Consider the following 54,984-nt stretch of genomic DNA (forward strand, 5'->3'; position numbering starts at 1 on the left):
CGTCGCCCCAGGACGTCTCCAGGGCGTTCAGCAGCGCGGACATGTTGCCGCCGTTGCTGTTTCCGAGCAGCTCGGTGGCGTGCGCGTCCGACTCGCTGTCGTCCTCGCGACCGCCGGCCGCGCCGCCGATCTTCTGGGTGCCGGAGTCGGCGAGGCCTTCCACCATGGCGGCCATGGTGTCCAGCTCGACCGGGTAGTCGTGCTCGGCGAGGTCGTACTTGCGCGAGATCGGCCGGAAGATCTCGGTCGCGACCTGGTGGGCCTGGTTGGCGCTGGCCCGCAGCTTCTTGGGGAGTTCGAGATTGATCATGGGAGGTCTCCTGGAAGGTAAGGAACGGGCCGGTTAGATGAGCACGACACCTTCGGCGACGCCGATGCTCCGCAGGTCGCGGTACCAGCGCTCGACCGGGTGTTCCTTGGTGAAGCCGTGGCCGCCGAGCAGCTGCACGCCGTCCAGGCCGATCTGCATTCCCTTGTCCGTGGCCAGCTTCCGGGCCAGCGAGGCCTCCCGGGCGAAGGACAGACCCTGTTCCGCGCGCGAGGCGCCGCGCAGGGTGACCAGCCGCAGGCCGTCGAGCTCGATCGCGATGTTGGCGACCATGAAGGCGACCGCCTGCCGGTGCGAGATCGGCTCGCCGAACGCCTCGCGCTCGTTCACGTACGGAATCACGTAGTCCAGCACGGCCTGACCGGTGCCGACCGCGAGCGAGGCCCAGCCGAGGCGGGCCAGCCGGACGGCGTCGGCGTAGTCCTCGGCGCGCTGCTTGGCGTCACCGTCGCCGAGGATGGCCTCGGCGCCGACCGCGACGTTGTCCAGCAGCAACCGGCCGAGACCGGCGGCGCGCAGACCCATGCTCGGGTCGGCCTCCACCACCAGGCCGGGGGTGTCCGACGGCACGATGAAAAGCGAAGGGCGGCCGTCGAGTTCGGCGGCGATGAGGAACAGCTCGGCATCCGCGGCGGCGGGCACCAGGCTCTTCACGCCGGAGATCCGGTAGCCGCTCGGCGAGCGAACGGCCTTGGTCTGCAACACGAACGGGTCGAACAGCGCGCGTGGCTCGCTGATCACCACGGAGGCCTGCGGCACGTTCTCGCCGGTGAAGGCGGGCAGGTAGGTCTTCTGCTGGGCGTCGGTGCCCCACTGCGACAGCGCGACCGCGACACCGCTCGGCGCCAGGATCGGCAGCGCCAGACCCATGTCGCCGTGCGCAAGCGCCTCGGCCACAAGGGAATTGGTGACCGCGCCGCGCTCGGATGCCGCGCCCTCGAGCTCCTCGGGGACGTTGATCAGAGTGATGCCGAGTTGGGCGGCGCGCTCGAGCAGGTCGCGCGGGGCCTTCGCGGCGGCATCGGCGTCGTAGGCGGCCGGGCGCAGGATCTCGGCGGAGAATTCGCGCACCGTCTCGACGATCATCTGCTGCTCGTCGCTCGGGGTGAGGTCGAAGAAGTCCTTCGTCTTCGCCTCGTTCGGCGCGAGCCGCTTCGGCTGACCGTTACCGGTGACCTTGGCGAAGACCCGGGTGGCGGCGCCGAGCGTGCGGAAACCGGTCTTGGTGCCTTCGTAGGTGACTCGCTCGATCGGCTTGCGCAGGTTGTACTTCTCGGCGAGCTCCGACCCGGTAATGGTCGTCATCACCCGCATGGCCGCGCCCATCCAGTCCCGCTTGGGGTGGCTGAGGCCGACTGCGGACGTGTCTGGACTTCGCTTCGTTGCGCTGTCTCGAGTGCTCATCATCACCTGTTTTCTCGGGTGGGTGGGGTGAGGTCTTGGCCCCGGCTATCTTACTCCTGAGTAAGACTATCTTACTCCAGAGTAAGAACCGCGTCGAGGTGCAGCATACGCGGTGTATCTGTGCCAGGCTGGACGGGTGCCCATTGTCGCGGTGCTCTTTGCCGTTGTCTTGATCGCCAGTGCGCCCCGCTATGGGTATCACCGCGACGAGTTGTACTTTCTGGCGGCCGGTCGCCACCTCTCGTGGGGGTACCCGGATCAGCCCCCACTAACGCCGCTCATTGCCAAGGCAATGGCGGCGATCGATCCCGATTCGTTATTCGTGCTGCGGCTGCCCGCGGTGCTCGCGGCCACGCTGGTGGTGGTGTGTGCCGGGCTGATGGCGCGGGAGTTCGGGGGCGGGCGGGGAGCGCAGGCGTTGGCGGCCGCCACGGTGGCGAGTGCGGCGTTTGTCATGGGGGTCGGGCACCTGCTGAGCACTGCGGTGTTCGATCTGGCCGCGTGGTCGGTGGTATCGCTGGTGGTGTTGAAGCTGATCCGGGCGATTGGTGTGTCAGCCGAGGCCGATCCGCCGGGGGAGTCGGAAGGTCGGGTCGCCGGTCCGGAGGGCGTCCAAGCTGGATACCGAAACTTGTTGTGGCTCAGCGGTCCACGTTGGTGGCTGGTGATCGGCCTGGTGATCGGCGTCGGGTTGCAGAACAAGCTGTTGCTGATTTTCCCGGTGCTCGCCTTGCTGGTGTCGCTGGTGGTATTCGGTCCGCGAAAACTGTTCGCCACGAAGTTCTTTCCACTGGCGATCGGCATCGCGGTGCTGCTTTGGCTGCCGTATCTGGTGTGGCAGTCGAGCAACGGGTGGCCGCAGTGGGAGATGAGTCGCGCGATCGCGGGCGGTTCCTCCGGCACCTCGGATTCACCGATCATGTTCGTGCTCTTGCAGTTCGGGCTGATCGGGCCGCTGCTGGTGCCGCTCTGGGTGTTCGGATTGTGGCGGCTCGCTCGGGAAAAGCGTTATCGCGCTTTCGCGGCCGCTTACGGCCTGCTCTTCGTACTGTTTCTGGCGACCGGTGGGAAGGCGTACTACCTGGGCGGGATGTATCCGATCCTGCTCGCGGCCGGAGCGGTTCCGTTCGCGGCTTGGCTGGGTCAGCAACGAAAACGTTGGGCGGCAGTGAGTTTCGTGGTCGCGGCGAACGTGATCTCCTCGGCGATACTGTTCCTGCCGGTCCTGCCCCTGTCGGCGCTGAAGGACTCGCCGGTCCTCGGGATCAACTACGACGCGGGCGAAACGATCGGCTGGCCCGAGTTCACCCGCCAGGTCGGGGAGGTGCGCGCCCGGCTCGGCACCGACGTCGCCATCCTCACCGACAACTACGGCGAGGCCGGTGCCATCGAACGTTTCGGCGGACCCTACAACCTGCCGAAACCGCACTCCGGCCACAACTCCTACTGGTGGTGGGGCCCGCCGAGCGACACCGCCACCGAGGTGCTGACGGTCGGTCTGGATCGCGACTACCTGGCGCGCTTCTTCACCGACATCGAACCCGCCGGCCACATCGACAACACCCGCGACATCGACAACGACGAACAAGGCGCACCCCTGTTCATCTGCAAGAACCTCCGTGCCCCCTGGTCCGAGCTATGGCCGGAGGCCAAGCACTTGGGCTGATCCGCTCGTTCAGCGCGACATCAGAGCTGGTGACGGTTCAGGAAGTCTTCGACCGTTTTACGCCACTGATCGGGCTGTTCGGCCATGAGGACGTGCCCGGCCGCGATCTCGGTGTACTCCGCGCCGGGAATGTTCTCGGCGAGGAAGCGGGAGTTCGCCGGGTCGACCAGCAGATCCTCGGTCGCGCCGACCACCAGCGTCGGCACGGTGACGCCACCCAAATCGCCTGTGGTGTCGACGGTTTCGACCAGGCGGGCTTGCTGGAGCGTGCCGCCCGGGATGGTCGTCGCACCGATCCGCACGAACTCGTCGACCTGTTCGGCGGGCAGCCCGTTGAGGAATGAGGCGCTGAAGGCCAGCGACAGCGCCAGGCGAGAGAACATCGCGGTGTCACCGCGGTCGAGCAGGTCCTGCCAGATCTGCACCGCGAGGCGAGCCCGGTTGTCCGCCTTGGCGAAGCCCGCGGCGAGGATCAGCCCGCGCACCCGGTCCGGATGTCGCGTCGCCGCGCGCACGGCGACCGCGCTGCCGAGGGAATAGCCCACGAGGGCGAACGTCTCGACACCGGCGTCGACCGCGGCCGCGGCCAACGCATCGGCGAGACCGTCGAGGGTGAGCTGAATATCGCTGTCCGGATAGTCGGAGGCGACCACGGTGTGCGTCGTGGCGAGGGCCGGGATCAACGCGCCGAAGTTGGTGTCGATGGTGCCGCTCGCCCCGTGGGCGAGGACCAATCCGGGTCCGGCACCGGTCACCGTGGTCCGCAGGGGAATTGCTGTCATGCCAGCCAAGTTAGGAATTCACATGAGTGTGAAGGCAAGGCGAGGGTGAGGCAGGTCATATGTTGATCGGAGAACTGGCGCGCCGCACCTCGGTCAGCACCCGCCTGCTCAGGTACTACGAGGAGCAGGGCCTACTGCAACCGCAACGCGATTCGCTCGGTTACCGCTCGTATCCCGCCAACGCACCGGAACGGGTGGGCCGCATCCGGGACATGCTGGCCGCGGGACTGTCGACCGAGGATATTCGCAGCTTGCTGCCCTGTGCGATCGACCACGTCGACAAGGGGATTCAGGCCTGCGACAAGTCGGTGAACGTGGTCGAGAGCCGGCAGAGCGACCTGGACAACAAGATCGCCGCGCTCGAACAGCAGCGGGCATTGCTCGCCGTGCAGCGCGCATCGATGCGGGAGGCATGACCGGTCTCACCGGACATTCTTCGACGCCACCGCGCCGGAATCCCGCTCCACGGCGCGAAACTGTCCGTACAGGCCGGCAACCAGAGCGAGCCGGCCCAGAACTCCGGACCGGCTCGCGCTAGTGCTCCGACGCTATTCGCGCACGTAGTACCGCAACGTCCCATACGCGGTCAACGCGGCGAACACGATGCCGACCGGCGCGATCACCAACGCGACCATCGCGATGTCGTCCCCGGTGATCCGCGGAAAGACCTTGCTGGCGAACAGATCCCCGAGCGCCCGATCGATCACCAACGGCCGCGCGAGCATCAACCCGACCACCGCGACCAACGACCCGGCCAACGCGGCGACCACCGCCTCCAACAGGAACGGCAACTGCGTATACCACCGTGTCGCACCCACCAACCGCATGATCCCGACCTCGGTCCGGCGGGTGAACGCGGCGATCTGCACCATGTTCGCGATCAACAGCAACGCCGCCAACGCCTGCAACACGGCCAGGCCGAACGCCGCATTACGCAACCCGTCGAACAGGCTGACCAACCGGTCCACGATGTCCTTGTCGTTGCGCACCATGCCGACGCCGGGCCGCTGATAGAACTTCTCGTAGATCTGCGGATACAGCTCCGCGTTCTTCATCTTCACCCGCAGCGACGCGGGCAACGGCGTCTCGCTGACGTACTTGGCCAGCTCCGGCTGGTCCTTGAACGTCTTCTCCTTGGCCTCGCGCACGGCGTCGTTGCGGCTGAGGTACTGGACCGATTCGACATCCCTGGTCGCCTTCAGGTCCGCCATCAACGCCTTGCACGGATCGAGGGAACAGTCCGGGTCGTTCGCCGAGACGTCCTCGGTGAGGTAGAGCCGCACCTCGAGCCGATCCAGGAAGTACTGCTCGGTCTTGTCCGCGATCCGCACCGCGAGCAGACCGCCGCCGAGCATGGTGAGCGAGACCGCGACGGTCAGGATCATCGCGATGGTCATGGTGACATTGCGCCGCAGGCCGGCGAAGACCTCGCTGAACAGAAAACTCGCGCGCATCAGCGATCCACCCCGTAGACACCGGTCGCCTCGTCGCGCACCAGGCGGCCGCGATCGAGTTCGATCACTCGCCGGCGCATCGCGTCGACGATGTGGTTGTCGTGCGTGGCCATCAGCACCGTGGTGCCGATCCGGTTGATCCGCTCCAGCAGCATCATGATGTCGCCGCTGGTATCCGGGTCGAGGTTGCCGGTCGGTTCGTCGGCCAGCAGCACCAGCGGCCGGTTCACGAAGGCGCGGGCGATCGCCACGCGCTGCTGCTCACCGCCGGAGAGCTCGGACGGTAGTCGATCGGACTTGCCGCCGAGGCCGACCATGTCGAGCACCTCGGGCACGGTGCGATCGATGAACTGGCGTCGCTTGCCGATCACCTCCAGCGCGAACGCGACGTTGTCGTGCACCGACTTCTGCTGCAGCAACCGGAAATCCTGGAACACACACCCCATCCGCTGGCGCAGCTTCGGTACCTTGCGGCCGGGCAGTTTGTCCACCCGGAAGTCCGCGACCTGGATCTGCCCCGCGGTGGGGCTCTCCTCTTTCAGCAGCAGTCGCATGAAGGTGGACTTGCCCGAGCCGGACGGTCCGATGATGAAGACGAACTCGCCCTTGTCGACATCGACGGTGATGTTGTCCAGCGCGGGTCGCGTCGAGGTCTTATACGACTTGGTGACGTTCCGCATGGTGATCACGGGGAGCCAGTGTAACCAGCAACCCGGGGTCCGCCGTGTTGCCGATCATCGACGCCGGGCGAGTCCACCGAGCTCAGCGTGGCGCTACCGCCGGATTCACCGCTGCGGGAACGGTGTTCAGGCTCGGTTCGGAGCCCGGCGTATACGGTTGATCCGGCTTGACGAACAGGTAGAGCACGAACGTGGCGACCCAGGTGGCGATCAGGATCGCGGTGGATCGGCGTGGTCGTGATTCCTTCAGGAGCGCGGTGGGTCGCACCGATTCCTTCAGGAGCGAGATGGTTCTACGTGGTCTCACTGATTCCCTCCCGGCGCAATGCCGCGGCTACTCGCACCCGCAGTTCGCGTCCGACTTCGAATTGTTTGCCCGGCAAGGTGCGGGCAACCATCCGGATGTTCATCTGGTCAACGGTCAGATCCTCGACGCCCATCACGGTGGGCTCGTCGAGTAGCAGTGGTTTGAGTCGAGGATCTTCGTACGCCCTTGTACCGACCTCGTGCAGGATCTCGTTGACCCTGGTGATGTCCGCGCTGGCGGACACCGGAACGTCGATCGCCGCGCGTGCCCAATCCTTCGACAGATTCGTCACTTTCACGATCTGGCCGTTGGGCACGATGATCACTTCACCGTCGGAATTGCGCAGTGTGGTGATCCGCAACGTGACGTCCTCGACGGTACCCTCCGCCATCTCCGAGGCTCCAGTCACCGCGATGCGAACTACGTCACCGAAGCCGTACTGCCGTTCGGTGATGAGGAAGAACCCGGCCAGGATGTCCTGCACGATGCGCTGCGCGCCGAAGCCGAGCGCGGCGCCGAGCACCGCGGCCGGCGCGACCAGGCCGGTGACCGCGAAGCCGAGGCGACGCAGCACCTCCATGCCGATCAGCACGTAGACGATGGTCAGCACCACCCAGGTGACCACCTGCGCCAGCGCATGCCGGTGCTTGGCCGCCTCGGTGCGCACCAGCGCGTCGCCGCCGCGGAATTCGGCGTCGATCTTGCGGGTGATCCGATCCCGGAGGAACGTGGCGAACCGGCTGAACAGCATCGCGCCGAGGATCAACAGGACGATCTCGAGCCCGTTGGAACGTAGCCAGTTCGTGGTTTCCGAGGTCGTTGCGAGTGACATGGTCAACACCTCGACTGAACTCCCAACTGGACGCACGCCAGACAGATTACCGCCGTACGTCCTACCATTCCGCGCGAGCGGGCTGCGCTAACCGCAACCTTTAGTTCGGCTGTTCCCGCATGCGCCAGCGAATACCCGACTCGATGAAGCCGTCGATGTCACCGTCGAGTACCGCCGACGGGTTGTTCACCTCGTAGTTCGTCCGCAGGTCCTTGACCATCTGGTACGGGTGCAGCACGTAGGAGCGCATCTGGTTGCCCCAGGACGCGCCCTCGTTGGTCTTGAGCGCGTCCATCTCGGCGCGCTCTTCCTGCCGCTTGCGTTCGAGCAACTTGGCCTGTAGCACGCGCATCGCCGAAATCTTGTTCTGCAGCTGCGATTTCTCGTTCTGGCAGGTGACGACGATGCCGGTCGGGATATGCGTCAGGCGCACCGCCGAGTCGGTGGTGTTGACGCTCTGGCCGCCGGGGCCCGACGAGCGATACACATCGACGCGGATATCGCCCTCGGGAATCTCGATGTGGTCGGTGGTCTCGACCACCGGCAACACCTCGACCTCGGCGAACGAGGTCTGGCGGCGGCCCTGGTTGTCGAACGGGCTGATCCGCACCAGGCGGTGCGTGCCCATCTCCACCGACAGCGTGCCGTAGGCGTAGGGCGATTTCACCGCGAAGGTGGCGCTCTTGATGCCGGCCTCTTCGGCGTAGGAGGTGTCGTAGACCTCGACGGAGTACTTGTGCCGGTCGGCCCAGCGGATGTACATGCGCATCAGCATCTCGGCCCAGTCGGCCGCGTCCACGCCACCGGCGCCGGAGCGGATGTTGACCAGCGCGTCGCGCTTGTCGTATTCGCCGGACAGCAGGGTGCGGACCTCGAGCGCCTCGACATCGCCGTGCAGTGCGGCACGTTCGGCGTCGGCGTCGGCGAGCGCGGCCTCCTGCGACTCGCCCTCTTCGCCCTCGGCCAGTTCGTACAGCACCGGCAGATCGTCGAGACGCTGGCGCAATTCCTCCACGCGGCGCAGTTCGCCCTGCGCGTGCGAGAGCTCGCTGGTCACCTGTTGCGCGTGGTCCTGGTCGTTCCACAGATCGGGATCTGCGGCTTGGTGCTCGAGCTCGTCGATGCGTCGGCGCAGCTCCTCGATGTCGAGGACCGATTCGACCGTCTTGAGGGTGGCGTCGAGTTCGGCGAGATCAGCGGAAACGTCAGGATGCACGATGGTCAAGCCTACTGGTATGGCGAAGGTGGGATGGCGGCAGTGCGGCTCGAATGAGGGTCAGTAGAGCTTCAGACCGCGCGGAGGGCGCCGGGGCGGAGGCCGGCGAGCGTGTCCAAGGCCGTTGCGGTGGCCTCGTCGGCGGGGAGGTGCACGATCAGGCGCTGGTCGTCGTCGGCGGAGAGGTCGAGGATTTCGTAGGCCAGGCGCAGCGGGCCCGCGTCGGGGTGGGCGAGGCGGGTGACGCCGGTAGCGGCGGGGAGGCTGGGGACGGTTTCGACGCGGTCGGTGAATTCCGGGCCGACGGTGACGGTGAGTTCGTCGGCGAGTGCCGCGATGTGCGGGTCCTTGCGGAACGGGCCGTGTTTGAGGGTGGCGACCGTGTGATCGGCGAGGTGATCCCAGTCCGGGTAGGCGGTACGGGCGCGCGGATCGGTGAAGGCGAAGCGGGCCAGGTTCGGGGGAGTGGTCTCGAAGAGGCCGAACGGTGCCATCAGGTGGTGGTAGGCGTCGGTGTGGGCGAGGACCTCGGTGAGCCGGTTCACCACCACCGCGGGCGCGGGTTCGAGTCGATCGAGGATGGCGCGGACCGCGGGGCGCACGTCGCGCGGAGGCTGGGCGCCGCCCATGCAGTTGAAGCCGGCGTCGGCGGATTTGGTCAGCCGGTGCAGGTGGACGCGTTCGCTCGCCGTGAGGCGCAAGGCGTCGGCAAGCGCGGAGAGCACCGGCGGCGACGGCCGGCGATCGCGGCCTTGCTCGAGCCGGGTGATGTATTCGACGCTTACGCCGGCCAGGGTGGCGAGTTCCGAACGGCGCAGGCCGGGGGTGCGGCGGCGTGGGCCGGTGGCCAGGCCGACCTGGGCCGGGCTGACCGCCTCGCGCCGGGTGCGCAGGAACAGGCCCAGCTCGTTGTCGCTCACCCGTCGAACGTAACAAGAGTCGGCGGCCGGAGGGTGTCCCTGCCACTACCACTCTCACGGCGGTCTTCCTGGTCTGCGCGCCGGCCAGCAGATTGGGAACCGCGGCCGAGTCCGGTCGCCGAATCTGTGGGAGGAACTCGATGTCGGCATTGAAACTCGCGGTGATCATCGGCAGCGTCCGGGAGGGACGCTTCGGACCGGTGGTGGCCGAATGGTTCACCGAGCACGCCAGGGGACACGGGGCGTTCGAGGTGGACGTCATCGATCTGGCGGAGGCGCAGCTGCCGCTGGCGTTGCCTGCCGTTTCACCGGCGCTGGACCCGAATCCGGAGCGGCCGGCGGGGATGCTCGATCTCACCGAGCGGCTCGCGGCGGCGGACGCGTTCGTGATCGTCACGCCCGATTACAACCGCAGCATTCCGGCCGCGTTGAAGGCCGCGATCGATTGGCATTTCGTTCAGTGGGACGCCAAGGCCATCGGTTTCGTCGGGTACAGCGGGGCGAGCGGTGGGTTGCTGGCCATCGAGCATCTGCGGCAGATCTTCAACGAGCTGAACGCGCACACGGTGCGGAACTATGTTTCGTTTCCGCGCTACTACCTGCTCTTCGATGAGGAAGGGCGGCTGCGGGAACCGGATGAGCCTGCCGCGGCGGCGTTGGCGATGCTCGATCAGTTGCAGTGGTGGGCTGATGCTTTGGTCGCGGCGCGGACGGTGTCCGCGGTGGCGTGATTTCGTGTCCGGCTTCCGCCCTGTTCAAGGGCTCGTGGGCGGAAGGTCGGTGGGTCGCGCGGAGTCGTGCCGCGCGGATCGGGCGGCCGGGTGACCGGATAGGGTGCGGGCGTGGCTGTGGACTCTTCTGACCTCGAACTCGCGCTGCGATTGGCCGATGCGGCCGACGGCATCACCCGGGCCCGGTTCGGGGCGCTCGATCTGAAGGTGGATGCGAAGCCGGACCTGACACCGGTGTCGGATGCCGATCTCGCGGTGGAGAAGGCGATCCGGCAGGTGCTTTCCGAGCAGCGGCCGGCCGATTCGGTGCTCGGCGAGGAATTCGGCGGGGATGCCGAGTTCACCGGGCGGCAGTGGGTGATCGATCCGATCGACGGGACGAAGAACTTCGTTCGCGGCGTGCCGATCTGGGCCACGTTGATCGCGCTGCTGGAAGACGGTGTGCCGGTGGTCGGTGTGGTGAGCGCGCCCGCGCTGTCTCGCCGCTGGTGGGCCGCGGCGGGGTCGGGTGCCTGGGCGAGCTTCGATGCCGAAGCGCCGAAGCCGATTTCGGTGTCCGCGGTCGGTGAGCTCAGCTCGGCGAGCCTGGGATTCTCCAGTCTGTCCGGGTGGCGGGATCGTGGTCTGCGGGAGCAGTTCCTCACGCTGACCGACGACGTGTGGCGGGTGCGCGGGTACGGCGACTTCTTCACCTATTGCCTGCTCGCGGAGGGTGCGCTCGATATCGCCACCGAACCCGAAGTGTCCCTGTGGGATCTGGCCGCGCTCGACATTCTGGTGCGCGAGGCGGGCGGGCGGTTCACCTCGCTCGCCGGGCAGGCGGGGCCGCACGGTGGTGACGCGGTTGCCACCAACGGGCTGCTGCACGACGAGACGTTGAGTCGTTTGCAGTCCTGATCCGCGTCCGGGTACCCGCCGCTCAGATGTGGAGTTCCGGCGGGAATCCGGTCCAGCGCAGGTCCGGGGGCAGGTGGCCGGTGTCGTTGAAGAACAGCACCGAGTCGGGTCTGCCCGGCGCGTAACGGATCACGGTGAGTGCGGCATTGGCCGGACTGAATCCCATCCAGCGCCACTTCGGCGCGTCCAGCGCGGCCCGCACCAGCCAGCCGATGAGGAAGGCGTGCGTGACGACCAGCTCGTGCCTGGGGGTATCGCCCTCGACCGGGCCGGTGAACTGTTCGACGGCCGCCTGAGCCAGCCGCGGTCCGTGGTCGCGCTGCTCGGCGGGGAACTGAGCGAGGAAGCCCAGCAGGGCATCCGCGGATTCCGCGGGTAGCTCGTCCTTTCGTGGCAGGTAGGGCAGGTAGTCGCCGGCGGACTCCGCGGCGCGCAACGGCACGCCGTCCAAGCGTTCGACGATCAGCTGCGCCGTCTCGGTCACCCTGGGCAGCGGACCGTGGTGGACCTGCGTGAGCGGGCTGTGCCGCAGCCGCTCACCGAGCAGCCAGGCCTGGCTGCGACCTCGTTCGCTCAGCGTGCGCTCGTCCGGTGTCGCCTCGCCGTGCCGGGCGAGATAGAGGTACCTGGTGGCCATCGCGGTCATCAGGCCAGCATCTTCTCCATCAGTACGACGTTCGTCGTGCCGTGTGAATGGAACCGGGGTGGGAGCGGCGCCTCGCGCAGCTCGGTGAAACCCTGTGCGGTGTAGTACTTCCGGAGCACCGCGTTGTTGGCGGCGAAGTCGAGACGTTGCCGGGTGATGCCGTTGGCCAGGGTTTGCTCGGCGCAGAACCGGATGATCCGGTCGCCGAGTCCGTGCCCTCGCCATTCCGGGGCGACCATCAGCCCGTGGATGTAGCCCGCCTCGGCATCGTCTTCTCCCCAGAATTCCGGGTCACGCCAGAGCAGCCGCACCACGGCGATCAGCGTGCCGGCCTCGTCGCGCCAGACGAACCACTCGCCGCGCGCTACTTCCTCGGCGACCGCCGCGGCGGGGTACTCGCCGGGCACCCACTGCACGATGCCGTGGTCGACCATCCACTGGGCGAGCCGGTCACGCAGCTTGGCGATGTCCTCGGCATCGTCCAGCGTGGCCGCGATCATGGGAGCCGAATCCGGCATGCTTGGTTCCTTTCCACACAGATCCCGTCCGAGGCCGCGCTCGCGATGTGGACGGGACTCTTCGTTTCTACCGCGCCGGGGTGGCGGGGGTGAGGTCGATGCCGGCCGGCGGGCGTAGTCGGCGCAGGGTGCCGTCCATTCCGGTGATGTACAACGCCCAGCTGTCGCCGTCGCGGGCGATGCGGACCGAGGTGGTCCCGTCCGGCGGGTTGCGCATCGGGCCCGGCTTGATCAGGCCGGTGATGATCGCGCAGGCGGCGCCGGTCTGGGCGTTCACCTGGTTGATCGAGCCGAACGCGTGGTCGGCGACGTACAACGTGTCCGCGTGGGTGGCCTCCATGTCGTCCGGTAGCGAGATCAGGTTCGGGATTCCGGTGACGACGACCTGACGATCCGGGGCATCCAGGGGAATGCGGAAGATCCGCATGGTCAGGTTGTCGGCGTAGATGGACTTTCCGTCAGGGGCCAGCGCGATGCCGTTGGACAGCGGCAGATCGGCCCAGGTGCGCGTGTATTCGCCGGTGGACGGCCGGAAGCGGGCGATCCCGGTCGGCGTTCCGGTGGTGCCGATGGTGGTGAACAGCAGATCACCGTCGGGGAGGAGCAGGAGTCCGTTAGGGCCGTTAAGGCCGGTGAGCAGGGTCGTCACCGCGCCGGTTGCCTTCTCGTACCGCTGCAGCGTGCCGGGAGCTTCGGTCATCCCGTCGCCGGTCAAGAAGTAGACGTAGGGGCCTGCGACCCGCACACCCGCCGGATGATCCAGTCCGGTCAACAGCTTCTCGAATCGACCCGCGCTGTCCACATGCGCAAGGAAACCGTCGACGATTCCGGTGACATAGAACCCACCGTCGCCGTCGGAATCGAGGTTCTCCAGATTGCCCACCCCCTCGACCAGCGTGCTCGCCTCCCAGCCGTCCGCGCACATGGCCGGCACCGGGTCCGCGATCGCCGCCGGCGCCCCGGCGAGGATCCCCGCCGCGACCGCCGTGGTGAGCAGCGCCGCGCGAATTCGATTACCCCTCAACCCGATTGCGCTGTGCGCCATTCGAATACTCCCCATCCCTATTGCCATGCGCGCCAATCTAACAGCAGGTCCAGCCGGCAGCAGGGCGGCGAATTCCGGCCGATCGGAATGGGTGGCAGGTCAGAGACTCGGCTCAGTTCAGCGGTCGAGGGTTTATTCACATGTGGATAACTCGAGACCCGACCTGGGAAATCTGGCGACGTACCGGTAGCGCCGCGAGCGCACGCTCGTAGGATGGGCCGGGTGACTCCCACCGATGCATTCGCGCCCGCTGCGACCGACACCGATCCCGGTGTGGACGCCGGATCCGGTGCGGCGCAAGAGGTTCTACGCCGAGTCTTCGGTTATGACAGCTTCCGCGGTGATCAGCGCGAGATCGTAGACCACGTGGTCGCCGGTGGTGACGCGCTGGTGCTCATGCCCACCGGCGGCGGCAAATCGCTGTGCTACCAGGTGCCCGCGCTGGTGCGGCCCGGGGTCGGCGTGGTGATCTCGCCGCTGATCGCCTTGATGCAGAACCAGGTGGACGCGCTCAGTGCACTCGGCGTGCGCGCGGGTTTCCTGAATTCGACGCAATTCCCGGATGAGCGCCGCACCGTGGAGGCGCAGTTCGTCGCGGGGGAATTGGACCTGTTGTATCTCGCGCCGGAGCGGTTGCGGCTGGAGACGACGGCGCAATTGTTCGATCGCGGCAAGGTCGGGCTGTTCGCCATCGATGAGGCGCACTGTGTTTCGCAGTGGGGCCACGATTTCCGGCCCGACTACCTGGCGCTGTCCATGCTGCACGAGCGCTGGCCCGATGTGCCGCGGATCGCGTTGACCGCCACCGCGACCGCGAAGACCAGCGACGAGATCGTGCAGCGTCTCGATCTCGGCGCCGCGCGGCGCTTCGTCGCCAGCTTCGACCGGCCGAACATCCAGTACCGGATCGAGCCGAAGAACAAGCCCGATCGGCAGCTGCTGGAATTCATCCGCACCGAGCACGCCGGGGACGCGGGCATCGTCTACTGCCTGTCCCGCAACTCGGTGGAGAAGACTGCCGCATTCCTCACCGAGAACGGCGTCAGCGCGGTGCCGTATCACGCGGGCCTGGACAACCGCACCCGCGCGGAGAACCAGACCAGGTTCCTGCGCGAGGACGGCCTAGTGGTGGTCGCGACCATCGCCTTCGGTATGGGCATCGACAAGCCCGACGTGCGCTTTGTCGCGCACCTCGACCTGCCGAAGTCGGTCGAGGGCTACTACCAGGAAACCGGCCGCGCGGGCCGCGACGGACAGCCCTCCACGGCGTGGATGGTGTACGGCCTCAACGACGTTGTGCAGCAACGCAAGATGATCGACTCCTCGGAGGGCGATGCCGCCCACCGCCGGCAATTGCAACTGCACCTGGACGCCATGCTCGGACTCTGCGAGACGGTGAGCTGCCGGCGCGTGCAGCTGCTCAACTACTTCGGCCAGCACGATCAGCAGCCGTGCGGCAACTGCGACACCTGCCTCACCCCGGCCGAATCCTGGGACGGCACCGTGCCCGCGCAGAAGCTGCTGTCCACGGTGCTGCGGCTCAAACGCGAACGCGGCCAGAGCTTCGGCGCGGGGCACATCATCGAGATCCTGCTCGGCAAGAAGAACCCCAAGGTGCTGCAACACGATCATCACGAGCTGACGGTGTTCGGGATCGGCACCGACCTGCGCGATATCGAATGGCGCGGCGTGGTGCGGCAATTGCTGGCCGGCGGGTTGCTCGCGGTGCACGGCGACTACGGCGTGCTCACGCTCACCGAGGCGAGCAACGAGGTGCTCTTCGAGGGCCGCCAGGTGCTATTGCGCCGCGAACGCGAACGGCCGACCAAACCGGCGCGCACCGCCAAGTCGGGCAAGGCCGCGGCCGCCGCGGATCTGGCGCCGGCCGATGTTCCCCTGTTCGAGCGGCTGCGCGAGTGGCGGGCCGCGACCTCCAAGGAACAGGGCGTGCCCGCGTACGTCGTCTTCCACGACGCCACCCTGCGCGAGATCGTGGCGCGCAAGCCGACCAGCCTGGCCGAACTGGGCAAGGTCGGCGGCGTCGGCGAGAACAAGCTGGCCAAATACGGCGAAGGGGTACTGGAGGTCCTGGCCGCGGAGTGAGATTCTGCACCTTTCGGCCAGCTGACCGGAAAGCCGGGATTGTCCCTCGACCCCGGTGAAAGCCACTGCGCGGCACCGCTATTGGGTTGCCGCACGGCGAGCTGACGTATGCGAACATGCGAATGAGAAATCGTCCGGTAACCACCCGGTTGCCCACTATGCCCTTTTTGTTCAGAAGACCTCGCAAGGCTCCAGCCAACCGACGTATCTACGAACAATGGAGTTTTCGCTCATGCCCCCTGTCTCGTCGCGTTCCATGCCCCGCCGGTTCCGCGCGGGCGCCATCCTGGGCGCCGCCGTTCTCGTCGGGACCCTGGTCGCCTGCGGTTCGTCCGATTCCACGAAGCAGGGCAACGGCGATCTCCTCACCCCCAACGCCAAGGGCACGCTCACCGAGAACGGTGGCGCCCGCCGCACCACCGGCGACCGGACCGACGCGCTGCGCGCCTCGCTCAACGGCAGTCAGGCCAAGAACGTCATCCTGCTGATCGGTGACGGCATGGGCGATTCCGAGATCACCGTGGCGCGCAACGTCGCCGAGGGTGCCGGCGGCTACTTCAAGGGCATCGACGCGCTGCCGCTCACCGGCTCCTACACCCATTACTCGCTGGACAAGAAGACCGGAAAGCCGGACTACGTCACCGATTCCGCGGCCAGCGGCAGCGCGTGGTCGACCGGCACCAAGACCTACAACGGCGCCATCGGCGTCGACGTCAAGGGTGACCCGCAGACCAACCTGCTGGAGATCGCCAAGGCCAACGGCAAGGCCACCGGCAACGTGACCACCGCCGAAATCCAGGACGCCACCCCCGCCGTGCTCGGCGCGCACGTCACCGACCGCAAGTGCTACGGCCCGGAGGAGACGGCGCTGAAGTGCCCGACCAACGCGCTGGAGAAGGGCGGCCTCGGCTCGATCAGCGAGCAGTTGCTCAACACCCGCGCCGACGTCACCCTCGGCGGCGGTTCGAAGAGCTTCGAGCAGAAGGCGGCCGGCGGCCAGTGGCAGGGCCAGGCCCTGCGTGACCAGGCCAAGGCGCGCGGCTACAACCTCGTCGCGGACAAGGCAGGCCTCGACGGCGTCACCAAGGCCGACCAGGACGCGCCGGTGCTCGGCCTGTTCAGCCCCGGCAACATGCCGGTCCGCTGGACCGGCGACAACGCCGTGCAGAACGGCCTGAACCTGCCCGCGCAGACCTGTAAGCCCAACCCCGAGCGGGCCGCCACCCAGCCCGACCTGGCGACCATGACCCGCAAGGCGATCGACCTGCTCAAGCCGCGCAAGGATGGCTTCTTCCTGCAGGTCGAGGGCGCCTCGATCGACAAGCAGGACCACAACGCCAACCCGTGCGGTCAGGTCGGTGAGACCGTCGACCTCGACGAGGCCGTGCAGGCCGCGCTCGAGTTCGCCAAGAACGACGGCAACACCCTGGTGATCGTCACCGCCGACCACGCGCACAGCAGCCAGATCGTTCCGCTCGAGACCAAGTCGCAGTCGCTGACCAGCAAGGTCGTCACCAAGGACGGCGCCGAGATGGGTGTCTCCTACGGCAACGCCGAGGCCGGCGGTTCGCAGGAGCACACCGGCACGCAGCTGCGCGTCGCCGCCTACGGCCCGCACGCGGCCAACGTGGTCGGCCTCACCGACCAGACCGATCTGTTCTTCACCATGTCCGACGCGCTCGGCCTGGACCGGAACAAGAAGCCGATCACCGCGGCCAAGTAGGTCTCCCCAGTCGATCCGGCCCCACCCGGCATCGCCATCGCGCACCCGATGGGTGAAGATGGTCGCCGGGTGGGGTACCGGATTGCAGAGGACATCGCATGCCTGACAACAGCTTTGGTCGCCGGGGCTTCCTGGCCGGCGCGGCGGGCGTCGCGTCGCTGGTCGGGCTGTCGCCCGCGCAGGCGGTGCCGGTCGTACCGGGTGTCACCAAGTTCGGCTTCCCGACCGGGCGTAATCTGCGCGTGCTGATGACCGGCGACGCCGGCACCGGAACCCGCACCCAGTGGGCCGTCGCCAATGCCATGCGCGAGTTCCATCGCCGCGAACCGATCTCGCTCGCCGTCGGCCTCGGCGACAACATCTACGAATCCGGCCCGAACAGCGGCACCGACCCCCAGTTCGCCGACAAGTTCGAAAACCCCAACGCCGGACTGGATTTCCCGTGGTTGATGGTGCTCGGCAACCACGACACCAGCTCCGTGCTGCCCGGCGACGGCGGCTGGCTGGTGCGCGGCAACCACGAGGTCGAGTACCACGCGAACTCACCGCGCTGGTGGATGCCGAGCCGGTACTACTCGGTGCGGGTGCCCGAGCAGAATCCCGTGGTCGAGTTCTTCGTCCTCGACCTCAACCCGCTCGCCGCCTACATCCCGCCGATCCTGTCCCCGTACTGGGCGGTCGACGGCCCGTTCATGAACGAGCAGCGCGCCTGGCTCGACCAGGCCATCGCCGGATCCAGCGCCACCTGGAAGATCGCCTGCACGCACCACCCCTACCTCAACAACGGCCCACACGGCGACGCCGGACACTACGAGGGCCTGCCCATCGAGCCGATCAACGGCATCCACGTCAAGCGGTTCATCGAGGAGCACGTCGCAGGCGCCTGCCAGTTCCTGTTCTCCGGGCACGACCATTCGCTGCAGGTGCTGGAACCGACCGTCGAATCCAAGGGCACCCGCCAGATCATCTCCGGCGCCGCGGCCAAGACCGTCGGCGCCGAACCCGCGGTCACGCCGCGTGCCGGGCACCCCGCCCTGTTCGAGAACTACCACGAGCTCGGTTTCATGGTGTTGGATCTCACCCCGGCCACCGTCGACCTGCGTGTGTTCACCGTCGACGTCGCGACCGCCGCCGCCACCCAGGCCTTCGCCCGACGTCTCGCCTGAGTACCAACTCTGTTGCGGCGCGCGGCAATTGCGGCGTGTCGCGGCCGTGCGGGCTACCGTGCTGGCTATGGCTACCGGTGATGGCCCGGACGATGGGGGCGACTCGTCGGGCAGTTCCCCCAGCTCCGAGGTTCCGGACGCGCCGCCGAACACCCGCCGGGGGACCGACCCGACCGTAGAGAGTGTGTGGTTGCGGCACCGCCCGCCCCCACGACCGGGCAGGCCCCGATTTTCCACGGTATTGCTCGTCCTCGCCTTCATCGCGCTGCTCACCCTCTGGGTCGTTCTGCACCCTGGCGGCTAGCTCTGCCGGTGCCGCGCCTCGACCTGGGAATAATCCGGTTGCCGCGTCACTTAAGGTTGATCGTTATGAAGGAACAGGGGCGCAAGGTCATCGCGACCAACCGCCGGGCGCGGCACAACTACACGATCCTGGACGTCTATGAGGCCGGGATCGCGCTGGTCGGTACCGAGGTCAAGAGCCTGCGTGAGGGCAAGGCCTCGCTCGTGGACGCGTTCGCGACGGTCGACAACGGCGAGGTGTGGCTGCGTGGGCTGCACATCCCGGAGTTCAGCCACGGCACCTGGACCAACCATTCGCCGCGTCGCATCCGGAAACTGTTGCTGCACAAGCGTGAGATCGACCGCCTGGTCGGCAAGTCCCGCGAGGGCAACCAGACGCTGGTCCCGCTGTCGATGTACTTCTCCGACGGCAAGGTCAAGGTCGAACTGGCCCTCGCCAAGGGCAAGCAGGATTACGACAAGCGCCAGGATCTGGCCAAGCGCGACGCTGAGCGTGAAGTCACCCGCGAGCTAGGGCGGCGTATCAAAGGCATGCGCTGACCGCCGTTCTACTAGCGCTGGTAGCCGCCCTCGGCTACGGCGTGAGCGACTTCTACGGCGGAGTCGCGGCTCGAAAGGTGACCGCGCTACGGGTGGTCATCTACTCGTATCCGTTCTCGGTTCTGCTCGTGCTGCTGCTCCTGCCGTTCGTCGACGGGACCCCGGACGCCGCATCGATCGGCTGGGGTCTGGCGGCGGGCGTGGCCAGCGGTGTCGCGGTGTGGTGGTTCTATGCCGCGCTCGCCAGCGGTCCGATGGCCGTGGTCTCGCCGCTGACCGCGGTGCTGGTCGCGGGGGTGCCGGTGCTGGTCGGGCTGGTGATCGGGGAGCGACCCGGGTTGCTCGCCTTCATCGGAATCGCTTTTGCCCTGGTCGCGGTGCTGCTGGTCAGCCGGGAATCGCCGGACGCCGTCACCGAGGAGATCACCGGTGGGCGCGAGTTGCGGTTCACCAAGAAGGTCGCCCTGCTGACCGTCGGATCCGGTCTCGCGTTCGGCTTCATGTTCGTCTTCCTGCATCAGACCGCGGCGTCGTCCGGGCTGTGGCCGTTGCTCGCCCAGCGCGGCGCCGCCACCGGCGTGGTGTGGGTGACCGCGTTGTCCGCCAGTCAGTTCAAGCGGCTGCGCGGTGAGCCGCTGCGGCTGGCCTGCTACATCGGCGTGCTCGACGTGATCGCCAACATCGCGCTGCTGCACGCGTTCCACGGATCGCTGCTCTCCCTGGTCAGCGTCATCGGTTCGTTGTACCCCGCCGCCACCGTCCTGCTCGCCATGGTGCTGCTCGGCGAACGCGTCGGCCGGCAGCAACAGGTCGGCATGGTGCTCGCCCTCGTCTCCGTCGCGCTCATCGCCGCAGCGTGAGCCGATGCTGGGACACCCGGCCCAATAATGGGAAGAACCGGGCTGTGGCCGGTGTTAACATGAACAGCCCGGCAAGGTGCCGGGACGTACGGGGCTGAACGGTTTCGACTTTGTACGTAGATTCAGGGGAAGCGTGTCGGTGCAGGCGAGAGACCACCGTAAGCGTCATCGCAACCAATTAAGCGCCGATTCCAATCAGCGCGACTTCGCTCTCGCTGCCTAAGTAGCAGAGCAAGTCTGTCAGTCCGGGTTCGTCTCTCGACCCGGGTCCTGGCATCAGCTAGAGAGACTTACCGTCCTGGCCGGTCGCGGACCAGAATGGAACATCAAACAGCGACTGGGATCGTCATCTGAGCTTGTTCGCGAGACCCAGAGATCCAAGTAGAGACACAGCGAACTGCACACGGAGAAGCCCTGGAGACGCGGCAGAGGACCCGGGTTCGATTCCCGGCAGCTCCACCGCCAAGGCCCTTCACCTGCATAGCAGGTGGGGGGCCTTTTTGCTGCCAATGGCAGCAGTGTGACCGCAGGCTGATCCGGTACCGTGTCGCCTGAGCGGCTGTCTGACAAAATAAGAACTCGCAGAGACGGGGCGGGAATGAAAGTTGATCCGGCAGCGGTCCATCAGACTGCGCAATGGCTGCAACAGCAGGCCGACGACATGTCAACCGCCATCGAGGCGCACATCAAGGTGATTTCGAACTTCCTCAACAGTGACTGGCAGGGCACCGCTGCGACTTCACACCAAGACCCCTGGACCGAATGGGCCGACGGTGCACGGCGCACCGTCGGCTCGTTCTACACCGACGTCGGCGCTCTCCATACCGTCGCGGACACTTACACGACTACCGACACCAACCATGCGACCGAGATCAGTCAGACAGGCTCGAGCCTGAACCTGCCGCCGATCTAGCGCCGAGCGGACCGGGATCGAAATGACCAACGATTATCGGGTCGACCTCGTCGGACTCGCAAAGCTGATCGATGACACCGCGACGCTGAAATCGACCATCGAACAGAACATTACCGAGATCGACCAGCGCATCAGCGAATTGCATGTCACCTGGACCGGAGACGCCGCAACAGCCCACAAGACCGCGCACGACAACCGGGTTCAAGCGGTCGCAGACATGGGCGAGGCGTTGGCGACGTTGCGACAGAAGCTCACCGATGCGCTGACCGCGTATCAGAAGGTCGGGCCCACCAACCACGGGATGTGGCCGCAATGACCGTACCAACGACACCGCCGACACAAGCGGCTACGCCAGGCACCGTTCCTACGCCGCCACCCACCTCCCCCGCGCCTGCGCCCGCGCCAACCCGCCCGCAGGAAAACACCCCGCCGACACTGGCGACGCCGCCGCCGAAAACAACGCCCGTGCCCGCGCCTACGGTCCCCACCATCGTGTTCCGGTTCCAGGATTACCACGACGCTGGTGAAGAATTCGCAGTGATCGGCACTGACGCCTCCGACACCCACAACGCTCTACTGAAGGTGCTCAATTACTACAGCGGTATGGCCGGAGTCGATGACGCCGGAAAACACTGGGCCACTACCTACGACCAGGCAGCGCAAGCGGCGATCGGAACGTCAGCGATGTTGGCCGAAGCATGTGTGCAAACCCGCAACCTGATCGCGGTCGGCGTCTACAACCATGCCGTCACGGAAGCCATAGCCAACCACTCGTCCGACACGTCGCCGGCAAAGCCAACGCTGACACCCGATATCACCCTGGGTACAACGGTTTCCCCGGCTGCCGGAGGGGGAATCGACGTGCCCTTCGGCTGGTCCGTCGTACAGGATCTGGTCAGTAACGCCTGGCCGAACGGTAACCGGATCCAACTGCGCGCCACAGCTGACGCCTGGCACACTGCGGCCGCTGACTACCGCACCCTCGCTGCCGCGGTGACCAACGCCGTGGGGTTGCTCGGCAACAACCAGTCGCACGAGATCGACACCGCCGTCACCTCCTGTAACCAGCGGAAAACCGACTTCACCGAGCTCGCCGATATCTGCCAGGCGCTGGGCGACTGTTGCAACGACTACGCCCAGAGTGTCGACGACGCACAAAAGAAGGTCATCGACGAACTGGTCGAATTCGTCGAAGAAGCGGTCGCTTTCGAAGCGGCGTTCGCCATCCTGGCCCCCTTCACCGGTACCCTCTCCGAATGGGTCGGCAACGCCGCCTTTGCCGGTCGCATCGCCCAGAAGGCGGAGAAGATCAAAGGGTTCATCAGCGCTTTGGTCACCCGCGCCGGGCAAATAGTTTCCAAAACGCTCACCCCATTGCTCGAACGGGCGAAGCCAATTCTTCAGCGCGTCCAGAAGTGGGTTGACGAAGCGCGGACAAACCTGAGCATCTTCGCGCGAGGTGGTGGTTTCCGGGATGGCAAACTGTTCTCTCGGAATGCTGGTCGTCTGAGTAAGGACGTCTTGGCGAGTGGCGACCATCTCCCCATAACTCAGCAAACGATCGAAGAATATGCAGCGAAGGCAGGCCTCGACCTGAAAGGTGTCAATGTGCACCTCGGCACGTCCGCCGACGACATCCGATATTACGATGCCGAGCGAGCGGTCGGAAGCACGAGTGGCAATGACATCACGCTGGCACCCTCGGCGTTCTCCGACCCGGAGACGCTGATGCGCACCTTGGTGCATGAGAAGGTGCACGTGGATCAATACGCCAGCGGCACGCAAATCGGCACGGGAACCAGCGCTGGGCTCGAGGCCGAGGCCTACGCTGCTGAGGATGCATTCTGGGCAAAGTACATCGCTAACGGAGGAAAGTGAACGGGTTGAGTAAATTCGAGGTGGACGACGTGTTCAGGGTGAGCTTCCAAAAGCTGCCTATCGTTACCGGATTCGTCGATGGGGAGTTCACGATCGGGCAGGGAGTCGAGCTCGAGAAGGCCGATGGCCGAATTTATCGTGGGGTGATGACGGGAATGCATATTCACACATCCTCGGTCGCCCCGAATCATTTCTCGATCACCTTTTCCGAACCCATCTCGGATAATGTCGAGCCTGGCGACGTGATCACCACGATCGATCCTGATGGTGAGCAGCCCTAGGTATCTCAGGCTGCCAGAGTGGTGCGAGTGAGCCCGCAGGTTCCTCGATCGCCTGCCCTGAATTCGGCGGCCATCACATCGGCGCTGAGTCCCGAGTATCGATGGCTGCCTGAACGAATTCCTGCACTCGTCGGGTGTGCCCGGTGGTCAACCAACCGAGGCCGAATTCCAGGGGTGGGGCGTCGGGGACGGGGACGTAGGTGACGTCTGGGCGGAGGTAGAACTGGGGGGCTTGTTCGGTGGTGAGGTAGACGCCTTTGCCTGCGCCGACGAGGGCGAGGATCTCCGGGAAGGTGGCGGCGATCGGGCCGGGTTCGATGGGGCGTCCGGAGGGGGTGCGTTTGGGGTGGTGGAATTCGTCGAAGTAGGTGGGGAGTTCGGGGGGATTCTGGATCATCTTGACCTGGGCGAGGTCTTCCAAGGACAGCGAAGGCCGGCGGGCGAAGGGGTGTTCGGCGGAGACGGCGAGCATTTTCGCTTCCGAGTACAGCGCGGGGCCGATGGTCATGTCGGGCTCTTCCATTGGGAAGCAGCACATCTGGAGTTCGACGTCTCCGCTGCGCAGTCGTCCGGCACCGTCACTGAGCTGCAACTCTCTGATCTGCACAGAGCAGTCGGGATGCCGAGTGTGGAAGGTGTCGCTCACTCGGAGCAAGAATCTTCCGCCGGCCGAGCCGAAGTAACCGACTCGCAGGGTGCCGTGGATTCCGCGGCCGGCGTCCTTCGCGTTCTTGACGCTCTGCTTGACCTGGTCGTAGGCGGGCCGCAGCTCCTCGCGCAACTGCGCTCCGACAGGTGTGAGCGTGACCTTGCGGCTGGTCCGCTCGAACAGCGCTACGCCGACTTGACGCTCAAGCTTCTTGATTGTCTTACTGATGTGCGCCGTAGACACTCGCAACCGATCTGCGGTGCGGCCGAAATGTAGTTCATCCGCGAGCGTCAGGAACGCTTCTATCTCGTATCGCTCCACTGCCGCTCTCGTAATCATTAACCACCGGTTAACGACGTTTGGGTGATTTGTCGTTGATCACGCCCGGTGGACGCTTGATCGTAGACGGGTCTGATGGACACGTTTCAGAAAGGTCGGCATGACATGTCGGTAGTTAACATTCCGCACACCAAGCACAGGTTCGTCGAGGTCGACGGAGTGCGGGTCTTCTACCGGGAGACGGGTCCCGCCGATGCGCCGGTTCTGCTTCTGCTGCACGGCTTTCCGTCGGCGTCGCACCAGTTCCGTCGGTTGATGGACGCGCTGGGTGGCCGGTACCGAATGATCGCGCCGGACTACCCCGGTTTCGGGTACACCGAGGTCCCGGACGGGTTCCGCTACTCCTTCGACCGGCTCGCCGACGTCATCGAAGGCTTCGTGGAGACCCTCGGCGTGACCAGCTTTGTGATGTACTCCTTCGACTTCGGCGGGCCGGTGGGTTTCCGGCTGGCGACTCGGCACCCCGAGTGGATCGCCGGGCTGATCGTCCAGAACTCCAACGCCTACGACGAGGGTCTGTCCGACATGGCCCGGGCCATGAGCGCGAACATGCCGGGCGTCGAGGGCGCTGAGGAAAACGTCCGGCAGATTCTGGAACTGCCGGTCACCCGCAGCCAGTACGAGGGCGGCACCACCGATCCCGAGCTGATCGCACCGGACGGCTGGACCTTGGACCAGCACTTTCTGGACGCACCGGGCCGCAAGGACGCACAGATCGAACTGGCCCTCGACTACCACAGCAACCTGGCGCTCTACCCGGCCTGGCAACAGTGGCTCCGCGACCACCGTCCTCCGACGCTCATCATCTGGGGGCGCAACGACGCCTTCTTCCCCGAAACGGGCGCCCATGCCTACCTGAGCGATCTCCCGAACGCCGCGCTTCACTTCTTCGACACCGGCCACTTCGCCCTCGAGGAGAACCTTCCCGAAATCGCCCCGCTCATCGCCGATTTCGTCGACGACCTGCATAAGGAACACCCCATGAAGATCGCTGTCATCGGTGCCAGAGGAAATCTCGGCAGCGCTGTCGTCCGTGCCGCCGCCGCTCGCGGAATCCAGGTCACCGCACTCGACCGGGACATCATGGATGTCACCGACCCGGCTTCGGTCAAGGACGCCGTCGCCGGCCACGATGCTGTGGTCGCTGCGATCAAGGGAACCGATCGGCTGGTCCCGCGCGGTGCCTCGACGCTGCTCGAAGCGCTTCCCCTCGCCGGCGTCGACCGCCTGGTCTTCCTCGGTGGCGGCGGCAGCCTCGAATACGCACCCGGGCAGCGCTTCGTCGACTCTCCTGATTTCCCGGCCCAGTATCTGGAGACTGCCCGTGACCAGTCCGAAGCCCTGGAGATCTTCCGCGGTTCCGACTCGACCGTCCGCTGGTCCTATGTCAGCCCGCCCCCGGTCCACCTGATCCCGGGCGACGCCACGGGGACGTATCGGGCCGAGGCGCGTGACACTCCGATCGCCGATGCCAACGGTGAAAGTCGCATCAGCGTCGGCGATTACGCCTCCGCCATTGTCGATGCTCTCCTGAACGGTTCGTTCATCCGCGAACGCTTCACCGTTTCGTACTGAACCCGGCGCCCGTCCGGCAACCGGACGGGCTCGCCGACTGCGAGCGGGCCGGGTGCGTAACCGCTGTCGAGGACGCGACTGCCGATGTGTTGTGATTCGACGGGCACTTGACGCGCGAACAGGTAGGCAACCACTGGAGGCAACGGATGGCGGCAGCGGGCTTCGAAGCAAGACTGAGTCGCCGTACCCTGCTTGCCTCGGCCTTGGCCGCACCCTTGCTGGTCGCGGGCTGTTCCACGGACAGCAAGCGCGAGAACGCCGCGGGCGATCCGGCGCATACCGACGTGCTGTTCATCGGCGCACACCCGGACGATGAATCCAGCAACCTGTCCACCTTCGGCCAATGGCACGAAAACCTGGGCTGGACCACCGGTGTCGTCACCGTCACGCGCGGCGAGGGCGGCGGCAACGCCGTCGGACTGGCGGAAGGACCTGAGCTGGGCCTGATCCGCGAGACCGAGGAACGCACCGCAACCGCCCTCGCCGGCATCGAAAACATCTACTACCTCGACAAGCCGGACTTCTGGTACACGCTCTCGGCGCCGTTGACCGCCCGAATCTGGGACGAGCAAGATACTTTGGCGAAGCTGGTGCGACTGGTGCGCCGCACCACACCGCACACCGTCGTGGTGATGGATCCGCGGCCGTTCAATCAGCATGGTGGACACCAGCTCTCGGCGCGGCTCGGGATCGAGGCGTTCCGAATTGCCAGTGACCCGAACGCCTTCCCCGAGCAAATCGTCGACGAGGCGCTGGCGCCTTGGCATCCCACCAAACTGCTCGCGCAGAACTACGGATTCGACGCACTGCTGGGGCCGGCCGCACCGGAGAAACCGCACACCGACCCGAAGGCAGGGCTGCCGGTCATCGGTGTGTGGTCCGGCGCGCCCGCTCGCGAGTACAACACAACCTGGGCGCAAGTCGAGCGTGACGCGACTCGCCTATATCTCACCCAGGGTTTCGCCGCGAAACCCGCGCAGGAGCCGACGGACCCGCAGCAGCTCGGCTCCGATTGGTTCACCGTCTTGGCGGACGACGGCCGCTTCGTCGAGGTGCCGGTGCACCGCCAAACCGAACTGAAACCGCTGTACGCGGAGTTCGCGGAGTGGGCCGACCGAACCGGGATTCCGTGGCTGGCCAATCGCGTTCAGCCGGACTACCCACCGAATCCTGAAACCATGATCCCTGCCGTCGCCATCGCGCCGACCCTCAACGGTATCGAGGGACCGGGGGAGTACCCGGGACCTGAACTGCCACTGGCTATTTGGCAGGGCGGCGGCAGTTGCGCGGCAACCGCAAAACTGTCCAGGCACGACAACGACCTATACGTGCTTGTCACCGTGACTGACGACCGCAAGGGCGCGGAACTGACCGCCGACGATATCAAAAGGCATTGGCGCACAGACTCGGTCGAAATCGCCATCGATCCGCGCGGCGACTCCGACGACACCTCGACGACTTTCAAAACCGGCATCCTGCCGTACACGGCAAGCCAGGGCCCGGCCGCCGAACGCGACGCCGACAACCATCAGGGCGCGACGACACCCGGGATGCAGGTTGCCGCAATCGTCTCCGAGCCATACCGCGGCTATACGGTCGAAGTGAAGATCCCGCTCGACGAACTGCCCGCACCGGTCGACCCCGCCAAGTTCGCGATGAACATCTTGGTCTACGACTCCGACACCACCGACAAGACCGGCCAAACTCGCTTGGCCTGGTCACCTTTCGGCAGTCCCCAAGCAGATCCCTACGTGTGGGGTACCGCAACCCTCGCCGACTATCACCCCGCGCCGACACCCGAAATACCGCCCGTCATACCGCAATCCGCCGCGCACAGCGCCGACTCACCCGCATCCGTCGCCCAGTCCAAGCGCATCCGAGTACCGATCGCCGGCAACCCCCGCTAGCTCCGCTCGCCGCCACCGCACCCGGTACGGTGAAAACACCGGCTAATAGGGGACTTCGGTCCTGGTGGAGGACGTAATGACCGAGCAGCGATCCCGTGCTCTCGACATCGGCACGATGCCCCGCGGCGGTCCGAACGCCTCCTGGCTGGACCGACGCATGCAGACCGACGTGCTCGAATACATCGACCGCTTCGACGTGTCGGACGAGATCAAACAGGTCGTCATCAGCGAACTCGACCGCCAGGACTGGCACGAGGACCACGCCCGCACCGCACTGGCCCTGGTCGCCGACATCGACCATCCCCGCATCCTCGAACTCGGCGCAGGCCACGGAAAACTCTCGGCGAAGCTCCTCGAACTACACCCCACCGCCACGGCAACCATCACCGACCTGGACCCCACCTCGGTCGCCAACATCGCCGCAGGCCCCCTCGGCGCCCACCCACGCGCCCGCACCCAGGTAGTCGACGCCACCACCATCGACGCCCCCGAAAACAGTTACGACCTAGTGGTATTCGCGATGTCCTTCCACCACCTACCGCCCGCCCAAGCCTGCCGCGCCATCGCCGAAGCCACCCGCATCAGCACCAAATTCCTGGTAATCGACCTGGCCCGACTGCCAACCCCAGCCCTCCCACTCATCCCGCTGCTGGGACTCCTCATCGCAGCGCCAGGCGCACTCCGCAAGGGCCCACTCACCATCCTGCCCTTCCTGCACGACGCCATAATCAGCCTGCTCCGCGCCTACCGCCCCCAAGCCCTGACCGCCCTCGCCCAAGCCGCCGACCCCGCAATAAACGTCGAATTCCTCCCCAAGCCCCCACCCCTAACCTGCGCCGTCTTTTCGCGCACATGATCGACCGTTGGCACTGGCCCCGGCATCAAGTGATAACGGCTCTGCCGTGACGCATGCCACAAATTGATTCGCAGAGCGACTGCGCAAATTTCGCCTCGCAGGTATTGGAGGCGGGCGGATTCTCGCAGATCATGTCCCGGGACACCCTCAACGACCCGAACGACAACGACCCGAACGCATGGTTCTCGGCATACGACGAGAATGTATTCGGCCGGGATTGGGAAGATTCCAGAACCTGGACATATGCGCCCGCGTTATTGAGATTCCTGCTCACCAACGACGGGTCGAAGGGTGGCCCGAAGGGGAAGCTGTCGGGTGGGTTCCGCCGGGACAGCGTCGATACCGCCCCGGATCCGAACCTTCCTTCGAAGCTGGGGCTCCAGCCCGGCGACCTGATCTTCTACGACCACGGGGACGGCGAAACGCCGGACGGACGCATGGATCACGTCGCCGTCTATGTCGGCAAAGATTGGATCACCATGCCCGATGGAAGTCGGGTGTGGGGCGATGTAGTCGACATGCACACGAGTAATCGCCAGCACGAACCATGGTGGTTGCCGAAGTATGATTCGTCGAACGTCCCCATCGATTATCTGTTCGCGCATATGACGTATCCAGGTGAAGGATGAGAGATGACTTCTAGGCGGAAAAAGGTGGTCGCGGTATCGGTGACCGCTGTTGTTCTGGTGGTCTCGGTCATCTTCGGTTATTACTGGTGGTTGTTCGGCAAGCCTGATTGGTATTGGCATGGGCCGTCTACGATCGCGGTGTCCGGTAAGCGATTCGAGCTGAAGGGGCCGATTCCGAAGTCGCGGGAGGTGCGGTGCCTGGGGAAGAAATCGATTCCGCTGACGGGTCTCGAGTACTGCCGGGTGGATCCGCCGGAGGCGTCGATGGCGGCACTGTTCTGGTACGACGGGGAGGTCTACACCTTCAATATTCAAGACCCGCTGTAGTTCCGGTACGCCGAGGCGGGATCCGGGCTGGGAAGTATGGTCGAGGCGACTGCATACTCCGAGCCTGGAAGAGGGTGGCGCCGATGGTGGCTGATGAGGTTGTTGCGAAGTTCGACTCCGTTGATACGACTGCTATCTGTGATGGGGATAAGTCGATTCGGGTGTTGGACAGCGGGATTCGAGCCCGGTCGGCAGGGGTGCGGATTGTGGGGACCGCGTTCACTGTGCGGTGCAGAGGCGACTTCTTCGGGGTGTTGCGGGCGATCGAGGCTGCTTCGCCGGGGGATGTGATCGTTGTGGATGGTGGTGGGCGGGAGATCGCTTTTGCTGGAGAGCTTTTCGCGCGTGGGGCGCTGGCGCGGCGGCTCGGGGGGATCATCATCGATGGGGGATATCGGGATATTTCGTATGTTCGGGGGTGTGAGCTGCCGATCTACAGTCGGTTCATCACGCCTATGGCGGGGACCACCTCTCAGCTCGGTGAGCTGCAGATTCCGGTGACCTGCGGTGGTGTTCCGGTGTCTCCGGGGGACGTGATCCTTGCGGATGAGGAGGGGGTCATCGTGGTCGAGCCCGAGCGGGTCGAGGCGTTGCTCGATGCCGCCGCGGCCACCAAGGAAGCCGAGGCCAGGGTGGTGGCGAAACTGGATGCGGGCGCGACGTTGAGTGACGGAATCAACGTCGATGCGCATACCGAGGCCCTGCGCAAGGGTGAGCGTTCGACTCTTCAGTTCCTGCCCTGACCGCTGTAGCCCGGTTTCTGGTGTCTCGACATCGCATCGGCCGTGCGAGTAGTTTGCTCAGCGGGGCGTCGGCGAGTTCTCGAAAAGACCGGGGGTGCAATGGCTTATGGACTGGCACCGGACAAGGCGATTCGTGAGCTCGGGTAGCAGGTCGCCGAGCGCAGCAGGTGTGCTTGCGCTCGCTGTCCTGCTGTGGCTTTCCGGATGCTCGCGCGTCGTATCGGGTGCGGCTCAGCCCGTCCCGGCGCCCATGGGCGGTTGTGACACCGCAGTGGTGCTCTTGTTCGACGTGTCGCTGTCCATGAAGGCGACGGACGTAGCACCGGATCGGCTCACCGCCGCTCGGCAGGCAAGCAAGTCCTTCGCAGATCGGCTGCCGAAGCAGACCCGCCTCGGGTTGATCGAATTCGCCGGTGCGACAACAGAGTTGGTCACGCCGACCACAGACCGCGAAACGTTCAAGGCCGGCCTCGATCGCTTGGAGCTGGCTGAACGCACCGCCACGGGCGAGGGTATCTTCACGGCGTTGTCCTCGATCCGCAACCTTGCTCCCGGTGACCTGCCGTCCCGACCCGCACGGATCGTCTTGCTTTCCGATGGCAAACAGACGGTCCCGATGAGCTTGGACGATTCGCGGGGTGGCTATACGGCGTCGCGCGAAGCGAACCGCGCCAATGTTCATGTTTCGTCCATCGCGCTGGGCACGGACCAGGGCACGGTCGAGGTCCCCGAAGTTTCCGGCCCGAACTCCCTCGTCCGGGTACCGGTCGATCACCCTTCACTGCGCGAGATCGCCCGCCTTTCCGGCGGAAGCTTCTATGCCGCAGCGAGTCTCGACGATCTGAACAAGGCGTTCGATGACCTGACCTGCCATCGGTGAGCATTCGCTAGAGTTCGGGTCCGATCTCTCGGATCACCTGGATAAGCAGGTCCGCCTCGGGCTCGGTGATGCGCCAGTTGACGAAGGTGGGGCGTAGGGCGGTCACGCCGCGGTAGGTGGTGGTGCCGACGTAGACGCGGCCGTCTTCGAGGACGGCCGCGCCGAGGCGAGCGTTGAGGGTGTCCAGGTCGGAGTCGGGGACGCCGGGCGGGCGGTAGCGGAAACAGGTGACGCACAGCTGGACTGGGGCGAGTAGTTCGAAGTCGGGTGCGTCATCGACGATTCGGCCGAGGTGGGCGGCTACATCGAGATGGCGTTCCACCATTTCTCGGTAGCCGGCGCGGCCGTAGGCGCGCAGGGTTGCCCAGATGGGGAATGCGCGTGCGCGGCGGGAGGATTCGGGGCCGTGCATGTTGTAGCTGATCTGTTCGTCGTCGAGGGTGGGTAGGTAGGCTGCGCCCCAGCCGCCGAAGGTCTTGCCGAGTATCGAGCTGTCCTTGACGAACGAAAACCCGCTTTCCTGTGGCACATTCAGCCATTTGTGGCCGTCGGCGGTGATCGAGTCGGCTCGTTCGACTCCGCGGGCGAGGTGTGCCGTGCGCGGTGAGATGGCCGCGAACAATCCGAACGCGCCGTCGACATGTAGCCAGCAGCGGTACTGCTCGGCGAGATCGGCCAGCTCATCGATGGGGTCGGAGTCGCCGGCGTTCACCTCGCCGAGGTTGCCGACGATCACCGCGGGTGCGCCGTCGAGTTCGATCAGCGCCCGCTCCAGCGCGGCCAGATCGATCCGTCCGGCGTCGTCACGGACGAAGGTGCGCAAGGTATCTCGGCCACAGCCGAGGATCTGCAAGGCCTTGCGCGTGCTGGCATGCACGTATCCACTGGTCAGCACCGGCATTTGCGGCAGTCCGACCAGACCTTGGGCGACCACGTCCACCCCGTGCCGATCGGCCCACCAGTAGCGCGCCGCCGCCAACCCGGTCAGGTTCGCGAAAGTGGCGCTGGGCGTGAGCACTCCGCCGAAGTCCTGCGGCAGGCCGAACAGATCTTTCAGCCATCCGAGCACGACGGACTCGGTGCGCGAGGCGAGCGGCGAGGTGACCCACAACCCCGCGTTCTGGTCCAGCAGCGCGGTTGCCCAGTCACCGGCCATCGCCGCCGGTGTGGCCCCGCCGACCACGAGGTGGAAGAAGCGCGGCCCGGAGGAGTGCACGGCCGCCTGCGTGCCGACCGCGAGCAACTCCTCGATCGCCGCCAGCGCACCCCCGCCCTGTTCCGGCAGCGGGCCGCCGAGTTCATCGATGAGCGGATCGTTGGTCGCCTCGCGCACCAAACGCTCCGGCAGACTCTCCAGATACGGCCCCGCCGCCTGGTTCACCAATGCCAGCGCCTGCGCCGCGAGGTCCTGTTCTTTCAGCGGATCACCCATGCCCCACCGAACCGCGTCCCGGGCCGCTTTGTAAATAGCCAGTCGGCCAAGGTGATTGGTCACCGCCGCCCCGCGGCACGCCGAAGCGTCAGCTGATCTCGAGACCTCGGCCGAACGATGCGCCAGCCGCAATCACCCCGTCGAAATTTGAGTGTCAAAGTAACTTCATAGGAGACTTCAAGTAGCTGGCTAAACTGTCGTCCGTGACAGCGGACCTGCCTGAAGCGGACCTGGGTTATCGCCTGCTCGCCGAGCTTCGCACGGTATCCGACCAGCTGGACGCCGCGCTGGTGAGCGTCCTGCGTGACCTGGATCTCACCGTGCCCTCCGCGAACGTGCTCTGGCACCTCACCCCGGCGGCCGCGCTGCCGTCGATGTCCGAGCTGGCCCGCCGCACCTGCAGTGACCCGTCGACGGTCACCTTCATCATCGACAAGCTGGAGAAACGCGGCACGGTCGAGCGACTACCCGGACCGGACGACAAGCGGGTGAAAGTGGTTGCCCTCACCGCAGCGGGCGCAGCGCAGCGCGAGCAGCTGGTCGACGCGATGACCCAGCATCTGCCACTGCGCCGGCTGTCTGCCAGGGAGCAACGGCAGCTGCACCGGCTGCTGGCGAAGGCCACTTCCATCGCCTGATCGGCATCGAGAGCTATTCGCTATCAATAGGTTTCACTGCCGCCCTGCCGCCCTGCCGTCATCGTCGATGTCCCGAATGAGAATCTTTCTGGCGCTTGGAGTTACGAAACCCCCGCTAACCTGAACCCATGATCACGCTCAAGAAAGAAGACGGCGCCGCGGATCTCGCCGGCGTCACCAAGCTGAGTGTCGGCGTGAGCTGGGATCCTTCGGCGGGGACCAGCGGCGGGGCACTCGGTTGGGCACGCCGTAAGAAAGGCGTCGACCTGGACCTGATCGCCATCCTCATGCAGGGTGCCGAGCCGGTCCGCTTCGCCGGCCTCGACTCCCTCGACCCGCTGGGCAACGCCTCGGTCCTGCACAGCGGCGACGAGCAGACCGGCGCCGCGGCGGGCGACGACGAGACCGTCCATGTCACCTTCGCCGACGTCCCCGGCGGTATCGACGCCATCGTCTTCGTCGCGGCCGCCTTCAAGAAGGGCAGCTCGTTCGAGAAGGCGAACAACATCAGCTTCAAGGTCTACGACGCGAGCGGCGGCAGCAGCCAGCAGGTCGCCGACATCTGGCCGTCGCTGCTCGGCGCGGACAATGCCAACGCCGTCGCCCGCGCCTTCCGCTCCGGCTCCACCTGGCAACTGGAAGTGCTGAACCGCAAGGGCAAGATCAAGCAGGGCGACAAGCAGGCGCTGCTCCGCTTCGCGATGGCGTAGCGATCAACTCATTCGATGTGTTCGGTGGTGGCGACGGAGATGGGGTCGCCGGCGATGAAGACGTCTAGGAGCAGGTCTTCGTCGTGGTAGCCGGCCAGGGCGGTCAGGCCGTGGGTGGTGCGGGCGATGGCGTGCACGTGGTCGCCGGAGAGTGGGTACTCGGGGACCTTTCGGCGCCAGTGCACGCAGAGCAGGGCGCCGTTGGGTTCTAGGTGGTCGACGGCGTGGGCGAACGCGGTGCGCAGGGTGACCGAGTCGAGGTAGTAGCAGACCTCGCTGAGCACGATCAGGTCGAAGTGTTCGTCGGGCCAGGGTTCGCCGAGCGCCCACCGGCGGAATTCGACCGCGCCGCGCTCGGATTCGGGCAGCCGGTCGATGCGCCGGCCGGCCGAGTCGAGGGCCTGGGCGGCGATGTCGGTGCAGACCAGGCGATCACAGCGGTCGGTGAGCTCGGCGGAGAGGGTGCCGATCGAGCAGCCGGGCTCGAAGGCGTTGTGGTAGCGGGTCTTCGGCAGCGCGGCCATGGTGAGCGCGCGTTTGCGTTGCTCGTACCAGCGGGTGGTGAAGCCCCACGGGTCGGGATCGCGGGCGTACATGTCGTCGAAATACTCGGTGGCGAGCCTGGTTTCGCTCATACGAAGTACGTTTCTGTGTTGCCGGTGAACCGGTCCAGCACGTGCGGCGGCAGGATCGGCTGGTCGGCGGGATCCTCCGACATGGGCAGGATCTGGCTCTGGAATTGCGAGATGGCGCGCAGCTTGGCCTCGACCGCCGTGCTGGGCAAGGTGAGCGTTCGGGCGCGGCTGCCCGGGACTACCGGGTGTTCCGGAGTTGCCCAGTGCCACATCCACACCGGGAATTCCAGCAGCCGGGTCGCGGTGCCCGCGCAGGCCGCGGCGGCGGCCCGGCCGACCGCCTCGTGATCGGGATGACCGTCGCGTCGCCAGGTGGTCGCGCACCACGCGCCCGCGTGTCCGCACTCGGTGAGGACGCGGGACAACGCTTCGGTCAGCGCCGCTTCCTCGGCGGCCACCTTGCCGTCGCCGATGCCGAGCCGAATCGGTGGTTCGACGCCCAGTTCGGCTGCCGCACGCCGAGATTCCGCCACGCGCAGATCGGCGAGCTCGGTCGGCGAACAGGTGGGCGAGCCCGGGTGCGACGCTTCGCCGTCGGTCACCGTGACGACCGTGACCGGCAGCCCGTGCGCACGGGCCAGCGCGATCAAGCCGCCGACGCCGAGCACCTCGTCGTCGGGATGCGGCGCGACGACGATCAAATGCCGCCAGCCCGTGAGGGATAGCTCCGGTCGCCGGCTGCGCCACCGGGTCCAGGTGCGCTCGGGAGTGCCCCGGGCGGCGAGATCGATCAGCGGTTCGGCAACCATGAGAACTCCTTTTCCGCGTAGTCACGGCCAAGATCGGCCAGATCTCGCTCCGCATGACTCTGGCGGAGATAAACGGTGAGGTCGGCGACGCGTCGCGCGTGCTCGGCATCGGCGCACAGCGGACCGGCGCCGAGCGCGCGCCCGACCCGATCGATGGTTGCCGACGCCGCGTCCTCGACCACCGCCCGCACGGTCCGGGCGCGCAGCCGTGCGGTACCGGAACGGTCGTCCGGGTCGGCGTCGATCTGTTCTGCGGCATCCGCCAAACACAGTGCGGCGGCGTGTAATCCGCTCATGACCGCGCCGAGATGCGCGAGGGCGTGTTCGTCGGTTGCGCGATCGTGCAGGGTGCGGGCGACGGCGCAGGCCCCGCCATACCAGCAAGCGGCGACACCGATAGCGCCGTGCCAGAACCCCGGTCGGGTCAGATACGCGCCGGGTCCGCCGACCGGCTCAGCGGCCGCATTGGTGAAATCCACTGCACCGGAATCGGATTCCGCCATGCCCACGGCGTGCCAGGTATCGGGCACCGCGCGAACGGAAGGTTGACTGAGGTCGACGGCGAACAACCGACGCTCGTCGCCGGCCCGCGCGGTGACCAGAGCATGGGTGCAAATAGTCGCGCCGGAGCACCACGGCTTACGCCCGTCCAACGTCCACCGGCCGGCCTCGAATCGCGCCTGTAGCACCGGCTTCGGCGGCTCGGCCGCCCACACGCCCCAGATCTGACCGCGTTCGACCACCCCGCCGTCCAGCTCCGCGAGAATCGCCTCGGCGTCCGCGTGCGCCTCCACCATCCGCCCGATCACCACATTGCCGAAGGCGAAATCGGCCAGCGAGCGCCAGCGGTCGAGGGTGCGTCCGGATCCGGGATAAGGCAGCTCCAGCCGGCCGGCGTCCGCGAGTCGCTGTAGCGCGCTCGCGGTCGCGGTGGGCGCGGTGTTCAGGATGTCAGTGGGCGGCATCAGGCGCTCCTGCTCTCGGCGCGATAGGTGTTCTCCAGTCGTCGCAAATGCGCAGCGAACCCCTGGGGCGCGCGACCGACCCGGCGCGCGGAGGTGGTGACGAGCACGTCCTCGGCCCACGCGATCCGCGCCCCACCGGTCACCATGCGGGACACCAGATCGACGTCCTCACCGGTTCGCAGGTGCCGGAAGCCGCCGACCCGCCAGTAGGCGTCGGCCCGGAAGCCGAGATTCGCGCCGTGCACATGTCCGTGTTCGCCGCCGGTGCCGTACTCCTGCTCATAGCTTTGCCGGGTGGTGGCGGCGTGATCCGCCCAACTGCGCACGCCGACGATTCCGGCAACGACGTCGCTTCCGGCGTGCGCGTACTCGAGCTGGTTCTGCAACCACCGATCATCGACTTCCGAATCGGCATCCGTTGTCGCGAACCAGGTCTCGGCCGCGCAGTTCGCGCCCGCGTGCGCGAAACCCAGCGCACGGGCGGCCCCGACATTGCGCTCGTCGACCTGCATCACCGCGACGTTCGACGGGGGAACGTCCGCGGAACCATCGGTGCACCCGTCGAGCACCAGCTGAACCCGGACCGGAACCTCGACGCGCCCGGCCGCGTGCGCCAATGCGGACAGACAGGCGGGTAGCAGTCGCTCCTCGTTGCGCACCGGAACGACGACCAGAATCCGCGCGACGGCGCCACCGGATTCGGCTCCTTCGAGCCGGTTGGCGGGCGGGGTACGGACTCTGTCGCGGGGACGGGAGTCGCTCATGCCCCCCGGCTACCCGGCGAGGGCCCGGGCAAACGGTCAGCGAGTTTCGATGTGGTGAACCTCGCTGTGCTGCTTGGGCCGCGCTTCGGCGGGTATGACCGGCGCAGCGCGCCTTTCCAGGGTGCGAACGAACAGGAGGACATCATGCTGGGTCTCGGGATTATCGGGTGGATCATCATCGGCGGTCTTGCCGGGTGGCTTGCCAGCAAGATCATGAAGACGGATGCTCAGCAGGGCATTCTGTTGAATATCGTCGTCGGTGTGGTCGGCGGTCTGCTCGGCGGCTTCCTGCTGAAGCTGTTCGGCGTGGACGTCGAGGGCGGCGGGCTCTGGTTCAGTTTCTTCACCTGCATCGCGGGCGCCGTGATCCTGTTGTTCCTGGTTGGCCTGGTCACCGGCCGACGAGTCTCTCGATGACAGCGGCCGCCCAGCAGAACCGACTATGACGCGGAGGAGTTGAGGATGACCACGGTTGCGGAAATGATCGTCACTGCGCTGGCGGACGAGGGCGTCACCCAGGTCTGGGGTGTCGTCGGCGACGCGCTCAACCCGATCACCGACGCGATCCGTCGGGAGGATCGAATCGAATGGATCGGCGTGCGACACGAAGAGGTCGCCGCCTATGCGGCGGGCGCGCAAGCCCAGCTCACCGGCACCATCGGGGTGTGCGCGGGCACCGTCGGCCCCGGTTCGATCCATCTGCTGGGCGGTCTCTACGACGCCAAGAAATCACACGCACCGGTACTCGCGATCTGCGGGCAGGTGCCGACCTCCGAGATGGGCAGCGAGTACTTCCAGGAGGTCGACAACGACGCGGTGTTCCGCGACGTCTCGGAGTTCACCGCGACGGTCACCAATGCCGCGCAGATGCCGCGCCTGCTCGAACAGGCCGTGAACGCGGCGGTGTCCCGCCAGGGCGTCTCCGTGCTGACCATTCCGGGCGATATCGGTGGCCTGAAGCTGGACACCGATATCCGCCCCCGGTTCGTCGCGCGTGACCGCACGACCGTGCCCGGCGTGACCGAGATCGTGCAGGCCGCCGAGACGCTGAACAAGGCGGACAAGGTCACCTTGCTCGTCGGCATCGGCGCGCGGGAAGCCCGCGCCGAGGTGCTGCGGCTCGCCGAACAGCTCTCCGCGCCGATGGTGCTCACCATCAAGGCGAAAGAGGGCCTCGAACACGACAATCCGTATGCGGTCGGGCAGACCGGCCTGATCGGTAATCCCGCCGCCAACTCGGCGCTCGAGGACTGCGACGTGCTGTTCATGGTCGGCACCGACTTCCCGTATCGGGACTGGTATCCGACCGGCAAGACCGTCATCCAGCTCGACTCGCGGCTCGACCACATCGGTCGCCGCACCCCGGTCGACGTCGCGCTGGTCGGCCACACCGGTCCTTCGCTGCGCGAACTCCTCTCGAAGCTGGATACGAAGTCGTCCGACAAGCACCTGAAGAAGGCGCAGACGGAGTACCAGCGCTGGACCGGACTCCAGCAGCGCCTGGCCGAACCCAAGCACGACCGCAAACTCCTCGGCCGGATCCGCAAGCACCTGGACAACCCGGACCAGCTGATCCGCCCGGAAGCGGTGGCTGCCGCGGTCAACACGCACGCCGCCGACGACGCGATCTTCACCTCGGACACCGGCATGTCCACCGTGTGGCTGTCCCGATTCCTCAGCCTGCGCGGCTCGCGCCGGTTGATCGGCTCGTACAACTTCGGGTCGATGGCCAACGCCATGCCGCAGGCGCTCGGCGCGCAGATCCTCGATCGGGACCGCCAGGTCGTCGCCTTCTGCGGCGACGGCGGGCTGATGATGCTGCTCGGCGATCTACGCACCGCGGTCACCTATGACCTGCCGGTCACGCTGGTGGTGTTCAACAACGGACGCCTCGGCATGGTCAAACTCGAGCAGGAAGAGGGTGGCCTGCCCGAGTTCGGCACCGTGCTGGACAACCCGGACCTGGCCGCGGTCGCCGCCGCGATGGGTCTGGAATCGCGCCGGGTGACCGATCCCGAGGACCTGGACGAGGCGGTCGCGCAGGCCTTCGCGGCACGCAAGCCCGTGCTGCTCGACGTCGTCACCAATCCCGACGAGATCTCCATCCCCCCGAAACCGACCTTCGATCAGGCGTGGGGTTTCGCCATCGCCAAGGTCAAGGAGACCCTGGAGAGCCGGACATAACGGGCGACCGGCCGCGGTGACCTGCGGCCGGTCCGATCATCGGTGGATCCCATGACAACTGGTCTCGGAATGGTTACTGTCCGAGAACATTCCAAGGTGATCGGGATGGGGCGCGGTTTGTGCCCCGGCGCGTCCCGAGGGCCTGTTCGAAATCGGGAGAACGCGTGAGATTCACAAGAGCTGGTGCGCTGCTCGCGGCGGCGCTCATGGCCACAAGCCTGGGGCTGACCGCTTGCTCGTCGGACGACGGGGGCGATGCCGACATCGTCACGACCAATGCCGGCGAGCCACAGAATCCGTTGGTGCCCACCAACACCAACGAGAACATGGGCGGGCGCGTCGTCGACCGGCTGTATTCGGGGCTGAAGTACTACGACGCCAGCGGTGTCGCGCACGACGAGCTGGCGCAGTCGATCGAGACGACGGACCGGAAGAACTACAAGATCACCATCAAGCCGGACTGGAAGTTCTCCGACGGCTCCCCGGTGACCGCGAAGTCCTTCGTCGACGCGTGGAACTACGGCGCTCTCGGCAGCAATGCCCAGTTGCAGAGCTACGTCTTCGCGCCGATCGCCGGCTTCGACGAGGTGCAGGCGAAAGACGCCAAGGTGCAGACGATGTCGGGCCTGAAGGTGGTCGACGACAAGACCTTCACCGTCGCGTTGAAGCAGCCGTCCATCGACTTCGAGACCGAGCTCGGCTACGCGCCGTTCTACCCGCTGCCCGAGGCCGCGTTCAAGGACATGAAGGCGTTCGGTGAGAACCCGATCGGCAACGGCCCGTACAAGTTCGCGAAGAACGGCGCCTGGCAGCACAACGTGCAGATCGACCTGATCGCCAACCCGGACTACAAGGGCGGGCGCCCGGCCAAGAACAAGGGTCTGCGGTTCGTGATGTACCAGACCTTCGAGACGGCCTACGCCGATCTGCTGGCGGGCAACCTGGACACCCTCGACGTGATTCCGGACAGCGCGATGGCCAGCTACCAGAAGGATCTCGGCGATCGCGCGATCACCAAGCCGATCGCGTACAAGGCGGCCATCGGCATCCAGACCAACGCACCGCACTTCGGCGGCCAGGAGGGCCTGCTGCGACGCCGGGCGCTGTCCATGGCGATCAACCGAGAGCAGATCAGCCAGAACATCTTCCACGGTCTGCGGCTGCCCGCGCGGGACTTCACCGCCCGCACCCTGCCCGGGTTCAACGAGAACCTGCCCGGGGTTGAGGCGTTGCAGTACAACCCGGAAGAGGCGAAGAAGGTGTGGGCGCAGGCCGACGCCATCTCCCCGTGGTCGGGTACCTACGAGATCGCCTACAACTCCGATGGTGGCCACCAGGGCTGGATCGAGGCCACGGCGAACAGCATCAAGAACACCCTCGGCATCGAGGCCGTCGGCACGCCGTATCCGACGTTCAAGACCATCCGGGACGCAATCAACGCCAAGACCATCGGCAAGGCGTTCCGCTACGGCTGGCAGGGTGACTACCCGACCATGCTCCAGTTCCTCACCTCGCAGTACTACAGCTTCTCCGAGGGGAACAACGTCAACTACAACAGCCCGGAGTTCGACGCCCTGCTGAACGCCGCGTTGGCAGCGCCGACGCTGGCGGAGTCCTACAAGATCGTCGGCCAGGCGCAGGCGCTGCTGCTCAAGGACATGGTCGACATCCCGATGTTCGACTACGTGGCCGCGGCAGGCCGCTCGGACAAGGTCAAGAAGGCCGAGCTGGCCTGGAACGGCCTGTTCGACTTCGAAGGCATCGAGAAGTAGTCCTTACCCGGACCGCGAATGCCCGCCGGCGCACGTTGCGCCGGCGGGCTTTTCGTTTCGGATCAGCCCTGTGCTGTTGGTACGACGATCATTTCGGCGATGTTCACCCGCTTCGGGGCCGTGACCGCGTAGGCGATCGCGTCCGCGATGTCCTCGGCGACCAGGGTTCCGATCTCGCTGCGCCAACCGGCGAGGACGGACTTCTGGTCCTCATCGAGCATGCCCGCGCCGAGTTCGGTGCTGACGAAACCGGGTTCGATGGTCTTCACCCGGACGCCGCGCGACCCGAACTCGGTGCGCAGGTTGCGGGTCAGGTGCGCGACCGCGGCCTTGGTCGCGCAGTAGACGCCGTAGTTGGGAAACGCGACGTGCCCGCCGATCGAGCCGACGTGCACCAGATCGGCCCGCTCGCCGTTGCTCGCCGCGGCGAGCAGGTCGTCGATGAAAGCCCTTCCGGTGTAGAGCAATCCGTTGATATTGGTGCCGAGCATCTGCTCCCACTCGTCGGTCTGCGCCGACTCGAACGGGGCGCCGAGCATGACGCCCGCATTGGCGACCACGAGATCGACCGGCCCGAACGCCGCCCGCACGGTCGCCGCGGCGTCCCGCACCGACTGCTGCACGGCCACATCGGCCGTCACCGCGAGCACCTCGCCACCGATCTGGGCGGCCAGGTCTTCGAGCCGATCCTTGCGCCGCCCGAGCAGCGCGACCTTCGCGCCGTCTGCGGCGAGCCGCTGCGCGGTAGCGGATCCGATCCCACTGGAAGCTCCGGTGACGACCGCCACGCGGCCGCTGAGGTTGTTTGTCATGACCACAACATTCGCGCTGGTCAGCGCGCCCTGCCAGGGGGAGGAGTTCCTGGTAGCGAGAGGGCCACCCAGCCGGCCATGGGCTCGCTTAGGCTCGAAGGATGGATTCGGACAACCGATTGGGCGTCTTTCTCCGGGCTCGGCGCGAGCTGGTCCGCCCGGAGGATTTCGGGATGTCCGGCGGCGGGTGGCCGGGCTGCGCCGCGAGGAAGTCGCGATGTTGGCCGGCGTGAGATGTCGGTTACACACTCCTCGTGGTTGAGGTCGCCGGACCGCGATAGCCCGGTGGCGGGCGCACCGATAGGTGAGTTGCCAGTGCCTTCGGCCTGAGAAGCACTGGCTGAGACATCGGTTGTGTCAGTGGGCTCACGTACGCTGTTGGACTCAGTACCTCAGTCAAACTCCGAATAGGGTGGAAATCTTGTATCCGACCATTGAGTCGAGTGTCAAGAACGTTATAGCCGCTGCGCGGGACACCACGAAGAGACCAATGATCTCGCAAGCCAAGAATATTAGCCTAACGACCTAAGGTCGACCACTCGAACCGATGAGTGAGAGTCGAATTCAATGAATGAGCCTCATGTTCTTGATAGAGCATCGATAGAACCATTGTGTCTGCTCTATAGTCGAAGTTTCGAGCACATGTATTGAAGTAATTCGAGAGGAATCTGAGAGCCTGATGGTGAAACTCGGTGGTATGCGGTTCCGCATACCAATATCGATACAGGTGCATTCTAGCCTGCTGCGCTATAACTACCTTCCGGCTATGGGAAAGCGCCACGACGAAGTTCCGCCTTCTCTAAGTTCGGCAGCGCTGACTGTCAAAATTGCTCGTGAAGTGACTTCACGGTGCGGGCCAGGAAAGGGTATACGCAGGGACTTCGATGCCGTGCCTTATGAGGCGACCAGGTTCAATTTGGTGGCTAGGCGACTTTCCATTCCACACCCATTGCCGTACGTGCATCTGGTCGGTACAATCGCCCAGAATTGGGCTTCGCTGAAATTCTTATCCAAAAATAGTTATAGCCAATTTCGTCCCGCGAACCATGGGGACGGACGTTTGTTTGCGATGAACTACGGACAGCAGAAATCGCAGAACAATCTGTTTAATCGGTGGATTAGATTCGGAGCCGAGTATCGGGTATCTGCCGATATAGCCAACTTCTATCCGGGTTTCTACACACACTCGATACCGTGGGCGCTCGTCGGGCATCAGGTTGCCAAGCAAAATCGACAGCCAAGCCTTTGGTACAACGAATTGGACATGCGGTTTCGCAATTGTAATCGTGGGGAAACATTAGGGCTTCATGTGGGCCCTGGCACTTCTGCGCTGGGGGCTGAGATGGTTTTAAGTGCCGTCGACGAAACCTTGAAGAAATTAGGCTACAAGTATATTCGTTTTGTGGATGACTATGAATTCTACGCCAAGAACCGAGAAGAGGCCGAAGAGTTCATTCTTGATCTCTCTAAAGCACTGTCATCCTTCGGATTGAAGCTTAATGGGAGAAAGACGAGGGTCGAGCCTCTGCCTCTTCCTGGCAAACCCGACTGGATGCGCACTCTCATACCGCAAATTCCGAGGCCCACTCACTTTTCTCGATTAGAACCCTATCTTGAAGAAGCTCTGGAACTGGCTAAAACATCGCCCGACGGTAGCGTCTTAAAGTTCGCAATAGACGCAGTATTGCGAACGAAGGATATCGAGATCCGCGCGGATGAGATCCTTCCCTGCCTGTTTACGATCTGCTTCCATAGTCCAGGCTTGCTTCCGGAAGTAAGTCATATATTCGATATCAGCAATGCCGACGGTATCAATTATGCTGATGAACTAAATATGCTTCTTAAGAGACATGCTCGATTCAGGCGATCAGATGGTATGTCTTGGGTGCTTCACATCATGCGTTCGGAGGGGGTGAAAATAGAACAATCCGCGACTCAGGCTGTCATTGACTCAGCGGACTGCATTCCGATTCTCCTATTGCACCACCTTGGCCAGAGTAACGCCGTCGCAGCTGTTGAGAAGTATGCAAGAGACCTTCTGGCAGCGCCCGCAATCGGCTACGACATCGATAGAAATTGGATACTACTCTATGAACTATTTCGACAAGGGGTAATCGCTAATCCGTATCAAAATGACGCGAAAGATGTGGCAGCTAAAACTGCGTTCGATTTGTTAGTTCAACACAGGGTTAGCTTCCTCAGGTAACGCAACTGTTCTTGCGCCGCATGACGCTGTACTCGCCGGGGCGCTCGCAGTGAGTAGGGAGTACCCACTGGTGGCACGTGGACGGCTGGGTTGGACGAGTTGTGCGGTCGGGTGGCTGGACGTCTTCTGCGGGCGGAGCCGCGTCATCGGGCGCGGGCGTATTCGCGGGGTTTGCTGGCACGGTTGGCCGGAAAGAACGGCTCCGCTCCGGAGTCGGCTAGTGATTCTCAAGATGCGCGTGGCCCGCGGGTAGAGAATGAGCACCGTGCACGGCCATGCGACAGTGGTTTGCCATGCGGGATCATGCCGGTCCGGTTGAAGATTCGCAGCTCAGGCCATAGGGAGTTCGGAGGTGTCACCACTCACAGGGATGAGCGCCGACTATTACGTGCGGCTCGAGCAAGGGCGGGACAAGCATCCGTCCGAGCAGGTGGTGGCGGCGTTGGCCCGGGTGTTCGCGCTCGACGACGAGGGGGCCGCGCATCTGCGCGAGCTGGCCCGTCCGGTGGTGCGACGCCGGCGGGCGCCGCAGCGTCCGGAGCGGGTGAGCCCGGGGTTGCTGGCGTTGATGCGGGCGTGGCCGGACACGCCTGCGCTGGTGCTCGGCCGGCACCTGGATGTGCTCGCCGCGAATTCGCTCGCCGTCGCGGTCAATGCGTGTTCGGTGCCGGGGATCAATCAGGTCAGGATGATGTTCCTCGATCCGGAGGCGCGAAACATCTACCCGGACTGGGCGGTTCATGCCGCGGAGACGGTGGCGAGCCTGCGGGCGAGCGCGGGCGATCTCGACGATCCGCACCTGACCGAACTGGTCGGGGAACTGTCGTTGAAGAGCGAGGACTTCCGGCGGCTGTGGGCGCGGCACGACATCAAGGGGAAGACGGCGGGGCTCAAGCGGTTCGTCAATCCGATGGTCGGGGAGCTGCGGCTGTCGTACGAGACGTTCTCCGTGAACGGTGCGCCGGGGCAGATGCTGATTGCTTATCACGCGGAACCTGGCTCCGAATCGGAGCGGGCGTTGGCCCTGCTCGGCAGCATGGCCGCCACCGGGGAGCCGGTGCCCCACGCGGCGGTGCGGGACTAGTTGGTTCGGTCAGCGGTCCGGGTGCTGGTGGGGGGTGCGGCGGGTGGGGATACTTGATTGTGGGCGTGGCTGGTCCGCGTGGTGGATCTGTACCGTTGCGTCGGGAAGGTGATTCCCGGGGTCGCAGGCCGAGGTCGGGGCTAGGATTGGCGGGCGGGCAGGGGCGCGAATTCGATTGTGGCTGGACCTGATTGGGGGCGATGGTGACCGGAGAATCGACTACGGCGGCCGAACTTCTTGCCGCGGCGCGGGCGTTCGCGCCGGAACTGGCGACGCGCCGGCAGGAGATCGACGCGGCCCGGCAATTACCGCGCGACATCGTCGAACGGCTGCGTGCCATGGGCATCTACGCGATGGGATTCAGTGCCGAGCTCGGCGGGCCCGGGCTGACCTCGCTGGAGCAGATGGAGATTTTCGAGGCGCTGGCCTACGGCGACACCGCCACCGGGTGGTGCGCGATGATCGGGGCGGCGACCGGCATCTACGCCGGGTTCCTCGACAAACAGGCTCTCGCCGAGCTGATCCCGACGCGGGACCTGATCACCTCCGGACTGATCGCGCCCGCAGGCCGGGCGGTGCGGACCGACGGCGGCTATCGCCTGACCGGCCGCTGGAAGCTGGGCAGCGCGATCGATCACGCCGACCTCGTGGTCGCCGGAGCGATGATCTTCGACGGCGACGAGATGGCGATGGCCGACGGCGCGCCGATCGCGAAGATGTTCTTCATGCGCCGCGATCAGGTCCAGGTGTTCGACACCTGGGACAGCACCGGTCTGCGCGGCAGCGGAAGCAACGACTATGCCGTCGACGACCTCTTCATCCCTGAGCATCACTGCTTCGACTTCTACGAACCACGCGGCGGCACAGGCAAACTCAGCGAACCCGAGACCCTGGCCCGGGTGATGCCCGGCATCCCGCTCGGCGCGACACGGGCCGCACTGGACTACGTCCGCGAGCTCGCGCAGAGCAAGGTCGTGGCGACGACCGGGCAGAAGTGGGCGGACAACTATCGGGCGCAATACATTCTGGGCGAGTGCGAGATGGAGTACATCGTCGCCCGCGGCGCGGTGGTCGACAGTCTGCGCACGCTGTGGGATGCGTTGGACGAGAACCGGTTTGCCGATATCCCGGCGGACATCCGCATTCAGACGTTGCTGACCCGCACCCATTCCTACCGCGCCTGTCGCCACATCATTGCCCGCCTGTGCGAGCTGGTCGGCACCGAATCGGTGTACAAGCCGAACCCGCTCGACGTCTGGTTGCGCGATATGAGCACCATGACAACGCATCTCATGGCACACGACCAGATGATCCAAACGGCGGGCGCGTTCCTGCTGGGCGGGCAGCCGGAGTTCCCGCTCGTGCTCGGCGTGCGTTAGATCAGTCGACCCGTTTGACGTAGCGGTGGCACGGTACATCGATGGTGCCCGCCGGGCCGGGCGCGTCGAGCATGAACAGGCCTTCGTCGGACCAGCCGTTGTTCGCGTAGAACTTGCGGGCGCGCGCGTTGCCCGGCACGACGGCCAACCACGCTCGCTGATGGCCGTTGTCGCGTACCCGCGATTCCGCGGCCGCGAGCAGGATCGGGGCGATCCCGGAGCCGCGATGGCCGGCGGCGACGTAGACCTGATTGACCTCGTCGCCGAGCACCATCACGAACCCGGCGACTGCGTCGCCCACCGTCGCGACGGTGGTATTCGGGATGTATTGCACCGCACGGGTATCGAAGGATTCGCGGGTGCGGGCCACGATCAACTCATCGGGCACGTTCCCCAGATGCGCGTCGCCCCATCCGGCGTACCAGATCTCGGCGACGGTCGCCGCATCCGCCGGCCGCGCCGCCCGCAGCACCACCGCCGCAACACTGTCTACCATTCGCGCACTCTACGAGATGCAGCCGAAGATCCGCACCCCCTGCCGGGATTCGCGCCGGTCAGCGGCACCGCGATCGGATGCGGAAGGCCGTGCGTCTGCTGTCGGCAGACACCGGGGCATTTGCCGGTCCGCGGGCGATAGACCTGATGCATGATCGAAACATCGCACCTGGACTACCGAGGTCAACTAGCCGATCGATTGTTCCGCCATCGGACCATCCAACTGACCGGCGAGGTCGACGACGCGATGGCCGAGCGGGCCTGCACCGAACTGGTGCTGCTGGCCAGCGAGGACAACAAGCGCGACATCGTCATCTACATCAATTCGCCGGGCGGGTCCGTGCTCGCCGGGCTCGCCATCTACGACACGATGAAGCTGATCCCGAACGACGTGGTCACCGTGGCCGTCGGCTTCGCCGCGAGCATGGGGCAGGTGCTGCTCGCCTCCGGCACCAAGGGCAAGCGAATCAGCTTGGCGCACAGCCGGATCATGATGCATCAGCCGTCCGCGGGCATCGGCGGCACCGCGATGGACATCGCGATCCAGGCGGAGAACCTGGAGTACATGAAGCTCCAGTCGGAGCAGATTCTCGCCGCGGAGACCGGTCATTCACTGGAGGAGATCCGCACCGACAGCGACCGCGACCGCTGGTTCACGCCGGAGCAGGCGCGCGAATACGGCATCGTGGACGAGATCGCGGCCGGCTTCGCCCAGATCGCACCATTCACCAACGCACACCGAGCGGGGTTGTGACCATGTCCCAGTACACGATTCCCCATGTCATCGAACGCACGCCGAACGGCGAGCGCTCCTTCGATGTGTTCAGCCGGCTGCTCAACGACCGAATCATCTTCCTGGGCACCGAGATCGACGACGGCGTCGCGAATGTCGTGATGGCGCAACTGCTGCACCTCGAGTCGGAGTCGCCCGATCGCGAGATCAGCCTCTACATCAACTCCCCGGGCGGCTCGAACACGGCGATGCTGGCCATCTACGACACCATGCAGTTCATGCGGACGCCGGTCGAGACCTACGCCATGGGTCAGGCGGTGTCGGCGGCGGCGGTGCTGCTGTCGGCGGGCACGCCCGGGCGGCGTTACGTGCTGAACCACTCCAGGGTGCTGCTGCATCAGCCGTCGGCGCAGGGGCAGGGCACCATCTCGGACCTGGCGTTGCAGGCGGCGGAGGTGATGCGGATTCGCGCGCAGACCGAGGCCATCCTCAGCAAGCACACCGGTCAGAGCGTCGAGCAGCTGCGCAAGGACACCGCGCGCGATCGGGTGTTCACCGCGCAGGAGGCGGTGGAGTACGGCCTGGCCGACGAGTTGATCTTCACCCGCGACCGTTAGGCCGCCAGCAGTTGGACGTGGGCCTCGGAGACCGGGCGGCGGCGGAGCCGGCCCAGCGCGCCCAGCCTCCGTGCGCCGCGGAACAGCAGCGATTCGACCGGCAGGCCCAGCGCGTCGCAGATCGAATGCAGCATCTCCGAGGACGCTTCCTTGCGTCCCCGCTCGATCTCGGACAGGTACTGCTTGGACATGCCGACCTCGGCCGCGACCTCGGCCAGCGTACGGTCCTGATCCTGGCGTTCGTCGCGCAGCACCTCGCCGTAGACCGAACGCAGCAGCGGTGAGACCGTCGCCACCTCGCGCGGCTCGGGTGTCTCGACCCGGCTCCGGCGTGGCTCGCTCCGACGGTGCGCATCGAGATCGACTACGACGCCATTCTCTTCTGCTGCCATATCGACGAGTCTTACACCTCGCGCAACCGTAGCGGTCCATGTTCGCCCACGGCAGACAACTACGCCGCGACGAGGGTCAGCCGGGCGGCGCGGGCGCGCAACAGGTCGAGCAGGGCCGGGTCGTGCACGGCGATGCGACCGGTCGTGCCGATCGCGGCCAAGGCGCCGACCAGCGCACCGTCGTCGGCGTGCACGGGCACCGCGAGGGCGCTGCGGCCGACCCGGCATTCGTCGACCTCGGTGGCCGCGTTGGTGGTGGCGACCCGGCGGAGTTCCTCGGCCAGCCGGACGGCGGAGGTGATGGTCGTCGCGGTGACTCTGCGCAACGGACCGCCGGCGAGTTCCGGGTGCGCGGCGAGGAGCAGTTTGCCGATCGCCGAGGCGTGCAGATGCGTGCCGAGGAGATGTTCGCCGCCGAGTTCGTGGTCGGGGTCCTTGTCTATCAACCGAACTCGGTTCCCGGTGAACGCGGCCAGGTGAATGCCGAAGCGGATCTGGGCGCGCAGCTCGTCGAGGACGTGGCGGTTGTCCGCGGGCGGCGGTGCGGCGCCGGCGAGTTCGCGGGTGCGACGGCCGAGGGCGAAGCCGGACAGGTCCTCGATGCGCACCAGGTAGCCGTCGGCGACCAGCAGGTTCAGCAGCCGGTAGGCGGTGGCGGGCGGGATACCGGTATGCGCGGCAATGCTTTTCGCGGTGGCGCCGGAGCCGAGCCGGGCCACCGCCTCGAGCAGCGCCAGTGCCTTCTGCACGGCGCGCGGTTCGTGGCCGCTCGGCGCGCCGTCGCGGTGCTGGGTGGTCATGGCCCGCTGGCGTCGGTGCGCTGCGCGCCGACCAGGGCGATAGTGCCGCGCGCGTTCACGGCGAAGACCCCGGCGCCGGGTAGGACATCGGCCGATTCGGGACTGTCGAAAACTCCTATGGTGTTGAGGCTTCGGGGGTGTGCGTCGCGTAAGTAGCGGTGCCACAACAAGCCTGCCGCGGTCACCGAGACAGCGGTCGTGGCAAAGGCGAGAATGCTGCCCTGAGTGCCGAATACGAGCAGGGCAGCGAACATCGCGGCGATCGCCGTACCGCCGACCGTGGCGAAATAAGTGTCCCTGGGGCGTACTTCGTGGATCCGGCGCAAGAACCGCACCGATGCCGCGGCGACGAGGAGATAGGCGGCGGCGAGTGCGGTACGGACGATCATCTTCGCCTCGTTCGGCACACCGTCGAGCGCGAGGAACACCAGCTCGCCACCGGCCACGACGACCACTATCGCCGCGAGCGCGACGTGTGGGGTGCGCAGGCGCCGGTTCACGCGGGTGAACGCCCGCGGCAGCACGCCTTCCAAGCTCATCGAATAGATCAGCCGGGACGCGGCATTCGACGACGCCATCGATGACGCCAGCCACGAGCAGGTGAGGCCGATATCGAGCACGATGACCACGAGCGGACTCACCCCGGTCGCCGTGCCGTGTAGGTAGGCGTTGACCAGCACACCAGCCCGTCCGGACCAAGCGGCCCAGGCCGCGAAGATGAACAATGCGCCGCACAGGACCGGCGTGCACAGGACGGTGCGCGGCACCGTCACCAGCGGCCGCCGGGTCTCGGGCCCGAAGAACGTGGCGCTCTCGAACCCGGCCAGCGCGAACAGCGCCGACAATGCCACGAGCAGCACGCCGGGCCCGTCGGTGCTCGGCGACGTGATCGGTACTTCGCCCGGTGCGCCGGACAGCAGCATCAATCCGGCGATGAAGGTCAGCGAGCACGCCTCGACCGCGAGGATCACCACCGCGGCGAACCGCACCCCGCGCACGAGCGCACCGCCGATGGCCGCCGCGACCGCCAGATACACCGCCGCGACGCGCCACCCGTGCAGGTGAACGCCGAGCTGAGCCGCGACCGCGATCGCCGACTGCCCGCCGAAATACATCGTCAGCGCCGCACTCCCGAGATATTTCACCAGCATGCCGACGCCGCAGGTCAGTGCCGCCCGAGTACCCAACCCCTGGAACACGAACGTGTACAGACCGCCGGACGCGGCCAGCCGCCGGGCGAATTGCGCGACGCCGCCGGCGATCAGCGTGGTCACCACCGTCGCGACGACGATCGTGATCAGCCCGGGCAGCAACGTCTCGTGGCTGAGCATGGTGACCGGCAGCAACACCATCGACGCGGCCGGCGCGGTCGTCGCGACCGACTGACCCAGCAACTCGGCGCCGGACAGCTGCCTGCGCCCCAGGGCGCGCAACGGTGAAACCGCCGGGCGCTCCGGCTCACCTGCCGAAAAGGACCGCGCGACGGCGTCGGCCAGAGCAGTCATCCGCCACACCTCCCACACACCTGGTGCGGTGAGGCTATCGGCGGCGCGTTTCGCGGATATTGCGGTAGCGCTTCGGTTGTCCGTCGGCGAGTGGGAAATACCGGCGGCCCCGCTCCCACTCGACGATCGGTGAATCGTTGCCTCGCCGTAGCGGCCTCGACTCGCGTCCGTCCGACGATTTTCCCCAGCACGGACATCTCGGCGGATGGAGCTCGAATTGACTGTCACCAGGCGATCTTTGATACAGGGCCTCGGCGTGACCGGTGGCGCGGGACTGGCCTACGGCGCGCTGTCGACGCTCGGCCTGGCGCCCGCGCCGGCCGAGGCGCCGCAGCGCTTCGACCCGCCCGCGATGGGCGATCTGATCGGGCGGGCGTCGGGCAAGAACTCGGTCGTCGTGCTCGGCGGCGGGCCTGCGGGGTTGTGCGCGGCCTATGAACTGCGCAAGGCCGGCTACGACGTCACGGTGCTGGAGGCCAGGCAGCGGCCGGGCGGCCGGGTGTGGTCGATCCGCAACGGAACCAGCGAGACCGACCTCAACGGCGAAACCCAGCACTGCACGTTCTCCGACGGGCACTTCTTCAACCTCGGCGCGACCCGCATTCCGCAGGGGCACATCACCCTGGATTACTGCCGCGAATTAGGTGTCCCCATCCAGCCTTTCGGCAATCAGAACGCGAATACGCTGGTGCACTACAAGAGCGACACCGCGCTGTCCGGGCAGTCGGTGCAGTACCGGACGGCGAAGGCCGATGTGTACGGCTATATGGCGGAGCTGTTGCAGAAGGCGGCGTCCAGGGGCGCGCTCGACGATGTGCTGTCGACGGCGGACAAAGAGGCGCTGTCGTCGTTCCTGCGCGACTTCGGCGATCTGTCCAGCGACGGGCGCTACGTCGGATCTCCGCGCCGCGGTTACGATTCCGAGCCCGGCGCCGGAATGAACTTCGGTGCGCCGCGGCAGCCGTACCCGATGTCCGACGTGATCCGCGGCGGCCTCGGCCGCAACTTCAGCTTCGAGTTCGACTACGACCAGGCCATGATGATGATGACCCCGATCGGCGGGATGGATTGCATCTACTACGCCTTCCAGCGCAAGATCGGCCTGGATCGGATCAAGTTCGGGGCCGAGGCGACCGCGCTGCACAATACGACCGACGGGGTACGGGTCGAGTTCACCCAGGGCGGCAAGCGGCAGGTTGTCGACGCGGACTACTGCGTGTGCGCACTGCCGCCCAATCTGGTCGGGCGGCTCGCCAACAACCTTCCCGCCGATGTGCTTTCGGCGCTCAAGGCCGCGGTGCCGGTGTCCTCCGGCAAGCTCGGCATCGAGTACTTGCGCCGTTGGTGGGAGCTGGAGGACCGGATCTACGGCGGTGCCAGCAACACCGATAAGGACATCGCCCAGATCATGTTCCCCTACGACCATTTCAACGCCGATCGCGGCGTGGTGGTCGGCTACTACAACACCGGCAAGCGGCATCAGGCGTTCGAATCACTCACGCACAAACAGCGATTGGCCAAGGCGGTCGCCGAGGGCAAGACGATCCACGGCGAGAAGTACGGGCGCGATATCAGCTCGTCGTTCTCCGGCAGCTGGCGGCGCACCAAGTATTCCGAGGGCGCGTGGGTCGGCTGGTCCGGTAGCGACGCGCACGGCGGTGTCGCCACCCCCGAGTACACCAAACTGCTCGCGCCGGTCCAGCGCATCTACTTCGCCGGCGATCACCTGTCCAACGCGATCGCCTGGCAGCACGGCGCTTTCACTTCGGCGCGCGACGTGGTGACCGCGTTGCACACCCGCGTCGCCGCCAGCTGACCTCACCCCAAGGAGTATCGAATGACCCGACCGTATGCCGCTGCCGCACTCGTTGCCGCCGCGCTTGCACTCACCGCTTGTACCGCGGAGCCCGAGAAGATGACGACGGAGGCGGTGAGCACCAAGCCCGTTCTCGAAGCAGGACAGGCGAATCCGATGATCGCGCAGGGTGTGGTGATCGCCAACGGCGCCGCGCTCTACAAGACGAGCGGCATCGGCCCCTCCGTGGCCAACAAGGCGGCCCGCGAGGGGAGTCCCGAGTTCTACATCGACCCAGCGCAATTCACCGGCGGGGTGCTGCCTGCCGGTGTCACCGTCACGGAAGCACAAGGCATGGCGGTGCTTTCGCGGATCAAGGAGAACCTGGAGGCGCAGGGACTAGCCCTGGACAACGTGACGACCATGCGGGTGTTCCTGGACAACGCGCCGGGCACCGATCGAGCCGACTATGCCGGCTGGAATCGGGCCTACCGCCAGTACTTCGCCAACACCAACCTGGACAGCGGCGATACCGAACTCGTGCCGCTCGGCACCGCGGCGCCCGCGGCTCCGGTGGTCCGCAATGCCGCACGGCCGACCCGCTTCGCGCTCGAGGTCGCCGGCCTTCCGGTCGCCGGTTGGCTGGTCGAGGTCGAAGTAGACGCCGTGTACCCGGCGAAGGGAACCGCGTCCTAGCTCAGGCGCCGTTGCCGATGTATTCGATGCCGGTGATGATGTCCGGATCGATCACGATCAGCTGGTTGTCCACCGTTTCGGACTGTAGATGGACCTGGTAGTGCGCGAGTTCCTGCTGGTCGGTGACGGTGTCTGCGATGCCGGTGATGATCACGCACCGGCCGAGGCTGGTGTGGTGGTCGATGGTGTCGACCTCGTAGGCGACGACCTGGCGGTGCAGCGTGCGGATCATCGCCGGGTCGGCGGCGATCACGATGCAGCCGTCCACGACGGTGTGCCGGACCGGGCGGATCGTGGGTAAAGCATGCCGCGAGAACGCGATACGGCCGAATCGGACGGTGTGCAGCAGGTCCAAGGAATCCTCTACCGACAGCTCACGCGTCTCGCTTGCGCGGTGGGCGGGCATGCCTCCATTGTCCCACCTGTCGCGGATCGGTTTCGGGGCATGGACGTCGATGGCGAAAAATGCACGGGTATCCGTAAAATTAGGCAACGCCGTGGGTCCCGAAGCGTGGCTCGAGGGTGGCGTCGAGCCATGTTTTGATCGAGGAGGACCACATGCCATATTCCGCACGGCTCGGCTACACCGGCAGCTCCACTCGCGTCCGCCTCCCCCATCGAGCCGTCGATATGTCCTACGAATCGCCTGGTAGCAGTACGGAATTCGCGGATGCCAGCGATCGCCTGGTCCGGCACCTGTTCGATGTGGGCCTGCAACTGCACCATGTGCTCGACGACCTCGACCCCACCGCGCAGCCTCAGGTCCGGGAAACCATCACCGCCCTGGTCGATGATCTCGACATGCTGATTCGTGACACAGGATTGGCCATGCTCGCCCTCGCCAGCGAACGCCAGGGGCCCACACCCGCCGACGGCCAAATCCCGCGCGCCCGGTTCCGCCGCCGCTGAGCGGTGCGTCGACTCGTCGGTGCCCGGTGGGTGGGATCGCTGGTCGACGGGGGTTCGGGCCGCGTGTTACGACGGGCGGTGTGAATCCGATTGGGCCGCTCGGGGCTGCTGACGAAGGTTTCAACCATCAGATCGTCGATACCGTCGCGACGGTCGGCACCAGTGACCTGGCCTGGACCGAGAAGGTGTGCGCGATGGCGTGTGCGCCGGATGGGTCGGTGCAGCTGGGGTTCGGGTTGGGGCAGTACAAGAATCGCAATGTGCTCGACGGGTACGCGGGGGTTTCGCGGGGCGTCGAGCAGGTGACGGTGCGGGGGAGCCGGACGTTGCTGCCCACGCCGGAAGCGTTGTCGGTGGGGCCGATCCAGTACGAGATCGTGGAGCCGCTACAGCAGATTCGGTTCAGCTTGGCGGAAAACGACTGTCAGCCGGTCGCTTTCGAGTGGACCTTCGAGGCGGCGCTGCCCGCGCAGCTCGAGGATCGCACGTACCTGCGGCGCGGATACCGGGTGATGTCGGATCTGGTGCGGTATCACCAAATCGGTACTGCCTCAGGGTGGGTGAGCATCGACGGGGTGCGGACCACGTTCGAGGACTGGGTGTCGACCAGGGAC

General features: G+C 65.9%; 59 protein-coding genes and 1 other RNA gene (2 of these 60 running past the window's edge). 36 read left to right on the top strand and 24 right to left on the bottom strand.

What is annotated here, in order from left to right:
* Together AB0M22_RS00260 and AB0M22_RS00265 are read right to left on the bottom strand one after the other, a co-directional pair.
* Window positions 1-310 carry the start of an acyl-CoA dehydrogenase family protein gene (locus tag AB0M22_RS00260; protein WP_364719052.1) on the bottom strand. Its footprint begins 920 nt before the window's first position, so the window shows 310 of its 1,230 coding nt (coding positions 1-310); it begins with the start codon at window positions 308-310; its stop codon lies off the left edge, out of view.
* Window positions 311-343: 33 nt separating this feature from the next.
* The gene (locus AB0M22_RS00265) at window positions 344-1,735 is read right to left on the bottom strand and encodes an acyl-CoA dehydrogenase family protein (protein WP_364719054.1); all 1,392 of its coding nucleotides are present in this window, start codon (window positions 1,733-1,735) and stop codon (window positions 344-346) included.
* A gap of 133 nt (window positions 1,736-1,868) precedes the next feature.
* Between AB0M22_RS00265 and AB0M22_RS00270 the strand changes: the two genes are divergently transcribed.
* Window positions 1,869-3,398 (top strand): glycosyltransferase family 39 protein, encoded by a 1,530-nt coding sequence (locus AB0M22_RS00270; RefSeq protein ID WP_364719056.1) that lies wholly within the window; start codon window positions 1,869-1,871, stop codon window positions 3,396-3,398.
* 20 nt (window positions 3,399-3,418) lie between these two features.
* On the opposite strand, the gene AB0M22_RS00275 is transcribed toward AB0M22_RS00270, so the two are convergent.
* Entirely contained in the window at window positions 3,419-4,180 is a 762-nt protein-coding gene (locus AB0M22_RS00275) for an alpha/beta hydrolase (RefSeq protein ID WP_364719058.1), read from the bottom strand.
* A gap of 59 nt (window positions 4,181-4,239) precedes the next feature.
* Between AB0M22_RS00275 and AB0M22_RS00280 the strand changes: the two genes are divergently transcribed.
* Window positions 4,240-4,596 carry a MerR family transcriptional regulator gene (locus AB0M22_RS00280; protein ID WP_364719060.1) on the top strand — a complete coding sequence of 119 codons (357 nt, stop codon included), beginning with the start codon at window positions 4,240-4,242 and terminating at the stop codon, window positions 4,594-4,596.
* 132 nt (window positions 4,597-4,728) lie between these two features.
* On the opposite strand, the gene ftsX is transcribed toward AB0M22_RS00280, so the two are convergent.
* The 6 genes from ftsX to AB0M22_RS00310 all read right to left on the bottom strand — a co-directional run bounded on the left by ftsX (window position 4,729) and on the right by AB0M22_RS00310 (window position 9,589).
* Window positions 4,729-5,634, bottom strand: coding sequence for a permease-like cell division protein FtsX (gene ftsX / locus AB0M22_RS00285; RefSeq protein WP_364719062.1), 906 nt, complete (start codon window positions 5,632-5,634; stop codon window positions 4,729-4,731).
* The gene (ftsE, locus tag AB0M22_RS00290) at window positions 5,634-6,323 is read right to left on the bottom strand and encodes a cell division ATP-binding protein FtsE (RefSeq protein WP_150402602.1); all 690 of its coding nucleotides are present in this window, start codon (window positions 6,321-6,323) and stop codon (window positions 5,634-5,636) included. The genes ftsX and ftsE overlap by 1 nt, the downstream gene beginning before the upstream one ends.
* 73 nt (window positions 6,324-6,396) lie before the next feature.
* A complete protein-coding gene (locus AB0M22_RS00295; RefSeq protein ID WP_364719065.1) occupies window positions 6,397-6,621 on the bottom strand; it encodes a hypothetical protein in 225 nt (74 codons plus the stop codon).
* Window positions 6,608-7,453, bottom strand: a complete 846-nt coding sequence (locus AB0M22_RS00300; RefSeq protein WP_364719067.1) for a mechanosensitive ion channel family protein — start codon at window positions 7,451-7,453, stop codon at window positions 6,608-6,610. Before AB0M22_RS00300 ends, AB0M22_RS00295 begins: the two co-directional genes overlap by 14 nt.
* Window positions 7,454-7,553: 100 nt before the next feature.
* Entirely contained in the window at window positions 7,554-8,669 is a 1,116-nt protein-coding gene (gene prfB / locus AB0M22_RS00305) for a peptide chain release factor 2 (RefSeq protein ID WP_150402605.1), read from the bottom strand.
* Window positions 8,670-8,740: 71 nt separating this feature from the next.
* On the bottom strand, window positions 8,741-9,589 hold the full coding sequence (locus AB0M22_RS00310; protein WP_364719071.1) for a helix-turn-helix transcriptional regulator: 849 nt from the start codon (window positions 9,587-9,589) through the stop codon (window positions 8,741-8,743).
* Window positions 9,590-9,729: 140 nt separating this feature from the next.
* On the opposite strand from AB0M22_RS00310, the gene AB0M22_RS00315 reads away from it, so the two are divergent.
* Both AB0M22_RS00315 and hisN read left to right on the top strand, forming a co-directional pair.
* On the top strand, window positions 9,730-10,320 hold the full coding sequence (locus tag AB0M22_RS00315) for an NAD(P)H-dependent oxidoreductase (RefSeq protein ID WP_364719074.1): 591 nt from the start codon (window positions 9,730-9,732) through the stop codon (window positions 10,318-10,320).
* 111 nt (window positions 10,321-10,431) lie between these two features.
* On the top strand, window positions 10,432-11,217 hold the full coding sequence (hisN, locus tag AB0M22_RS00320; RefSeq protein WP_364719076.1) for a histidinol-phosphatase: 786 nt from the start codon (window positions 10,432-10,434) through the stop codon (window positions 11,215-11,217).
* A gap of 22 nt (window positions 11,218-11,239) precedes the next feature.
* On the opposite strand, the gene AB0M22_RS00325 is transcribed toward hisN, so the two are convergent.
* The 3 genes from AB0M22_RS00325 to AB0M22_RS00335 all read right to left on the bottom strand — a co-directional run bounded on the left by AB0M22_RS00325 (window position 11,240) and on the right by AB0M22_RS00335 (window position 13,426).
* Window positions 11,240-11,863 (bottom strand): histidine phosphatase family protein, encoded by a 624-nt coding sequence (locus AB0M22_RS00325; RefSeq protein WP_364719079.1) that lies wholly within the window; start codon window positions 11,861-11,863, stop codon window positions 11,240-11,242.
* Window positions 11,863-12,381, bottom strand: coding sequence for a GNAT family N-acetyltransferase (locus AB0M22_RS00330; RefSeq protein WP_364719081.1), 519 nt, complete (start codon window positions 12,379-12,381; stop codon window positions 11,863-11,865). The genes AB0M22_RS00325 and AB0M22_RS00330 overlap by 1 nt, the downstream gene beginning before the upstream one ends.
* A 67-nt stretch (window positions 12,382-12,448) precedes the next feature.
* Complete coding sequence (locus AB0M22_RS00335) at window positions 12,449-13,426, bottom strand: SMP-30/gluconolactonase/LRE family protein (RefSeq protein WP_364719084.1); 978 nt, start codon at window positions 13,424-13,426, stop codon at window positions 12,449-12,451.
* A 213-nt stretch (window positions 13,427-13,639) separates the two neighbouring features.
* On the opposite strand from AB0M22_RS00335, the gene recQ reads away from it, so the two are divergent.
* From recQ to AB0M22_RS00390, 11 genes are all read left to right on the top strand, one after another.
* Window positions 13,640-15,529 carry a DNA helicase RecQ gene (gene recQ, locus AB0M22_RS00340; protein WP_364719087.1) on the top strand — a complete coding sequence of 630 codons (1,890 nt, stop codon included), beginning with the start codon at window positions 13,640-13,642 and terminating at the stop codon, window positions 15,527-15,529.
* A gap of 232 nt (window positions 15,530-15,761) precedes the next feature.
* Window positions 15,762-17,252, top strand: coding sequence for an alkaline phosphatase (phoA, locus tag AB0M22_RS00345; protein ID WP_364719089.1), 1,491 nt, complete (start codon window positions 15,762-15,764; stop codon window positions 17,250-17,252).
* Between the two features lie 98 nt (window positions 17,253-17,350).
* Window positions 17,351-18,418, top strand: a complete 1,068-nt coding sequence (locus tag AB0M22_RS00350) for a metallophosphoesterase (protein WP_364719092.1) — start codon at window positions 17,351-17,353, stop codon at window positions 18,416-18,418.
* A 67-nt stretch (window positions 18,419-18,485) separates the two neighbouring features.
* A complete protein-coding gene (locus tag AB0M22_RS00355; protein WP_364719094.1) occupies window positions 18,486-18,722 on the top strand; it encodes a hypothetical protein in 237 nt (78 codons plus the stop codon).
* Between the two features lie 65 nt (window positions 18,723-18,787).
* A complete protein-coding gene (smpB, locus tag AB0M22_RS00360) occupies window positions 18,788-19,261 on the top strand; it encodes an SsrA-binding protein SmpB (protein WP_357380491.1) in 474 nt (157 codons plus the stop codon).
* The gene (locus AB0M22_RS00365; protein ID WP_364721578.1) at window positions 19,258-20,121 is read left to right on the top strand and encodes a DMT family transporter; all 864 of its coding nucleotides are present in this window, start codon (window positions 19,258-19,260) and stop codon (window positions 20,119-20,121) included. The genes smpB and AB0M22_RS00365 overlap by 4 nt, the downstream gene beginning before the upstream one ends.
* 90 nt (window positions 20,122-20,211) lie before the next feature.
* Window positions 20,212-20,583: a transfer-messenger RNA gene (ssrA, locus tag AB0M22_RS00370) on the top strand.
* Window positions 20,584-20,719: 136 nt separating this feature from the next.
* Window positions 20,720-21,034, top strand: a complete 315-nt coding sequence (locus AB0M22_RS00375) for a WXG100 family type VII secretion target (RefSeq protein WP_364719097.1) — start codon at window positions 20,720-20,722, stop codon at window positions 21,032-21,034.
* 22 nt (window positions 21,035-21,056) lie between these two features.
* Window positions 21,057-21,350, top strand: coding sequence for a WXG100 family type VII secretion target (locus tag AB0M22_RS00380; protein ID WP_364719100.1), 294 nt, complete (start codon window positions 21,057-21,059; stop codon window positions 21,348-21,350).
* Window positions 21,347-22,912, top strand: a complete 1,566-nt coding sequence (locus tag AB0M22_RS00385) for a DUF4157 domain-containing protein (RefSeq protein ID WP_364719103.1) — start codon at window positions 21,347-21,349, stop codon at window positions 22,910-22,912. Before AB0M22_RS00380 ends, AB0M22_RS00385 begins: the two co-directional genes overlap by 4 nt.
* A gap of 5 nt (window positions 22,913-22,917) precedes the next feature.
* Window positions 22,918-23,193 (top strand): hypothetical protein, encoded by a 276-nt coding sequence (locus AB0M22_RS00390; protein WP_364719105.1) that lies wholly within the window; start codon window positions 22,918-22,920, stop codon window positions 23,191-23,193.
* 73 nt (window positions 23,194-23,266) lie between these two features.
* Here AB0M22_RS00390 and AB0M22_RS00395 read toward each other — a convergent pair whose 3' ends face one another.
* Window positions 23,267-24,163, bottom strand: a complete 897-nt coding sequence (locus tag AB0M22_RS00395; protein WP_364719107.1) for a LysR substrate-binding domain-containing protein — start codon at window positions 24,161-24,163, stop codon at window positions 23,267-23,269.
* Window positions 24,164-24,286: 123 nt separating this feature from the next.
* Here AB0M22_RS00395 and AB0M22_RS00400 point away from each other — a divergent pair, with 123 nt between their 5' ends.
* The 7 genes from AB0M22_RS00400 to AB0M22_RS00430 all read left to right on the top strand — a co-directional run bounded on the left by AB0M22_RS00400 (window position 24,287) and on the right by AB0M22_RS00430 (window position 31,098).
* Complete coding sequence (locus AB0M22_RS00400; protein ID WP_364719110.1) at window positions 24,287-25,756, top strand: alpha/beta fold hydrolase; 1,470 nt, start codon at window positions 24,287-24,289, stop codon at window positions 25,754-25,756.
* A gap of 146 nt (window positions 25,757-25,902) precedes the next feature.
* Window positions 25,903-27,663 carry a sugar-binding protein gene (locus AB0M22_RS00405; protein ID WP_364719112.1) on the top strand — a complete coding sequence of 587 codons (1,761 nt, stop codon included), beginning with the start codon at window positions 25,903-25,905 and terminating at the stop codon, window positions 27,661-27,663.
* A gap of 76 nt (window positions 27,664-27,739) precedes the next feature.
* Entirely contained in the window at window positions 27,740-28,519 is a 780-nt protein-coding gene (locus AB0M22_RS00410) for a class I SAM-dependent methyltransferase (protein WP_364719114.1), read from the top strand.
* 53 nt (window positions 28,520-28,572) lie between these two features.
* Window positions 28,573-29,148, top strand: coding sequence for an amidase domain-containing protein (locus AB0M22_RS00415; protein WP_364719116.1), 576 nt, complete (start codon window positions 28,573-28,575; stop codon window positions 29,146-29,148).
* Between the two features lie 3 nt (window positions 29,149-29,151).
* Entirely contained in the window at window positions 29,152-29,475 is a 324-nt protein-coding gene (locus AB0M22_RS00420) for a hypothetical protein (RefSeq protein WP_364719119.1), read from the top strand.
* Between the two features lie 83 nt (window positions 29,476-29,558).
* Window positions 29,559-30,218 carry an RraA family protein gene (locus tag AB0M22_RS00425; RefSeq protein ID WP_364719121.1) on the top strand — a complete coding sequence of 220 codons (660 nt, stop codon included), beginning with the start codon at window positions 29,559-29,561 and terminating at the stop codon, window positions 30,216-30,218.
* 250 nt (window positions 30,219-30,468) lie between these two features.
* A complete protein-coding gene (locus AB0M22_RS00430; protein ID WP_364721580.1) occupies window positions 30,469-31,098 on the top strand; it encodes a VWA domain-containing protein in 630 nt (209 codons plus the stop codon).
* A 7-nt stretch (window positions 31,099-31,105) separates the two neighbouring features.
* On the opposite strand, the gene AB0M22_RS00435 is transcribed toward AB0M22_RS00430, so the two are convergent.
* Complete coding sequence (locus AB0M22_RS00435; protein WP_364719124.1) at window positions 31,106-32,530, bottom strand: pyridoxal-dependent decarboxylase; 1,425 nt, start codon at window positions 32,528-32,530, stop codon at window positions 31,106-31,108.
* A gap of 203 nt (window positions 32,531-32,733) precedes the next feature.
* Between AB0M22_RS00435 and AB0M22_RS00440 the strand changes: the two genes are divergently transcribed.
* On the top strand, window positions 32,734-33,168 hold the full coding sequence (locus tag AB0M22_RS00440; protein WP_364719127.1) for a MarR family transcriptional regulator: 435 nt from the start codon (window positions 32,734-32,736) through the stop codon (window positions 33,166-33,168).
* Window positions 33,169-33,296: 128 nt separating this feature from the next.
* Window positions 33,297-33,878 (top strand): TerD family protein, encoded by a 582-nt coding sequence (locus AB0M22_RS00445; protein WP_364719130.1) that lies wholly within the window; start codon window positions 33,297-33,299, stop codon window positions 33,876-33,878.
* Window positions 33,879-33,886: 8 nt separating this feature from the next.
* Here AB0M22_RS00445 and AB0M22_RS00450 read toward each other — a convergent pair whose 3' ends face one another.
* The 4 genes from AB0M22_RS00450 to AB0M22_RS00465 are packed head-to-tail and all read right to left on the bottom strand — an operon-like array spanning window position 33,887 to window position 36,991.
* Window positions 33,887-34,513 (bottom strand): SAM-dependent methyltransferase, encoded by a 627-nt coding sequence (locus tag AB0M22_RS00450; protein WP_364719132.1) that lies wholly within the window; start codon window positions 34,511-34,513, stop codon window positions 33,887-33,889.
* Window positions 34,510-35,262, bottom strand: coding sequence for a PIG-L family deacetylase (locus AB0M22_RS00455; protein WP_364719135.1), 753 nt, complete (start codon window positions 35,260-35,262; stop codon window positions 34,510-34,512). The genes AB0M22_RS00450 and AB0M22_RS00455 overlap by 4 nt, the downstream gene beginning before the upstream one ends.
* On the bottom strand, window positions 35,244-36,227 hold the full coding sequence (locus tag AB0M22_RS00460) for an acyl-CoA dehydrogenase family protein (RefSeq protein WP_364719138.1): 984 nt from the start codon (window positions 36,225-36,227) through the stop codon (window positions 35,244-35,246). The genes AB0M22_RS00455 and AB0M22_RS00460 overlap by 19 nt, the downstream gene beginning before the upstream one ends.
* Window positions 36,227-36,991, bottom strand: coding sequence for a glycosyltransferase (locus AB0M22_RS00465; RefSeq protein ID WP_364719140.1), 765 nt, complete (start codon window positions 36,989-36,991; stop codon window positions 36,227-36,229). The genes AB0M22_RS00460 and AB0M22_RS00465 overlap by 1 nt, the downstream gene beginning before the upstream one ends.
* Window positions 36,992-37,135: 144 nt before the next feature.
* On the opposite strand from AB0M22_RS00465, the gene AB0M22_RS00470 reads away from it, so the two are divergent.
* From AB0M22_RS00470 to AB0M22_RS00480, 3 genes are all read left to right on the top strand, one after another.
* Entirely contained in the window at window positions 37,136-37,408 is a 273-nt protein-coding gene (locus AB0M22_RS00470; RefSeq protein WP_364721582.1) for a GlsB/YeaQ/YmgE family stress response membrane protein, read from the top strand.
* Window positions 37,409-37,453: 45 nt separating this feature from the next.
* A complete protein-coding gene (locus AB0M22_RS00475) occupies window positions 37,454-39,175 on the top strand; it encodes a thiamine pyrophosphate-dependent enzyme (RefSeq protein WP_364719142.1) in 1,722 nt (573 codons plus the stop codon).
* Between the two features lie 164 nt (window positions 39,176-39,339).
* A complete protein-coding gene (locus tag AB0M22_RS00480) occupies window positions 39,340-40,947 on the top strand; it encodes an ABC transporter substrate-binding protein (RefSeq protein WP_364719144.1) in 1,608 nt (535 codons plus the stop codon).
* Between the two features lie 62 nt (window positions 40,948-41,009).
* Here the strand turns inward: AB0M22_RS00480 and AB0M22_RS00485 are convergent, their stop codons facing one another.
* Window positions 41,010-41,759, bottom strand: coding sequence for an SDR family oxidoreductase (locus AB0M22_RS00485; RefSeq protein WP_364719146.1), 750 nt, complete (start codon window positions 41,757-41,759; stop codon window positions 41,010-41,012).
* Window positions 41,760-42,456: 697 nt separating this feature from the next.
* Here AB0M22_RS00485 and drt4 point away from each other — a divergent pair.
* From drt4 to AB0M22_RS00500, 3 genes are all read left to right on the top strand, one after another.
* The gene (gene drt4 / locus AB0M22_RS00490) at window positions 42,457-43,965 is read left to right on the top strand and encodes an antiviral reverse transcriptase Drt4 (RefSeq protein ID WP_364721584.1); all 1,509 of its coding nucleotides are present in this window, start codon (window positions 42,457-42,459) and stop codon (window positions 43,963-43,965) included.
* Window positions 43,966-44,317: 352 nt separating this feature from the next.
* A complete protein-coding gene (locus tag AB0M22_RS00495; protein ID WP_364719148.1) occupies window positions 44,318-45,049 on the top strand; it encodes a helix-turn-helix transcriptional regulator in 732 nt (243 codons plus the stop codon).
* A gap of 200 nt (window positions 45,050-45,249) precedes the next feature.
* Window positions 45,250-46,428 carry an acyl-CoA dehydrogenase family protein gene (locus AB0M22_RS00500; RefSeq protein ID WP_364719150.1) on the top strand — a complete coding sequence of 393 codons (1,179 nt, stop codon included), beginning with the start codon at window positions 45,250-45,252 and terminating at the stop codon, window positions 46,426-46,428.
* Between the two features lies 1 nt (window position 46,429).
* Here AB0M22_RS00500 and AB0M22_RS00505 read toward each other — a convergent pair whose 3' ends face one another.
* Complete coding sequence (locus AB0M22_RS00505; protein WP_364719152.1) at window positions 46,430-46,924, bottom strand: GNAT family N-acetyltransferase; 495 nt, start codon at window positions 46,922-46,924, stop codon at window positions 46,430-46,432.
* Window positions 46,925-47,074: 150 nt separating this feature from the next.
* Here AB0M22_RS00505 and AB0M22_RS00510 point away from each other — a divergent pair, with 150 nt between their 5' ends.
* On the top strand, window positions 47,075-47,677 hold the full coding sequence (locus AB0M22_RS00510; RefSeq protein WP_150402634.1) for a ClpP family protease: 603 nt from the start codon (window positions 47,075-47,077) through the stop codon (window positions 47,675-47,677).
* A gap of 2 nt (window positions 47,678-47,679) precedes the next feature.
* Window positions 47,680-48,273: an ATP-dependent Clp protease proteolytic subunit gene (locus AB0M22_RS00515; protein ID WP_150402635.1), complete on the top strand. Its 594-nt coding sequence runs from the start codon at window positions 47,680-47,682 to the stop codon at window positions 48,271-48,273.
* Here AB0M22_RS00515 and AB0M22_RS00520 read toward each other — a convergent pair.
* The 3 genes from AB0M22_RS00520 to AB0M22_RS00530 are packed head-to-tail and all read right to left on the bottom strand — an operon-like array spanning window position 48,270 to window position 50,970.
* On the bottom strand, window positions 48,270-48,665 hold the full coding sequence (locus AB0M22_RS00520) for a helix-turn-helix transcriptional regulator (RefSeq protein ID WP_364719155.1): 396 nt from the start codon (window positions 48,663-48,665) through the stop codon (window positions 48,270-48,272). The two genes, AB0M22_RS00515 and AB0M22_RS00520, sit on opposite strands and share 4 nt — an antisense overlap.
* 59 nt (window positions 48,666-48,724) lie before the next feature.
* A complete protein-coding gene (locus tag AB0M22_RS00525; protein ID WP_364719157.1) occupies window positions 48,725-49,465 on the bottom strand; it encodes a helix-turn-helix domain-containing protein in 741 nt (246 codons plus the stop codon).
* Window positions 49,462-50,970, bottom strand: coding sequence for an APC family permease (locus AB0M22_RS00530; RefSeq protein ID WP_364719159.1), 1,509 nt, complete (start codon window positions 50,968-50,970; stop codon window positions 49,462-49,464). The genes AB0M22_RS00525 and AB0M22_RS00530 overlap by 4 nt, the downstream gene beginning before the upstream one ends.
* A 241-nt stretch (window positions 50,971-51,211) precedes the next feature.
* Between AB0M22_RS00530 and AB0M22_RS00535 the strand changes: the two genes are divergently transcribed.
* Window positions 51,212-52,786: an FAD-dependent oxidoreductase gene (locus AB0M22_RS00535; RefSeq protein WP_364721586.1), complete on the top strand. Its 1,575-nt coding sequence runs from the start codon at window positions 51,212-51,214 to the stop codon at window positions 52,784-52,786.
* Window positions 52,787-52,807: 21 nt separating this feature from the next.
* Complete coding sequence (locus tag AB0M22_RS00540; RefSeq protein WP_364719162.1) at window positions 52,808-53,461, top strand: Rid family hydrolase; 654 nt, start codon at window positions 52,808-52,810, stop codon at window positions 53,459-53,461.
* A gap of 1 nt (window position 53,462) precedes the next feature.
* Here AB0M22_RS00540 and AB0M22_RS00545 read toward each other — a convergent pair whose 3' ends face one another.
* Window positions 53,463-53,867 (bottom strand): pyridoxamine 5'-phosphate oxidase family protein, encoded by a 405-nt coding sequence (locus AB0M22_RS00545; RefSeq protein ID WP_364719164.1) that lies wholly within the window; start codon window positions 53,865-53,867, stop codon window positions 53,463-53,465.
* A gap of 152 nt (window positions 53,868-54,019) precedes the next feature.
* Between AB0M22_RS00545 and AB0M22_RS00550 the strand changes: the two genes are divergently transcribed.
* Window positions 54,020-54,370: a hypothetical protein gene (locus AB0M22_RS00550; protein ID WP_364719166.1), complete on the top strand. Its 351-nt coding sequence runs from the start codon at window positions 54,020-54,022 to the stop codon at window positions 54,368-54,370.
* An 80-nt stretch (window positions 54,371-54,450) separates the two neighbouring features.
* Window positions 54,451-54,984: the 5' end (the start) of a hypothetical protein gene (locus AB0M22_RS00555; protein ID WP_364719168.1), read on the top strand. The gene runs 615 nt beyond the window's last position; 534 of the gene's 1,149 nt are visible here — the first part of the coding sequence; the start codon lies at window positions 54,451-54,453; its stop codon lies off the right edge, out of view.

The sequence above is a fragment of the Nocardia sp. NPDC051756 genome, from assembly GCF_040681495.1.
Classification (GTDB): domain Bacteria; phylum Actinomycetota; class Actinomycetes; order Mycobacteriales; family Mycobacteriaceae; genus Nocardia.

What these genes read in the sequence shown, in the direction of transcription:
- AB0M22_RS00265 (WP_364719054.1), bottom strand. Translation starts at nt 1,735, where the DNA reads ATGATGAGCACTCGAGACAGCGCAACGAAGCGAAGTCCAGACACGTCC.
- AB0M22_RS00275 (WP_364719058.1), bottom strand. Translation starts at nt 4,180, where the DNA reads ATGACAGCAATTCCCCTGCGGACCACGGTGACCGGTGCCGGACCCGGA.
- AB0M22_RS00280 (WP_364719060.1), top strand. Translation starts at nt 4,240, where the DNA reads ATGTTGATCGGAGAACTGGCGCGCCGCACCTCGGTCAGCACCCGCCTG.
- ftsX (WP_364719062.1), bottom strand. Translation starts at nt 5,634, where the DNA reads ATGCGCGCGAGTTTTCTGTTCAGCGAGGTCTTCGCCGGCCTGCGGCGC.
- AB0M22_RS00300 (WP_364719067.1), bottom strand. Translation starts at nt 7,453, where the DNA reads ATGTCACTCGCAACGACCTCGGAAACCACGAACTGGCTACGTTCCAAC.
- AB0M22_RS00315 (WP_364719074.1), top strand. Translation starts at nt 9,730, where the DNA reads ATGTCGGCATTGAAACTCGCGGTGATCATCGGCAGCGTCCGGGAGGGA.
- AB0M22_RS00325 (WP_364719079.1), bottom strand. Translation starts at nt 11,863, where the DNA reads ATGACCGCGATGGCCACCAGGTACCTCTATCTCGCCCGGCACGGCGAG.
- AB0M22_RS00330 (WP_364719081.1), bottom strand. Translation starts at nt 12,381, where the DNA reads ATGCCGGATTCGGCTCCCATGATCGCGGCCACGCTGGACGATGCCGAG.
- AB0M22_RS00335 (WP_364719084.1), bottom strand. Translation starts at nt 13,426, where the DNA reads ATGGCGCACAGCGCAATCGGGTTGAGGGGTAATCGAATTCGCGCGGCG.
- recQ (WP_364719087.1), top strand. Translation starts at nt 13,640, where the DNA reads ATGGGCCGGGTGACTCCCACCGATGCATTCGCGCCCGCTGCGACCGAC.
- phoA (WP_364719089.1), top strand. Translation starts at nt 15,762, where the DNA reads ATGCCCCCTGTCTCGTCGCGTTCCATGCCCCGCCGGTTCCGCGCGGGC.
- AB0M22_RS00350 (WP_364719092.1), top strand. Translation starts at nt 17,351, where the DNA reads ATGCCTGACAACAGCTTTGGTCGCCGGGGCTTCCTGGCCGGCGCGGCG.
- AB0M22_RS00355 (WP_364719094.1), top strand. Translation starts at nt 18,486, where the DNA reads ATGGCTACCGGTGATGGCCCGGACGATGGGGGCGACTCGTCGGGCAGT.
- smpB (WP_357380491.1), top strand. Translation starts at nt 18,788, where the DNA reads ATGAAGGAACAGGGGCGCAAGGTCATCGCGACCAACCGCCGGGCGCGG.
- AB0M22_RS00375 (WP_364719097.1), top strand. Translation starts at nt 20,720, where the DNA reads ATGAAAGTTGATCCGGCAGCGGTCCATCAGACTGCGCAATGGCTGCAA.
- AB0M22_RS00380 (WP_364719100.1), top strand. Translation starts at nt 21,057, where the DNA reads ATGACCAACGATTATCGGGTCGACCTCGTCGGACTCGCAAAGCTGATC.
- AB0M22_RS00385 (WP_364719103.1), top strand. Translation starts at nt 21,347, where the DNA reads ATGACCGTACCAACGACACCGCCGACACAAGCGGCTACGCCAGGCACC.
- AB0M22_RS00400 (WP_364719110.1), top strand. Translation starts at nt 24,287, where the DNA reads ATGTCGGTAGTTAACATTCCGCACACCAAGCACAGGTTCGTCGAGGTC.
- AB0M22_RS00405 (WP_364719112.1), top strand. Translation starts at nt 25,903, where the DNA reads ATGGCGGCAGCGGGCTTCGAAGCAAGACTGAGTCGCCGTACCCTGCTT.
- AB0M22_RS00410 (WP_364719114.1), top strand. Translation starts at nt 27,740, where the DNA reads ATGACCGAGCAGCGATCCCGTGCTCTCGACATCGGCACGATGCCCCGC.
- AB0M22_RS00415 (WP_364719116.1), top strand. Translation starts at nt 28,573, where the DNA reads ATGCCACAAATTGATTCGCAGAGCGACTGCGCAAATTTCGCCTCGCAG.
- AB0M22_RS00420 (WP_364719119.1), top strand. Translation starts at nt 29,152, where the DNA reads ATGACTTCTAGGCGGAAAAAGGTGGTCGCGGTATCGGTGACCGCTGTT.
- AB0M22_RS00425 (WP_364719121.1), top strand. Translation starts at nt 29,559, where the DNA reads ATGGTGGCTGATGAGGTTGTTGCGAAGTTCGACTCCGTTGATACGACT.
- AB0M22_RS00430 (WP_364721580.1), top strand. Translation starts at nt 30,469, where the DNA reads ATGGGCGGTTGTGACACCGCAGTGGTGCTCTTGTTCGACGTGTCGCTG.
- AB0M22_RS00435 (WP_364719124.1), bottom strand. Translation starts at nt 32,530, where the DNA reads ATGGGTGATCCGCTGAAAGAACAGGACCTCGCGGCGCAGGCGCTGGCA.
- AB0M22_RS00445 (WP_364719130.1), top strand. Translation starts at nt 33,297, where the DNA reads ATGATCACGCTCAAGAAAGAAGACGGCGCCGCGGATCTCGCCGGCGTC.
- AB0M22_RS00450 (WP_364719132.1), bottom strand. Translation starts at nt 34,513, where the DNA reads ATGAGCGAAACCAGGCTCGCCACCGAGTATTTCGACGACATGTACGCC.
- AB0M22_RS00455 (WP_364719135.1), bottom strand. Translation starts at nt 35,262, where the DNA reads ATGGTTGCCGAACCGCTGATCGATCTCGCCGCCCGGGGCACTCCCGAG.
- AB0M22_RS00460 (WP_364719138.1), bottom strand. Translation starts at nt 36,227, where the DNA reads ATGCCGCCCACTGACATCCTGAACACCGCGCCCACCGCGACCGCGAGC.
- AB0M22_RS00465 (WP_364719140.1), bottom strand. Translation starts at nt 36,991, where the DNA reads ATGAGCGACTCCCGTCCCCGCGACAGAGTCCGTACCCCGCCCGCCAAC.
- AB0M22_RS00470 (WP_364721582.1), top strand. Translation starts at nt 37,136, where the DNA reads ATGCTGGGTCTCGGGATTATCGGGTGGATCATCATCGGCGGTCTTGCC.
- AB0M22_RS00475 (WP_364719142.1), top strand. Translation starts at nt 37,454, where the DNA reads ATGACCACGGTTGCGGAAATGATCGTCACTGCGCTGGCGGACGAGGGC.
- AB0M22_RS00485 (WP_364719146.1), bottom strand. Translation starts at nt 41,759, where the DNA reads ATGACAAACAACCTCAGCGGCCGCGTGGCGGTCGTCACCGGAGCTTCC.
- drt4 (WP_364721584.1), top strand. Translation starts at nt 42,457, where the DNA reads ATGCGGTTCCGCATACCAATATCGATACAGGTGCATTCTAGCCTGCTG.
- AB0M22_RS00500 (WP_364719150.1), top strand. Translation starts at nt 45,250, where the DNA reads ATGGTGACCGGAGAATCGACTACGGCGGCCGAACTTCTTGCCGCGGCG.
- AB0M22_RS00505 (WP_364719152.1), bottom strand. Translation starts at nt 46,924, where the DNA reads ATGGTAGACAGTGTTGCGGCGGTGGTGCTGCGGGCGGCGCGGCCGGCG.
- AB0M22_RS00510 (WP_150402634.1), top strand. Translation starts at nt 47,075, where the DNA reads ATGATCGAAACATCGCACCTGGACTACCGAGGTCAACTAGCCGATCGA.
- AB0M22_RS00515 (WP_150402635.1), top strand. Translation starts at nt 47,680, where the DNA reads ATGTCCCAGTACACGATTCCCCATGTCATCGAACGCACGCCGAACGGC.
- AB0M22_RS00520 (WP_364719155.1), bottom strand. Translation starts at nt 48,665, where the DNA reads ATGGCAGCAGAAGAGAATGGCGTCGTAGTCGATCTCGATGCGCACCGT.
- AB0M22_RS00525 (WP_364719157.1), bottom strand. Translation starts at nt 49,465, where the DNA reads ATGACCACCCAGCACCGCGACGGCGCGCCGAGCGGCCACGAACCGCGC.
- AB0M22_RS00530 (WP_364719159.1), bottom strand. Translation starts at nt 50,970, where the DNA reads ATGACTGCTCTGGCCGACGCCGTCGCGCGGTCCTTTTCGGCAGGTGAG.
- AB0M22_RS00540 (WP_364719162.1), top strand. Translation starts at nt 52,808, where the DNA reads ATGACCCGACCGTATGCCGCTGCCGCACTCGTTGCCGCCGCGCTTGCA.
- AB0M22_RS00545 (WP_364719164.1), bottom strand. Translation starts at nt 53,867, where the DNA reads ATGCCCGCCCACCGCGCAAGCGAGACGCGTGAGCTGTCGGTAGAGGAT.
- AB0M22_RS00550 (WP_364719166.1), top strand. Translation starts at nt 54,020, where the DNA reads ATGCCATATTCCGCACGGCTCGGCTACACCGGCAGCTCCACTCGCGTC.